This window comes from Actinomadura coerulea, from assembly GCF_014208105.1.
Classification (GTDB): domain Bacteria; phylum Actinomycetota; class Actinomycetes; order Streptosporangiales; family Streptosporangiaceae; genus Spirillospora; species Spirillospora coerulea.
The window spans coordinates 3104998-3160419 of record NZ_JACHMQ010000001.1 but is presented as its reverse complement, the minus strand read 5'-3'; the positions used below and the strand labels follow the sequence as shown (position 1 = coordinate 3160419).

At 70.7% G+C, this 55422-nt stretch carries 56 protein-coding genes (2 of these 56 cut by a window edge); 21 read left to right on the top strand and 35 right to left on the bottom strand.

The genetic code is table 11. The features are described from left to right. From BKA00_RS14580 to BKA00_RS14555, 6 genes are all read right to left on the bottom strand, one after another. Nucleotides 1-76 carry the 5' end (the start) of a lysophospholipid acyltransferase family protein gene (locus BKA00_RS14580; RefSeq protein WP_221493155.1) on the bottom strand. 614 nt of this gene lie to the left of the window's left edge, so 76 of the gene's 690 nt are visible here — the first part of the coding sequence; the start codon lies at nucleotides 74-76; the stop codon falls past the left edge of the window. A gap of 162 nt (nucleotides 77-238) precedes the next feature. Next, a complete protein-coding gene (locus BKA00_RS14575) occupies nucleotides 239-481 on the bottom strand; it encodes a type II toxin-antitoxin system antitoxin (protein ID WP_185025407.1) in 243 nt (80 codons plus the stop codon). Between the two features lie 12 nt (nucleotides 482-493). Next, a complete protein-coding gene (locus BKA00_RS14570) occupies nucleotides 494-1408 on the bottom strand; it encodes an SPFH domain-containing protein (RefSeq protein WP_185034208.1) in 915 nt (304 codons plus the stop codon). 126 nt (nucleotides 1409-1534) lie between these two features. Beyond that, a complete protein-coding gene (locus tag BKA00_RS14565) occupies nucleotides 1535-3073 on the bottom strand; it encodes an MFS transporter (protein WP_185025406.1) in 1539 nt (512 codons plus the stop codon). A 68-nt stretch (nucleotides 3074-3141) separates the two neighbouring features. Beyond that, nucleotides 3142-6228 (bottom strand): AfsR/SARP family transcriptional regulator, encoded by a 3087-nt coding sequence (locus BKA00_RS14560; protein ID WP_185025405.1) that lies wholly within the window; start codon nucleotides 6226-6228, stop codon nucleotides 3142-3144. Between the two features lie 233 nt (nucleotides 6229-6461). Beyond that, nucleotides 6462-7019, bottom strand: coding sequence for a hypothetical protein (locus BKA00_RS14555; RefSeq protein ID WP_185025404.1), 558 nt, complete (start codon nucleotides 7017-7019; stop codon nucleotides 6462-6464). Nucleotides 7020-7324: 305 nt separating this feature from the next. Between BKA00_RS14555 and BKA00_RS14550 the strand changes: the two genes are divergently transcribed. Further along, nucleotides 7325-7768 (top strand): hypothetical protein, encoded by a 444-nt coding sequence (locus BKA00_RS14550; RefSeq protein WP_185025403.1) that lies wholly within the window; start codon nucleotides 7325-7327, stop codon nucleotides 7766-7768. A gap of 95 nt (nucleotides 7769-7863) precedes the next feature. Further along, on the top strand, nucleotides 7864-9093 hold the full coding sequence (locus BKA00_RS14545) for an NAD(P)-binding domain-containing protein (protein WP_185034206.1): 1230 nt from the start codon (nucleotides 7864-7866) through the stop codon (nucleotides 9091-9093). 25 nt (nucleotides 9094-9118) lie between these two features. Here the strand turns inward: BKA00_RS14545 and BKA00_RS14540 are convergent, their stop codons facing one another. Together BKA00_RS14540 and BKA00_RS14535 are read right to left on the bottom strand one after the other, a co-directional pair. After that, complete coding sequence (locus BKA00_RS14540; protein WP_185025402.1) at nucleotides 9119-9271, bottom strand: hypothetical protein; 153 nt, start codon at nucleotides 9269-9271, stop codon at nucleotides 9119-9121. 172 nt (nucleotides 9272-9443) lie between these two features. Beyond that, nucleotides 9444-9869 (bottom strand): ATP-binding protein, encoded by a 426-nt coding sequence (locus tag BKA00_RS14535; protein WP_185025401.1) that lies wholly within the window; start codon nucleotides 9867-9869, stop codon nucleotides 9444-9446. Nucleotides 9870-9972: 103 nt separating this feature from the next. Here BKA00_RS14535 and BKA00_RS14530 point away from each other — a divergent pair, with 103 nt between their 5' ends. From BKA00_RS14530 to BKA00_RS14505, 6 genes are all read left to right on the top strand, one after another. Continuing rightward, nucleotides 9973-10788 carry a DUF5753 domain-containing protein gene (locus BKA00_RS14530; RefSeq protein ID WP_185025400.1) on the top strand — a complete coding sequence of 272 codons (816 nt, stop codon included), beginning with the start codon at nucleotides 9973-9975 and terminating at the stop codon, nucleotides 10786-10788. Next, nucleotides 10779-10979: a DUF397 domain-containing protein gene (locus BKA00_RS14525; protein WP_185025399.1), complete on the top strand. Its 201-nt coding sequence runs from the start codon at nucleotides 10779-10781 to the stop codon at nucleotides 10977-10979. Before BKA00_RS14530 ends, BKA00_RS14525 begins: the two co-directional genes overlap by 10 nt. A 134-nt stretch (nucleotides 10980-11113) precedes the next feature. Continuing rightward, on the top strand, nucleotides 11114-11308 hold the full coding sequence (locus BKA00_RS14520) for a DUF397 domain-containing protein (protein ID WP_185025398.1): 195 nt from the start codon (nucleotides 11114-11116) through the stop codon (nucleotides 11306-11308). 81 nt (nucleotides 11309-11389) lie between these two features. After that, nucleotides 11390-12844 carry a serine/threonine-protein kinase gene (locus tag BKA00_RS14515; RefSeq protein WP_185025397.1) on the top strand — a complete coding sequence of 485 codons (1455 nt, stop codon included), beginning with the start codon at nucleotides 11390-11392 and terminating at the stop codon, nucleotides 12842-12844. Between the two features lie 360 nt (nucleotides 12845-13204). Next, nucleotides 13205-13999 carry a hypothetical protein gene (locus BKA00_RS14510; protein ID WP_185025396.1) on the top strand — a complete coding sequence of 265 codons (795 nt, stop codon included), beginning with the start codon at nucleotides 13205-13207 and terminating at the stop codon, nucleotides 13997-13999. Next, complete coding sequence (locus BKA00_RS14505) at nucleotides 13986-14282, top strand: hypothetical protein (protein WP_185025395.1); 297 nt, start codon at nucleotides 13986-13988, stop codon at nucleotides 14280-14282. The genes BKA00_RS14510 and BKA00_RS14505 overlap by 14 nt, the downstream gene beginning before the upstream one ends. A 221-nt stretch (nucleotides 14283-14503) precedes the next feature. Here the strand turns inward: BKA00_RS14505 and BKA00_RS14500 are convergent, their stop codons facing one another. From BKA00_RS14500 to BKA00_RS14480, 5 genes are all read right to left on the bottom strand, one after another. Further along, nucleotides 14504-15025: a hypothetical protein gene (locus BKA00_RS14500; RefSeq protein ID WP_185025394.1), complete on the bottom strand. Its 522-nt coding sequence runs from the start codon at nucleotides 15023-15025 to the stop codon at nucleotides 14504-14506. Nucleotides 15026-15039: 14 nt separating this feature from the next. Next, complete coding sequence (locus tag BKA00_RS14495) at nucleotides 15040-15600, bottom strand: hypothetical protein (protein WP_185025393.1); 561 nt, start codon at nucleotides 15598-15600, stop codon at nucleotides 15040-15042. Between the two features lie 75 nt (nucleotides 15601-15675). After that, nucleotides 15676-16209 carry a pentapeptide repeat-containing protein gene (locus BKA00_RS14490; protein ID WP_185025392.1) on the bottom strand — a complete coding sequence of 178 codons (534 nt, stop codon included), beginning with the start codon at nucleotides 16207-16209 and terminating at the stop codon, nucleotides 15676-15678. A 370-nt stretch (nucleotides 16210-16579) separates the two neighbouring features. Next, nucleotides 16580-16927: a hypothetical protein gene (locus tag BKA00_RS14485; RefSeq protein WP_185025391.1), complete on the bottom strand. Its 348-nt coding sequence runs from the start codon at nucleotides 16925-16927 to the stop codon at nucleotides 16580-16582. Between the two features lie 133 nt (nucleotides 16928-17060). Further along, complete coding sequence (locus BKA00_RS14480; protein WP_338072199.1) at nucleotides 17061-17444, bottom strand: S24 family peptidase; 384 nt, start codon at nucleotides 17442-17444, stop codon at nucleotides 17061-17063. 191 nt (nucleotides 17445-17635) lie between these two features. On the opposite strand from BKA00_RS14480, the gene BKA00_RS14475 reads away from it, so the two are divergent. Then, complete coding sequence (locus BKA00_RS14475) at nucleotides 17636-18286, top strand: NUDIX domain-containing protein (RefSeq protein ID WP_185025389.1); 651 nt, start codon at nucleotides 17636-17638, stop codon at nucleotides 18284-18286. 368 nt (nucleotides 18287-18654) lie between these two features. Beyond that, on the top strand, nucleotides 18655-18987 hold the full coding sequence (locus BKA00_RS14470; RefSeq protein WP_185025388.1) for a 3'-5' exonuclease: 333 nt from the start codon (nucleotides 18655-18657) through the stop codon (nucleotides 18985-18987). Nucleotides 18988-19003: 16 nt separating this feature from the next. Here the strand turns inward: BKA00_RS14470 and BKA00_RS38910 are convergent, their stop codons facing one another. The 8 genes from BKA00_RS38910 to BKA00_RS14430 all read right to left on the bottom strand — a co-directional run bounded on the left by BKA00_RS38910 (nucleotide 19004) and on the right by BKA00_RS14430 (nucleotide 29176). After that, on the bottom strand, nucleotides 19004-19486 hold the full coding sequence (locus tag BKA00_RS38910; RefSeq protein ID WP_230299086.1) for a GtrA family protein: 483 nt from the start codon (nucleotides 19484-19486) through the stop codon (nucleotides 19004-19006). A 356-nt stretch (nucleotides 19487-19842) separates the two neighbouring features. Beyond that, nucleotides 19843-22287 (bottom strand): P-loop NTPase family protein, encoded by a 2445-nt coding sequence (locus BKA00_RS14460; RefSeq protein ID WP_185025386.1) that lies wholly within the window; start codon nucleotides 22285-22287, stop codon nucleotides 19843-19845. Nucleotides 22288-22950: 663 nt separating this feature from the next. Further along, complete coding sequence (locus BKA00_RS14455; protein WP_185025385.1) at nucleotides 22951-23145, bottom strand: DUF397 domain-containing protein; 195 nt, start codon at nucleotides 23143-23145, stop codon at nucleotides 22951-22953. Further along, complete coding sequence (locus tag BKA00_RS14450; protein ID WP_185025384.1) at nucleotides 23142-24023, bottom strand: helix-turn-helix domain-containing protein; 882 nt, start codon at nucleotides 24021-24023, stop codon at nucleotides 23142-23144. The genes BKA00_RS14455 and BKA00_RS14450 overlap by 4 nt, the downstream gene beginning before the upstream one ends. Before the next feature lie 445 nt (nucleotides 24024-24468). After that, nucleotides 24469-26160 carry a hypothetical protein gene (locus BKA00_RS14445; protein ID WP_185025383.1) on the bottom strand — a complete coding sequence of 564 codons (1692 nt, stop codon included), beginning with the start codon at nucleotides 26158-26160 and terminating at the stop codon, nucleotides 24469-24471. Nucleotides 26161-26407: 247 nt separating this feature from the next. Continuing rightward, nucleotides 26408-26905 carry a hypothetical protein gene (locus tag BKA00_RS14440; protein WP_185025382.1) on the bottom strand — a complete coding sequence of 166 codons (498 nt, stop codon included), beginning with the start codon at nucleotides 26903-26905 and terminating at the stop codon, nucleotides 26408-26410. Beyond that, complete coding sequence (locus BKA00_RS14435; protein WP_185025381.1) at nucleotides 26905-27351, bottom strand: hypothetical protein; 447 nt, start codon at nucleotides 27349-27351, stop codon at nucleotides 26905-26907. Before BKA00_RS14435 ends, BKA00_RS14440 begins: the two co-directional genes overlap by 1 nt. Then, the gene (locus tag BKA00_RS14430) at nucleotides 27338-29176 is read right to left on the bottom strand and encodes a hypothetical protein (protein ID WP_185025380.1); all 1839 of its coding nucleotides are present in this window, start codon (nucleotides 29174-29176) and stop codon (nucleotides 27338-27340) included. The genes BKA00_RS14435 and BKA00_RS14430 overlap by 14 nt, the downstream gene beginning before the upstream one ends. Before the next feature lie 828 nt (nucleotides 29177-30004). On the opposite strand from BKA00_RS14430, the gene BKA00_RS14425 reads away from it, so the two are divergent. Both BKA00_RS14425 and BKA00_RS14420 read left to right on the top strand, forming a co-directional pair. Beyond that, nucleotides 30005-30430: an ATP-binding protein gene (locus tag BKA00_RS14425; protein ID WP_185025379.1), complete on the top strand. Its 426-nt coding sequence runs from the start codon at nucleotides 30005-30007 to the stop codon at nucleotides 30428-30430. Beyond that, entirely contained in the window at nucleotides 30427-30993 is a 567-nt protein-coding gene (locus BKA00_RS14420) for a hypothetical protein (protein WP_185025378.1), read from the top strand. The genes BKA00_RS14425 and BKA00_RS14420 overlap by 4 nt, the downstream gene beginning before the upstream one ends. Nucleotides 30994-31503: 510 nt before the next feature. Here BKA00_RS14420 and BKA00_RS14415 read toward each other — a convergent pair. Genes BKA00_RS14415 through BKA00_RS14405 form a run of 3 tightly spaced genes read right to left on the bottom strand, consistent with a single transcriptional unit; the run spans nucleotide 31504 to nucleotide 34241 of the window. After that, on the bottom strand, nucleotides 31504-31974 hold the full coding sequence (locus BKA00_RS14415) for a hypothetical protein (protein ID WP_185025377.1): 471 nt from the start codon (nucleotides 31972-31974) through the stop codon (nucleotides 31504-31506). Next, entirely contained in the window at nucleotides 31964-32419 is a 456-nt protein-coding gene (locus BKA00_RS14410) for a hypothetical protein (protein ID WP_185025376.1), read from the bottom strand. The genes BKA00_RS14415 and BKA00_RS14410 overlap by 11 nt, the downstream gene beginning before the upstream one ends. Continuing rightward, the gene (locus tag BKA00_RS14405; RefSeq protein ID WP_185025375.1) at nucleotides 32403-34241 is read right to left on the bottom strand and encodes a hypothetical protein; all 1839 of its coding nucleotides are present in this window, start codon (nucleotides 34239-34241) and stop codon (nucleotides 32403-32405) included. The genes BKA00_RS14410 and BKA00_RS14405 overlap by 17 nt, the downstream gene beginning before the upstream one ends. Nucleotides 34242-34720: 479 nt before the next feature. Between BKA00_RS14405 and BKA00_RS14400 the strand changes: the two genes are divergently transcribed. Then, nucleotides 34721-38203 carry an AAA family ATPase gene (locus tag BKA00_RS14400; RefSeq protein ID WP_185025374.1) on the top strand — a complete coding sequence of 1161 codons (3483 nt, stop codon included), beginning with the start codon at nucleotides 34721-34723 and terminating at the stop codon, nucleotides 38201-38203. A gap of 446 nt (nucleotides 38204-38649) precedes the next feature. On the opposite strand, the gene BKA00_RS39850 is transcribed toward BKA00_RS14400, so the two are convergent. Further along, nucleotides 38650-39588 (bottom strand): hypothetical protein, encoded by a 939-nt coding sequence (locus BKA00_RS39850; RefSeq protein ID WP_185025373.1) that lies wholly within the window; start codon nucleotides 39586-39588, stop codon nucleotides 38650-38652. 236 nt (nucleotides 39589-39824) lie between these two features. On the opposite strand from BKA00_RS39850, the gene BKA00_RS14390 reads away from it, so the two are divergent. Further along, nucleotides 39825-40391 (top strand): hypothetical protein, encoded by a 567-nt coding sequence (locus tag BKA00_RS14390; RefSeq protein WP_185025372.1) that lies wholly within the window; start codon nucleotides 39825-39827, stop codon nucleotides 40389-40391. A gap of 19 nt (nucleotides 40392-40410) precedes the next feature. On the opposite strand, the gene BKA00_RS14385 is transcribed toward BKA00_RS14390, so the two are convergent. Beyond that, entirely contained in the window at nucleotides 40411-40803 is a 393-nt protein-coding gene (locus BKA00_RS14385) for a PPOX class F420-dependent oxidoreductase (RefSeq protein ID WP_185025371.1), read from the bottom strand. Between the two features lie 17 nt (nucleotides 40804-40820). Beyond that, nucleotides 40821-41315, bottom strand: coding sequence for an NUDIX hydrolase (locus tag BKA00_RS14380; protein ID WP_185025370.1), 495 nt, complete (start codon nucleotides 41313-41315; stop codon nucleotides 40821-40823). Nucleotides 41316-41461: 146 nt separating this feature from the next. On the opposite strand from BKA00_RS14380, the gene BKA00_RS14375 reads away from it, so the two are divergent. Both BKA00_RS14375 and BKA00_RS14370 read left to right on the top strand, forming a co-directional pair. Beyond that, on the top strand, nucleotides 41462-41767 hold the full coding sequence (locus BKA00_RS14375; RefSeq protein ID WP_230299085.1) for a PGPGW domain-containing protein: 306 nt from the start codon (nucleotides 41462-41464) through the stop codon (nucleotides 41765-41767). Between the two features lie 410 nt (nucleotides 41768-42177). After that, on the top strand, nucleotides 42178-42993 hold the full coding sequence (locus BKA00_RS14370; RefSeq protein ID WP_185025369.1) for an SGNH/GDSL hydrolase family protein: 816 nt from the start codon (nucleotides 42178-42180) through the stop codon (nucleotides 42991-42993). Here BKA00_RS14370 and BKA00_RS14365 read toward each other — a convergent pair. Further along, on the bottom strand, nucleotides 42939-44108 hold the full coding sequence (locus BKA00_RS14365; protein ID WP_185025368.1) for a Cmx/CmrA family chloramphenicol efflux MFS transporter: 1170 nt from the start codon (nucleotides 44106-44108) through the stop codon (nucleotides 42939-42941). The two genes, BKA00_RS14370 and BKA00_RS14365, sit on opposite strands and share 55 nt — an antisense overlap. 269 nt (nucleotides 44109-44377) lie before the next feature. Here BKA00_RS14365 and BKA00_RS14360 point away from each other — a divergent pair, with 269 nt between their 5' ends. Beyond that, nucleotides 44378-44950 (top strand): TetR/AcrR family transcriptional regulator, encoded by a 573-nt coding sequence (locus BKA00_RS14360; RefSeq protein WP_185025367.1) that lies wholly within the window; start codon nucleotides 44378-44380, stop codon nucleotides 44948-44950. Further along, the gene (locus BKA00_RS14355; protein ID WP_185025366.1) at nucleotides 44940-45749 is read left to right on the top strand and encodes an amidohydrolase family protein; all 810 of its coding nucleotides are present in this window, start codon (nucleotides 44940-44942) and stop codon (nucleotides 45747-45749) included. Before BKA00_RS14360 ends, BKA00_RS14355 begins: the two co-directional genes overlap by 11 nt. A gap of 135 nt (nucleotides 45750-45884) precedes the next feature. Here BKA00_RS14355 and BKA00_RS14350 read toward each other — a convergent pair whose 3' ends face one another. The 5 genes from BKA00_RS14350 to BKA00_RS14330 all read right to left on the bottom strand — a co-directional run bounded on the left by BKA00_RS14350 (nucleotide 45885) and on the right by BKA00_RS14330 (nucleotide 51086). Continuing rightward, on the bottom strand, nucleotides 45885-46928 hold the full coding sequence (locus BKA00_RS14350; protein ID WP_185025365.1) for a lysylphosphatidylglycerol synthase transmembrane domain-containing protein: 1044 nt from the start codon (nucleotides 46926-46928) through the stop codon (nucleotides 45885-45887). A 92-nt stretch (nucleotides 46929-47020) separates the two neighbouring features. After that, a complete protein-coding gene (locus BKA00_RS14345) occupies nucleotides 47021-47941 on the bottom strand; it encodes an oxygenase MpaB family protein (protein ID WP_185025364.1) in 921 nt (306 codons plus the stop codon). Nucleotides 47942-48135: 194 nt separating this feature from the next. Beyond that, nucleotides 48136-49329, bottom strand: coding sequence for a thiolase C-terminal domain-containing protein (locus tag BKA00_RS14340; RefSeq protein WP_185025363.1), 1194 nt, complete (start codon nucleotides 49327-49329; stop codon nucleotides 48136-48138). Nucleotides 49330-49429: 100 nt separating this feature from the next. Further along, entirely contained in the window at nucleotides 49430-50488 is a 1059-nt protein-coding gene (locus tag BKA00_RS14335; protein WP_185025362.1) for a threonine aldolase family protein, read from the bottom strand. Nucleotides 50489-50522: 34 nt separating this feature from the next. Continuing rightward, nucleotides 50523-51086, bottom strand: a complete 564-nt coding sequence (locus BKA00_RS14330; RefSeq protein WP_185025361.1) for a hypothetical protein — start codon at nucleotides 51084-51086, stop codon at nucleotides 50523-50525. 489 nt (nucleotides 51087-51575) lie between these two features. On the opposite strand from BKA00_RS14330, the gene BKA00_RS14325 reads away from it, so the two are divergent. Continuing rightward, a complete protein-coding gene (locus BKA00_RS14325) occupies nucleotides 51576-53066 on the top strand; it encodes a GAF domain-containing protein (protein ID WP_185025360.1) in 1491 nt (496 codons plus the stop codon). On the opposite strand, the gene BKA00_RS14320 is transcribed toward BKA00_RS14325, so the two are convergent. After that, entirely contained in the window at nucleotides 53050-53775 is a 726-nt protein-coding gene (locus BKA00_RS14320) for a histidine phosphatase family protein (RefSeq protein ID WP_185025359.1), read from the bottom strand. The two genes, BKA00_RS14325 and BKA00_RS14320, sit on opposite strands and share 17 nt — an antisense overlap. Nucleotides 53776-53888: 113 nt before the next feature. Here BKA00_RS14320 and BKA00_RS14315 point away from each other — a divergent pair, with 113 nt between their 5' ends. Next, nucleotides 53889-54254, top strand: coding sequence for a hypothetical protein (locus BKA00_RS14315; RefSeq protein ID WP_185025358.1), 366 nt, complete (start codon nucleotides 53889-53891; stop codon nucleotides 54252-54254). A 172-nt stretch (nucleotides 54255-54426) separates the two neighbouring features. After that, nucleotides 54427-54834, top strand: a complete 408-nt coding sequence (locus tag BKA00_RS14310) for a hypothetical protein (protein WP_185034203.1) — start codon at nucleotides 54427-54429, stop codon at nucleotides 54832-54834. Between the two features lie 55 nt (nucleotides 54835-54889). Here the strand turns inward: BKA00_RS14310 and BKA00_RS14305 are convergent, their stop codons facing one another. Then, nucleotides 54890-55422 carry the 3' portion of an NERD domain-containing protein gene (locus tag BKA00_RS14305; protein WP_221493153.1) on the bottom strand. The gene runs 235 nt beyond the window's last position, so the window shows 533 of its 768 coding nt (coding positions 236-768); its start codon lies beyond the right edge, outside the window — the gene reads right to left on this strand; the stop codon is at nucleotides 54890-54892.

Here is a 55422-nt window from a genome sequence, read left to right as displayed (position 1 = left end):
GCAGGAAGGCCAGGCGCATCGCGGGTCCCATGACCACGTGCTTCATGAGGGGATAGATCAGGCGTTCGGGGTCCATGTCCGAGCAGGCTATGGGGCGCGCCGCCCGGTCGCGGTGCGGGGCCGATACAAGTTCGGTGCCCCGGATCTTGTAGGGTTCCGCACTTGCCGTCGCCTCCGAGGGCCTCCCGGCGCGCAGGCGGCCCCGGTTCTGGCCGCCCCGCGCCGTCCCGTCCGTCGGCTAGTCCTCACCCCCGCCGCCCGGCGGGCTCTCCTGGTCCTCGTCGTCCCGGGCCTTGCGCGGCCGCCCGGGCCCTCGCATCCGTCCCGCCGACCCGGGCATCCGCCCCGCGTCCGCGAGCGCCTTGCGCAGCAGGAACTCGATCTGCGCGTTGGTGCTGCGCAGCTCGTCCGCCGCCCACCGCGCCAGCGCGTCGTGCACGGCCGGGTCGAGCCGCAGCAGGATCTTCTTGCGCTCCGCCACTGGTCGCGGCGCTCACTGGTAGAGCGAGCCGGTGTTGAGCACCGGCTGGGCGTCGCGGTCGGCGCACAGCACCACCAGCAGGTTGCTGACCATCGCCGCCTTGCGCTCCTCGTCCAGGTCCACCACGTTCTCCTCGTCCAGCCGGTCGAGGGCGAGCTGCACCATGCCGACCGCGCCCTCCACGATCCGCTGCCGCGCCGCCACCACCGCGCCCGCCTGCTGGCGGCGCAGCATCGCCTGCGCGATCTCCGGCGCGTACGCCAGCCCGGTGATCCGCGACTCGACGATCCTCACCCCGGCGGACGCCACCCGCTGCGCCAGCTCGTCCGACAGCTGCCCGGTGATCTCGTCGGCGTTGTCGCGCAGCGACGTCCGGTCATGGGCGTCGTAGGGGAAGCTGCCCGCGATGTGCCGGACGGCCGCCTCGGTCTGGAACGCCACGAACTCCACGAAGTCGTCCACCTCGAACACGGCCCGGGCGGTGTCGGCGACCTGCCACACCACCACGGCCGAGATCTCGATCGGGTTGCCGTCCAGGTCGTTGACCTTCGCCAGCCCGGTCTCGTGGTTGCGGATCCGCGTGGAGACCTTGCGCCGCTCCGTCAGCGGGTTCACCCACCGCAGCCCGTCGTTGCGGACGGTCCCCTTGTACCGCCCGAGGAGCTGGAGCACCCGCGCCTCGCCGGGCGCCACCGGCGTCAGCCCCCCGGCGAGGATCAGCCCGGCGAGCGCCAGCAGCGACCCGGCCGTCGCGCCGGCCGCGATCGCCGCGCCCCCGCCCGCCGCCACCCCGCCGAGCGCCGCCGCCGCCCCCGCCAGGACCAGCGCCACCGCGACCCCGAGCATCCCCCACCCGCTCCGGTCCGCCGCCTCCCGCTCGGTGATCTTCGGCCGGGGCATGTCCACCTTCGCCGCCGCGTCCTTCATCCCGTCTCCCTTCTCCCGCGTTATCACTGGCATAGCAAAGTGATATCACATTTTTCCCGGGCGGGTCAGGGCGAATCCCCCGACAACGCCGTGATCCCGCCCGGGTTGCGGGCGGGATCACGGTGGTCAGCGGGCGGAGACGAGCTCCGGCTCCTCGGCGTCGGAAATGACTTTGGGGACGTTGCGAAGGGTGACCAGGGCGAAGACCGCGACCAGCAGGGCGAGGCCGGCGCTGCAGGTGAGGGCGGCGTGCATGCCGTCCACGAAGGCGCCGCGGGCGGCGTCGGCGACCTGGCCGCCGAGCGCCCCGGGCAGGTTCGCGGCGGCCTGGAGCGCGCCGCCGAGGGAGTCGCGGGCGGCGGACGCGGCCGGGGCCGGGACGCCGGCGGGCAGGTCCAGGACGTTCCGGTACACCGCGTTCAGCACGCTGCCGAGGACGGCCATGCCGAGCGCGCCGCCGAGCTCGGTGGCCGTCTCGGAGATCGCGGACGCGGCGCCGGAGCGGTCCTTCGGGACCGACGCGAGGACGGTGTCGGCGGTGACCGTCATCGCCAGCCCCATCCCGATGCCCGCCAGCAGCATCGCCGGGACCATCGTCCAGTAGGACGTGTGCAGGCCGATCGCCATGTAGAGGGCGAAGCCGCCGGCCGACAGCGCCATGCCCGCCGCCACGGCGCGGGCGCGGCCGAGCGCGTTGATGAGCGGCGGGGCGAGCGCGGCGCCGCCGATCATGGCGCCGACGGCGCCGGGCAGGCCCGCCAGGCCCGCCCGCAGCGGCGACCAGCCGAGCGCGAGCTGGAAGAACAGCGAGAAGATCAGCGACTGGGCGACCAGGGTGAACATCGCGAACATGTTGGTGCCGACCGACCCGGAGAACGCGGCGTCGCGGAACAGCCGGATGTCGATCAGCGGCTCGGCGACCCGCCCCTGCCGGACGAGGAACGCCGCCAGTGAGAGCGCGCCGGCCAGCGCCGAGACGTACACCGCGGGCTCGTCCAGGCCGTGCACGGCGGCCTCCTTGATCGCGTACACGACGCCGACGACGCCGGCGACCGACAGCGGCACGCTGACCAGGTCGAGGCGGCCCGGGACGGGGTTCCTGGACTCGGGCAGCACCAGCGCGCCGGCGACGAGCGCCACCGCCATCAACGGCACGTTGATCATGAAGATGGAGCCCCACCAGAAGTGGTCGAGCAGGGCGCCGCCGACGACGGGCCCGAGCCCGACCGCGAGGCCGGCGACGCCGCTGAACGCGCCCACCGCCATCGTCCGCTCCTTCGGCTCGGTGAACGCGCGCCGCAGCAGCGACAGGCAGGACGGCATCAGCGTCGCTCCCGCGACCCCGAGCAGCGCGCGGGCCGCGATCAGCAGCTCCGCGCTCGGCGCGTAGGCGGTGAGGGCGGACGTGGCGGCGAACACCGCGGTCCCGGTCAACAGGAGCTTCTTGTGGCCGATGCGGTCGCCGACGCCGCCCATCGTGATCAGCAGGCCGGCGAGCGCGAACCCGTAGGCGTCGGCGATCCACAGGATCTGCGTGCCGGAGGGGTGCAGGTCGGCGGACAGGTGCGGGACGGCCTGGTTCAGCGCGGTCAGGTCGATGTTCGGCACCAGCGCGACCAGCAGGCAGACCGCGAAGGTGCCCCACTTGCGGGCGGAGGAGTTCATGCCCGGAAGGCTCGCGCGGCGCGCTGACCGCCCGCGCACCGTCCGCTGACGGCGCCGCCCGGGGCCGGTCAGCCGCCGGTGAGCAGGGCGAAGGCCCGGTCGCGGGTGAGGGCGGCGGCCTTGGCGAAGGCCGCCTCGCGGGCGTCGTCGTCCAGCAGTTCTCGGATCAGGTCGAGGACGCGCTCGGTGTCGGGGTCGCCGGGCACCGTGACGCCCCGCAGCACCCGGCTCGCGCCGAGCAGCAGCGCGGCGCGCTCCCCGTCGCCCTCCCGGGCGGCCAGGCCCGCCAGCGCGGTCGCCGCGTCCGCCTGGTAGCCGAAGATCGGGTGGTCGAACGACATGTCCAGCGCCTCGCGCACCAGCGCCCGGGCCCGTGCGGTGTCGCCCGCGTCCGCCGCGAGCCACCCCAGCCCGACCAGCGCCGAGCCCCGCACGGCGGCGGCGATGAACCGCTCGGAGCCGTAGCCGGTCAGCGCCGCTTCGTACATGGCCCGCGCCTCGGCGGCGTCCCCGCGCAGCCGCGCGACCGTGCCGAGCCCATGGCACCCCCCGGCGATCTTGTCGGGGGTTCCGGCCCGGCGCGCCAGCTCCATCCCGCGTTCGTAGTCCGCCCGCGCCGCGTCCAGGTCGCCGGCGTGGATGTGGACGAGGGCGCGCTGGTAGAGCAGGTCGGCGGTGTCCTCCAGGGCGCCGAGCCGCTCGACCAGTTCCAGCGCCTCACTCTGCAGCGCGCGGGCCCGCTCCCGGTCGCCGCGCCAGTCGGCGAGCTGCGCGAGCGGGTCGAGCGAGTTGGCCGTGCCCCACCGGTCCCCGCACGCCCGGAAACCGCGCACCGCGTCCTCGCACGCCTTCTCCGCCTCGGCCAGGTCGCCGCCGAACTGGGCGAGGAACCCGTCGCTCATCCGCACCAGCGCCCGCGTCCAGGGGTCGTCCCCGACCTGCCGCTGGAAGACCTCCAGGTCGGTGCGCTCGGGGCCCGCCGTCAGCGCCCACAGCACGATGACCGCCGGGTACCGGACGGGGCGGTCGATGCGGCGCAGGAGCTCGGCGGCACGGTCGAGCCACGCCACCGCGCGCTCGCCCGTGGCTCCGCCCGACACCGCGTTGGTGACGCACAGGACGTACTCCTCGTCGAGCCCTTCCGGCGGGTCGGTGCCGACCACGTCCAGCAGGTCCGACGCCAGCGCGGCGCCCTCGACGCGCCCCCGCAGCCACCAGTACCACGACAGCTGCGCGATGATCCGCAGCGCCAGCGCCGGGTCGGACCGGACGGTCCGCCGCAGCGCCGCGTGCAGGTTCCCGTGGTCGGCGGCGAGCAGTTCGAGCCACTCCAGCTGCTCGGCGCCCCGCAGGTGGGGATCCGCGCGCCCGGCCAGCTCGGCGAAGTACTCCGCGTGCGCCCGCTCGAACCGCACCACCTCCCCGGCGGCGGCGAGCCGCTCGGCGCAGAACGCCCGGACGGTGTCGAGCATCCGGTACCGGGACCCGTCGCTCTGCACCAGCGACTTGTCGGCCAGCTCCACCAGCAGCTCGTCGGCGTCGTCGAGGCCGCACACGCCCATCGCCGCCTCCAGCGTGATGCCCCCGGCGAAGACCGTGAGCCGCCGCGCGAGGGTCTGCTCCGCCTCGTCCAGCAGGTCCCAGCTCCACTCCACGACCGCCCGGAGCGTCTGGTGGCGCGGCGGCGCCGTCCGGTTGCCGCGCGACAGGAGCCGGAACCGGTCGTCCAGCCGCGTCGCGACCTCCGCCACCGGCAGCGACCGCAGGCGCGCCGCCGCCAGCTCGATCGCCAGCGGCAGCCCGTCCAGCGCCCGGCAGATCCGCAGCACGGCCCCGGCGTTGCCCTCGTCCACCGCGAACCCGGGGCGCACCGCCGCCGCCCGGTCGAGGAACAGCCGCACCGCCGGATAGCGGGGCAGCTCTCCGAGCGCCGCGCCCGGGGGCGGGACCTCCAGCGGCGGCAGCGGCCGCAGCGCCTCACCCGTGATCGCGAGGGCCTCCCGGCTGGTCGCCAGCACCCGCAGCTCCGGGCAGGCGCTCAGCAGCCGGTGCGCCAGCTCCGCGACGGCCGCGACCACGTGCTCGCAGTTGTCGAGGACGAGCAGGACCCGCCGCCCCTCCAGCGCCGTGACCAGCCGCTCCAGCGCGTCCGGCGGCTGCTCGCCCGGCGCGGGCCGGATCCCGGCCTCGCGCAGCCCGAGCGCCCCGAGCAGCGTCTTGCCCACCTCGCTCGCGACGACGGGCGCCAGGTCGACGAAGCAGACCTCGCCGCCGTCCCGCGCCGCCGCCTCGATCGCCAGCCGCGTCTTTCCGGCCCCGCCGGGCCCGAGCAGCGTGACGAGCCGCCCGCCGGCGAGCATCCTCCCGACGCGGCGCAGCTCCTCCTCCCGCCCGATGAAGCTCGTGAGCTGCGCCGGAATGTTCGCCCGGACGGCCGCCGGCGCCTCCCCGCGCAGGATCGACAGGTGGACCTCCGCCAGCTCCCGTGACGGATCGGCGCCGAGCTCCTCGGCCAGGACCTCCCGCCCGGTCTCGAACACCGCGAGCGCCTCGGCCTGCCGCCCGCTCCGGTGCAGCGCGCGCATGAGCAGCGCCCGCGCCCGCTCCCGCAGCGGCTGCGCGTCCACCAGGTCCCGCAGCGCGGCGACCGCCGCCCCGGGGTCCTCCGCGAGCATCGCCTCGCCGTACGCCTCGACGGCGCAGGCCCGCTCCTCCTCCAGCCGAGCCGCCTGCCCCGCCGCGAAGGGCGCGCTCACGTCCGCCAGCGCGGGCCCGCGCCACAGCCCGAGCGCCTCCCGGAGCAGCCCCGCCGCCTCGTGCCGCCCCGCGGCCCCGGCGTCCGCCGCGAGCCGCTGGAACCGGTGGACGTCGACGTCCTCCCGCCGCACGGCGATCCGGTACCCGGCGGGCGTCCCCTCGACCAGCGCCGGGTCGCCCAGCCCCCGCCGGAGCCGCGACACCTGCGACTGCAGCGCGTTGGCCGCCCCGCTCGGCGGCTCCTCCCCGTACAGCCCGTCGATGAGCCGCTCGGCCGGGACGAGCCGCCCGGCGTCCAGGAGGAGCATCGCCAGCAGCGCCCGCACCAGCGGCCCGCCCACCGGGACGACCGCCCCGTCCGCTCGGACCTCGACGGGCCCCAGAACGCCGAACTGCATGCCGCGATTCTCCCGCACCTCGGCGGTTCTCCCGACCTCCGGCCGAGGACCCTCCGGTCCGGCGGCCGCGACGGGCCGCCGGACCCGTCATGGCCGGAAGGGGGAGGATCTCCACCCCTTCGGTTCGCGGAAGCATGTGGTGCGCCTGGCCGGTTCGGCCGCGCGGAGAAGGGCGGAGAAAAGTGATCCCCGGGGCGCGTGCCCCGGGGATCGACCTCAGACCGGCCGGCTCGTCACCGGTCGGTCGTGCTGGGCGCGGCGTCCGCGGAGCCCCCGCAGGACGGGAACTCCATGAACACCATGCGAACGGTGTTGGGCCGGCAGGCCCGGAGCACCTCGGGCGAGACGTCGACCTTCCAGGCCTTCGAGATCGGCAGCGCCGTGACGTCCAGGTTCCTGAGGGCGTCGGGCTGCTTCACGGCGTACTCCAGGTCCCCCTGGTCCTCGTCGATCGGCGCGAGGACGAGGAACGGACCCTGGGGCCCGTCCTCGAACGCGCCGACGACCTTGCCCGGGAGGACGGAGACGTCGGAGGCCGTGGCCTCCGGCTGGCTGGTGGACGGCTCCGCGGACGGCTCCGCGGTCGCGGTCGGGCTCGGGTCCGCGACGGGGGTCGCGTCCTCGGCGGTGGCGGTCGCCGAGACCGGCGGCCGTCCGTTGTCCGGCGCCTCCGAGGAGGAGCGGGTGGAGCATCCGGCGGCCACCACGGCCGCCAGCAACGCCGCCGCTACGGCGGAGCCCTTGAGGATCTTGCCTACGGAACCGACGGGGATACCGAGATAGACCTTCATGGTTTGTATGTCAGTTGACAGGTCCGACGCGACGCCGGACACGCGTATGCCACTGACCCTTTCGCGAAGGACCGTCCGGACCCCGGCCGCGTTGACCACCGCTGACCGGACACGGCGGAGAGCCTTCTGGTCCGGGCGTGCCGCGCGGTCTCGATCCGGTCCCGGCGGAACCGCGGCCGCGGCCGCGTTGCCGAGTGGACCGGAACCGGCACGGTAGAGCCCAGTGCCCGTGGTGAAGCGCGGGTCTCGACCAACCGGCAGGCGTTCGTGAAGCACGAGCGCCCCAATACAAACCGGGAATCATCATGAAATTCATCGGATACGGACTCCTCGCGATCGTGATCGGTGCTGTCACCGGCACCGTCTTCGCAGGGCTCTTCACGCACCTGGTCCACACCGTCCAAGCCGAGATGCTCCACGGCTTCGGTGTCCCGGCCGGGTTCACCGACTCCGGCCTCATGGCCGCGATGACCGGCCCCGGCGTCTCCCACGGCCTCGTCGCCGGCACGATCGGCGGCTTCCTCGGCTTCGTCGGAGCCCGCGCCGAAAGGGGCTACCGCGCCTCCTACGGCGGTGCCGCCCCCAGGGACAACTGGGGGCGACTCGTCGGGGACGGCGTCGCCATCGCCGTCGTCTTCGGCATCGGGGTCATCGGCTCGGTCGGAGACTTCGGTCTCCTCACCGCGTTCACCGCCATCGCCGGCTTCGCCGCCGGCGCCGGCTTCGGCGCTGTCATCGCCGACATCTGATCCGACCCGCGGGGGCCTGGCGACGCCGGGCCCCCGTTCCGTCCCGCCCGACATGCTAAAAATGTGTCGGTCTTGGGAGGTGCAGCACGGAACGGATCGACACGCTCGTCATCGGGGCCGGGCAGGCGGGCCTGTCCACCAGCCACTGGCTGACGAAGGCGGGCGTCGAGCACCTGGTCGTCGACGGGCGCGACCGCCTCGGCGGCGGCTGGAACGACCGCTGGGACAGCCTCCACCTCGTCGCGCCGAACTTCACCGTCATGCTCCCCGGAATGCCCTACACGGGTCCCGACCCGGACGGGTTCATGCCGCGCGCCGAGGTCGTCGCCCACCTCACCGAGTACGCCGAAGTGATCGGCGCCCCCGTGCGCCTGGGCGTCGAGGTCACCCGGCTGGCGCCCGCTCCCGGCGGTTTCCGCGCGCACACCCGCTCCGGCCCGATCTCCGCCCGCAATGTCGTACTCGCGACTGGCCCGTACCAGCGTCCGAAGACCCCGCCCGTCTCACGGCGGCTTCCCGCCCACGTCCGGCAACTGCACTCGGCCGACTACCGGCGTCCGCGGCAGCTCGCGGACGGCGCCGTCCTCGTGGTCGGGACGGGCCAGTCCGGCGCCCAGATCGCGGAGGAACTGCACGACGCCGGACGCGAGGTGCACCTGGCCGTCTCGGAGTGCTCCGCCGTTCCCCGCCGCTACCGGGGCCGCGACTCCCACTGGTGGCTGACGCAGGCGTTCCTGCACGGCGCGGACGTCGGAGTGCCGTTCCCGACTGTGGCCGACCTGCCCTCGCCCGCGGCCCGCTTCACCTGCAACGCGCACGTCTCCGGCAAGGACGGCGGCCACGACATCGACCTGCGGGAGTTCGCGCGCCGGGGGATGCGCCTGTACGGCCGCCTGGAGTCCGCCGACGGCGCGACCGTGCGGTTCAGCGACGACCTCGACCGGCGGCTGGCCCGCGCGGAGACGGGCTTCGAGGAGAAGGGCCGCCCGCTCATCGACGCCTACATCGCCGCCGCCGGGATCGACGCGCCGCCCGACGACCGTCCGCCCGCGAGCACCTTCGTCCCGGACACCGCCACCGAACTCGACCTCGACGCCGCGGGGATCGGCACCGTCCTGTGGGCGACCGGCTTCCGCCTCGACTTCTCCTGGGTGGACGTTCCCGTCCTGGACGAGTGGGGCTACCCGCGGCACACCAGGGGCGTCACCGAGCACCCCGGCCTGTACGCGGTGGGCCTGCCGTGGCTGCACTCCGAACCCTCCGCGGTCTTCGTGGGCATAGCCGCCGACACGGCCCACGTAGTAGACCACCTCACCACCCGCTGACCCCGCCGCTCCTTCCCACCGAGGCCTATACACGGACACTGTGATCGCCGACCGGATTCAGATCGCCGACCTGGTCGCCCGCTTCGCACTCCTTCGCGGTCTCGGCCGCGGACTGATCGCGCTCGCGCTCGGCGGTCTCGTCGGCCTGGTCCTCGACGCCGCCGTCGCGGTGGTGCAAGCCGTGAACGGCGCCGGGCTGGAAGCGTTCTCCGAGAGCCCCTGTCCGGGGCCCTCGGTGGCTTCATCGGCGGCTTCATCGGCTTCGCCACCCCCCGCACAGTCGAAAGCTCCGGGCCCGGCACCTGGCCGCCGCTGTCGACCGTCGGCAGGACGATGCCGACGCGGTGAGGTCACGGCTTCAGACGGGCCCAGACCCATTTGCCTCCTGTCGGGTCGGAGGAGTAGCCGCATTCGGCGGCGAGGGCCGTGACTATCGGGAGACCCCGACCACCGTTGTCGTCCCAGTGCTCTTCGGAGACGTCCAAGGTGTCGAGGGTCAGTTCCACCAGTGGACGAGGTTGAGGGCTGACCGTGCTCGCGTCCCACACGGCGATGAGGACGCCCGCGACGTCCCGGCTGCATTGGTAGCGGATCTCCTCGCCAGGCGTGGCCGCCACGGCGTTGGTGATCAGCTCCGATGCGATCAGGAATGCATCGTCCGAAATATGCGCACAGTCCCATTTATGGAGTCGCGCCCTCGTCAGCGTGCGCGCCAGTCCCGGTGCGGCCTTCGACGCCAGCATGGAGAGCAGCAGGCAGTCCGGTGTTGTGATCATTGCCTTGCCCTTCCTCTGTGTGTTTCCGGATTTCTGTCCCCAGGATCGAGTGCACAAGCTAACCTCGCCTGTATCTGGGAAAACTGGAAACATTGGAGGGGGTATGGCAAACCACCGCGAGCCGCTCGACCCCAAGATCTCCCTCTGGCACTTTCTGGCGTACGCATTACGCTTCGAGCGGGAAAAGCATGATCACTCGCTGGCCCAGTGTGGACAGATCATCGGTGCAGCGCGATCGACTGTTTCCAACATGGAAGCAGGGCGCCTCAAGTTGCACGATGACCAGGCGAGAGTGCTTGACAAAAAGTACAACACTCCCAGACTCTTCGAAATGCTTATTTGGTTCGCTCGTACAGCGCACGAGCCGGATTGGTTCCGGCAATATGCCCAGTACGAGTCGCAGGCCACCGTGATCAGGATCTACCAGGGGCAGGTCATCCCCGTCCCCTTCCAGACTGAGGACTACGCGCGGGCGTTCGTCCAAGCTGGGGGTACGTCCGATGTCGAGAGCGTCGTATCCGCCCGCATGGCCCGCCAGAAGACGTTGCTGAGCGGACCGGCAGGGCCTCTGCTGCTCGTGTTGCTCGACGAAGGCGTGCTCTACCGTCCAGTCGGCGGAGCCGAGGTGATGACGGCCCAACTCCTGCGCCTGCTGGAGTTCAGCGAGCGGTCTAACGTGATCATGCGCGTCATCCCAAGATCGGCCGGGGCCTACATAGGGCTTGACGGCCCGTTCCAGATCATGAGTCTGGAAGCTCGGGACATCGCCTACATCGGGGCTTTTCGCGGGGGCCGGTTGGTGGAGGTGCCGTCCGAAGTTAGGCAGTTGAGCATGGACTTCGAGCGGATCGGAGCGAAAGCCCTCCATGAGGATGCCTCCCGGGCTCTGATCCGCAAGGTGATGGAGGAATGCACATGACCAGCGTGTGGCGGAAAAGTTCGTACAGCGGCGGTGCGACAGACGAAGCGTGCGTGGAGTTGGCAGCGTTGCCCCAGGGCATCGGGGTCAGGGACTCCAAGAACCCTCATGGAGAGCCCCTGAGCATGACTGGCGATGCTTTCGGGCAGCTGCTTCGGCGGATTAAGGAAGGGGCGCTCGATCAGGCCTGATGGGCATGAGGCGGGCGGTCCTGGAGTGGGGGCGCTCCAGGACCGGCCTGCCCGGCGGCGGGTGATGACTCGTGGGAACGTGCCCGGCGCAGCACCGCGCCGACGCTGATCCGCGAGGTGACGGAGGAGTGCAGATGGCCGGCACATGGCGTAAGAGCTCCTGCAGTGGAACCTCCACTGACGAGATGTGTGTTGAACTAGCTGTGCTGCCCGGAGGCATCGGAATCAGGGATTCCAAAGATCCTGAGGGTGGGCGACTGACCGTGGGTGGCGACGCTTTGGGGAGCTTGCTCCGGCGGATCAAGGAAGGTGCTCTCGACCGGGCCTGACGGTGGGCCGTCCCGGCTTGAAGCGAAGCGCCGGGGACGCTCAAACGTACACCTGCGTCTGTACGAGATAGGGTCGGCCCTGTGGTGCGAGGGGACGTGATCAGCGGCCGGTACCGGCTCGGCGAGGAGATCGGCCGGGGCGGGATGGGGATCGTCTGGAAGGCGTACGACCAGTCGCTGGAACGCCACGTGGCCATGAAACGGCTTCAGGTCCCCGACGACCTGGCCGAGGAGGACCGGGACGCCCTCAAGGGCCGGTTCCTGCGGGAGGCCCGCGCCGCCGCGCGGCTGGAGCACCCGTCGATCATCAACGTGTACGACGTCGTCGACGACGCGGCCGGCCCGTGGATCGTCATGCAGTACGTTCAGGGCCGCTCTCTTGATCAGATCGTCCGCGACGACGGGCCGCTGCCCGTCGACCGGGCCGCCCGGATCGGGCTCGCCCTGCTGGACGCGCTGGACTGCGCGCACCGAGCGGGCATCCTGCACCGCGACGTCAAGCCCGCCAACGTCCTGATCGCCGACGACGGCCGCGTCCTCCTCGCCGACTTCGGGATCGCGGCGGTGTCCAACGCCACCGCCTACACCAGGACGGGCGGGTTCGTCGGAACGCCCGTCTTCATGGCGCCCGAACGGTTCCGGACCGGCACGCCGGGCCCGGCGTCGGACCTGTGGTCGCTGGGGGCGACCCTGTACATGGCGGTGGAAGGCCATCCGCCGTTCCAGGCCGAGGAGCTGGAGGCTCTCATCGGCCAGCTCCTCATGGGAGACGACCCCGCCTTCGTCCGATCCGGCGCGCTGAAGCCGGTCCTGAGGGGACTCCTGGAAAGAGACCCCGGCGAACGCTGGACCTCTCAGCAGGCCGCGCGGGGCCTGACAGCCGTTCCGGACGGGCGAGATCCGACCGGGCCGCTGGTGGGGAATGCCGGGCATGGGAAACCGGGAAAGGGCGTCCTGGTCATCGTGGGCCTTCTCGTCCTGCTCATCCCCCTCGTCCTAGTCGCGATCACCGGCGGGGTGAATTTCCCCTTCCAGAAATCGTCCGACTCGGGCTCGAAGGACAAGTTCGAGTCGGTCCCGGATGCCTGTGCCATCGTCAGCGAGGGCCCCGCCCTCAAGGAGACCCTGCCCAACCCCGACGAGAGCGAGGCCCTGGACTGGGGCCCCTACCAGGATCACGACGACGCCGTCACCTGCACGTGGAGCGACGTCGTTTCGGATGACGGCAGTTCCAAGACCGCCGACGCCACGCTCGCGATCCGCACGTCCCTCCCTCGGAGATCGACGGTCGCCGACCTGCTGGCGTGGACGAAGGTCCCGGGCCTCGGGGACGCGGCGGTCCGCAAGAGTGTCCCCGGCGACGGGCAGAGCGGCTGGCACGCCGAAATGCTCATCTTCACCGTGCGGAACGCCGAGATAGGCGTCTACCTCATCGAATCCCCTCACTGCGCACGGACGAGGAACGGCGGACCAAGGTCCTCCAGCTCGCCGAAGTCATCGAAAGGGCTCTCAGAGAAACCCTCTGAACCCCGTTAGCGCGCCCCCGCAAGACCGTTCGGTTCCCCAGGGGCAACCTGGACGCGGTGGAGCGGGTGGCCGCCGCGCTCAACTCTCGCACCGGCGGGGCCGCGCATGGCGAACGTCCGTCCACGGGCCTGCACGCCCATGACGGGGCCGGGCCACGATGTCACCTGTCACGGAGACCGTCCCCAAGCCCGCCGCTCGATGTCACCGAAGCGGCAATCTCGATCTGCGCGCAGGCGAGGACGGCTCGGCTCCTCCGCCGCCGGAGGGGAGTGACAGAGGCCGCCGCCCACGCGGCGCCAGACGAGGCGAATCCGGGGCGGGAGCGTCCGATTGCCGGGCATCCGGCACCACGGCAGGAGGGAATCTCGCATGTTCGAGATCCCTGGTGACCAGCTGTCCGCGACCACCGGCCGGCAGGCCAAGACCCGTGCGGCCCGGATCTCCTGGCTGCACTACCTGAGCGCCTGGGGGCGCGGCCTCGACCTGGGCGACTACGCTCGGGCGCGGCAGACCGCCACCCACAAGGAGGTCCTTGAGGCCGAGGGTGTCGGGGTCTTCGACCTCGACCACTACAGTGCGGCGCGGGAGGCCGGTGCCGACCACGCCGAGGCCCTGGCGGCTCAGGAACTGGGCATCCGCCTCGCGGCCTATGCCGACGCTCGTGGAGTCGGTGCCGACCACGCGCAGGTCGTGGAAGCCCACAACGAGGGCGTCGATCTCCGTGACTATGCCAAGGCGCGGGGACACGTGACCTCCTCCTCGTGGCTGACCGCCCGGCCTGTGCCGGAGCCCGATGCCACTCACTCGGAGGTCATGGAGGCCCACGCCATGGGCATCCGCACGGCGTCCTACGCCACGGCGCGGCGGGAGCACGGCGCGTCGCACGGGGTCGCGCTGACCGGCCACGCTCACGGCATCGACGTGGCCGCCTGCGCCGCGGCCCTGGACCGCGGCGCGTCTCACGCCCAGATCCTGGCCGTACTGGCCCGCGGCGTCGAGATCTTCGCATATGCCCGCGCGGTGGGTACCGAGGTCCCCCCACGCGCAGGTCCTGGACGCCCACGCTCACGGCATCGACGTCGATGCCTACGGCTATGCGCGGGCGGAGGGAGCCGCTCATGCGGACGTCCTCGACGCCCACGCCCGCGGTGTGGACGTCGGTGACTACGCCGAAACGGTGGCCCTGGCCACCCACGAGGAGATCCTGGATGTTCACGCTCACGGCATCGATCTGTCCGACTACGCCGACGTGCGCTGCGCGGACGTGTGCTCCGTGGGCGGTGTCGTCGAAGGTGAGGTGTCTCATGACGAGGCCATGGAGGTGTTCGCCAAGGGCATCGACCCCGAGGCGTACGTCACGCTGAGGGAAGATCGTCCTCACGCCACTCACGCGGAGGTCGTCCAAGAGCTGCTGAGCTCGGCCGACCGCGGAGACCTGGAGGTCTAGGGGATCCGCGTCGCGGCTTCGGCAGCGACTCGACCGCCCTCCCGGACACGGAGGGCGGGCACCACGGAACCGGTCCGCCCTAACGGGCGGGCCGGTTTCTGTCGCCCCTGCCCGGAGGACCATCCGGTCGACTCCTTGACCGCCGATTCCGACGCCGCCCGCACCCATTCACACACCCGAACAGCGGGAACAGCCCTCCGCTCCGGCGCCTGCCGTGGGCGTCACTTCTTGTAGGGGGCCACCTTCTCGCGGAGTTCCTGCATGGTGCCCTGGAGGAGCTGCCTGAGCCGGTCGCGGTCGGTGCCGTCGGCGTAGTCGTCGATGTCGATGAGCTGCTTCTTCGTCGCGGTGATCGAGTTGAGCTGGTGGTCCAGCTTGACGTCGCCGAACCACGGGCTGCGCAGCATGTTCGCCATGTCGGTGCGGAACATCGCCACCAGATCGTCGGGGTCGGCGATGTGGTTCTTGACCTCGGCGACGAACGTCAGCGTCGCCTTGCTGCCGAGGACGGCCTGCTGCAGCACGCCGTCCCCGGTCTTGCGGTCCAGCACGATCGTGAAGCTGTACAGGACCGCGTCGCCCACGGGCTTGAACCGCACGTACTGGAGGTCCCCGCCGGACTTGATCCCGATGACGGGACACCCCAGGTGCGCCATCGTGAACACCATCTCGCCGATGAGCGCCTCGTCCTTGCTCTCCCGCGCCTCGGCGTTGTTCTTGAACTTGTTGATCATCGAGAGCATGTCGGTCCTCCGGTTCAGGCGGCGATGCGGCCGTGCAGGTACTTCGCGCAGGCCTGGGTCACGGCCGCGATGTGCTCCTGGAGGACGGGGTACTTCACCGTGTAGTGGTCGGCGAAGTACTGGTCCAGGTCCAGCAGCAGGGGCACCTGCACGTAGACGTAGCCGGTGGCGAGATCCGCGTCGACGGTGAACACGCCGGGTTCCCCGACGTCCAGGAACCCGCTCTTCACCTCCGTCTTCAGCGCCTGCCACACCGTCCGCGCGTCCCGCACGTGCTCGCCGTAGGCGATCGTCACGGCCGCGTGCTGGCCGAGCGTCTTCGCGGCCATCACGGTGCCGGCCCGGTGCGTGAGCTGGAACATCAGCCGGTGTCCGCGCTCCCGGTGCTGGAACCGCAGGTAGTGGTGGCTGCCGTCGGAGTTCAGGTCGATGAGCGCGTTGCCCTGGGCGACCGCCGCGGTGATCACGGCACCGACGAGCAGATCGTCGGTCTCGCGGGTGTGGAGCTCCTCGGAGAAACGCTGCCAGCTGCGGTGCACCAACCGGCCGAAGACCTGGTCGAGCTGCTCGGTCACGGTCACTTCCGTCCAGTCGGGATCAGGAACGCAGGTGAGACTCCCCGGCCTCCCATCCGGTTTCACGATCGGCCGCTAACGCAGCACGACGAACCGTCCCGGCTCCACTTCCTGAGACCGCTCCCGGATCGTCTCGCTCTCTTCGCCCGGCCAGGTCGTCGCCGCCGACCACGCCGCACCGACCACGTCCGCTCCGCCGAGGGCGGCGCCCGTCAGGTCCGCACCGGACAGATCGGCCCCGGTCAGGCCCGCCTCACGCAGGACGGCATAGGTGAGGTCCGCGCCGTGGAGGTTGGCGCGGACGAGGCCCGCGCCGGTGAGGGTCGCCCCGGTGAGCGTCGCGTTGGAGAGATCGGCGTCGATCAGGTCGGCGTTCGTCAGGTCCGCGCGGCTGAGGTCGGCGCGGGTCAGATCGGTCCCGTACAGGTTCGCCCCGATCAGCGTCGCGCCGTAGAGCGTCGCGCCGGCCAGCACCGCACCGTACAGCGAGGCGTGCCGGAGATTCGCCTCGGTCAGGTTCGCACGACTCAGGTTGGCGTAGGGCAGGTTCGCGCCGACCAGGGAAGCGCGGGTCAGATCGGCCTTGGTCATGTCCGCCCGAGCCGACATCGGCTGGAATCTCCCCGGGCCCTGCTGTGGAATCTGCGGGGGCGGGTTCTGGGCCTGCCCCGGAAACGTGTACCCCGGATCCAGGCTCGGCGAAGGTCGGGCAGGCACCGGAGGGTAGGGCACCGGCCCGGCCCGGGACGGACCGAATGGCCAGCCTGGCCCGCGCGGCCCCTGCGGACTGGGGCGCGGCGGCTGAGGCAGGGGCGTCCGCGGCCGGTCTCCACCCTGGGCGAACCCCACGGTCATGCTGTCGGCGGGGACGGATCGCGCGCCGGCGGCGACCAGGACCCGAGCCCATCGGGACGGCAAGGTCAGATGGAGCCACGACCGGGTGGGACGGGCGGCGGCGACCAGGCGGCCGAGCGTGCCGTCAGCGTCCACCACTGCCCTCACCTCCCTCCGCAGGCACCGGTGCGGGCGAGTCGGTCTTCCGTTCGGTGATCGACACTCCGGCCAGCGCGCCGCGGATCGTGGCGGGTGCGCCCACCCCCATGATGAACGCCGGCCAGGCGCCGCTCATCGAGTCATGGGTGGCGGCGGCGACGAGCGCGCCGAGAGCCAGCCCGCATCCGAAGACGAACAGCCGCGGCCACGCCTGCTCGGGATGGCCGTGCCACGGCCAGGTGAACCCGGCCGAGGTGATCGCCGTCATCAGCGACACGAGCCCGGCCGCCAGGCCGCCCGCCAACCCCCATCCCGCGGCCTCCCAGATCTCCATAGTAAGAATGTAGAGGCGAAAGCCCGTCCTGTTACGTGATCATGTACTTTTCCCGGAGACGGCGCGACGCCGCAATTCTCGTGTGGATGATTACTGACCGGCCCGGCGCGAGCGTCACGGCCCGGCGCGGGGCTCACTGATCATTGGATGGGGCCCGGTCGGACGCCTGTGGGTTCGGCTCGTGGGCCACGGACTTCGCCATGGCGCCCGGCCGATGATCGCCCTTGACGGCGACGCAGATGCCGAAGACCCGTTCGCGTCCCGTCCAGCCGTTGACCCGGCCGCGGTTGTTGCTGATCTGAACACGGCCCCTCGCCGGATCGAGGGCCGAGACGAGGTGCAGGTAGACCGTCCCGGCCACGCGGGCGAGCACGATGTCACCGACCTCCAGTCTCGCCGGATCGACCGGCGCGACGGTGACCAGATCCCCGCTCCGGATCAGCGGGACCATCGAGGACCCTGAGGGCCGGAAATCCACGGTCGCGCCCTCGGCGACCCGGGCGGCGATCATCTCCATCTTCCCCACATGAACAGCATGCGGACCTTCGCACCCGCCTGTCCATCGACTTTCCTTCCACGTCCGGGCCGTGAGATCGGGGTGAGTCGACGCGCAGAACTTGCGACTGCCCGGAGTCTCCGGACTGTATCGGCGGGGGAGTGTGAAAGAGCCCCCACCGATCGAGCGGAACAAACTAGGAGAGAACAAACATGCGTGAGCACACAGACCCGAAAGTGCTGACGGCTGCCTGGGCGGATCCCGAGACGGACCCGACCAGGATCAACTGGCCGGCTCGGCAGCGCCTGGCCCTGATCCCCTTCGAGGTGGTCGACGGCCGTCCGGTCAACCCGTGCGAGGAGACGCCCATCCAGCGTGGTCGCAACCTGCTGGGCGGCTGGGCCGAGAACCGCACCTCGGACGCGCTCGCCTCGGTTCGGGACGAATTCGGCAACCGCTGGATCGTCCTGGTCGAGCGGAACCGCGGTCGCGGCTGGGGCCTCCCCGGCGGTTTCCAGGACCCGGGTGAGACCTCCGTGGTGGCGGCGTGCCGCGAGCTGCGAGAGGAAGCGAGCCTGGACCTGCGGCGCCTGGTCTGGTACGCGACCAAGCCGCGTTACGTGCCCAGCAAGCGCTCGTCCGACGAGGCCTGGATCGTCACCGTGCCGTGCACGGTGGACCTGGGAACGCTGAACCGGCGCGACTTCCCGAGGGTGCTCCCGAAGGACGACGCGAACAAGGCGGCCTGGGTGCGTGCCAACACGTTCCAGGAACTGACCGCCGATCTGAAGGACGTCCACGGAGGTGAGGTGACCTCCAAGAACCACGTCGGCATGCTCACCGACTGGTTCGCGGCGGCCTGACGACCGTGATCGAGTAGGAGGGACGGCTCACCGGCCCTCCTGACAACACCGTCCGGCTTCCAACGGGTCGCCGGCTGACCGAAGCACAACTCAGGGCCCGGCGTACACCGCCGGGCCCTGATCTTCGGACGGTGGGAAACCGCCCTCCGCCCCGCCGAGCGGGTGCGAAGCGGTCAGAGGCTCGGTGGCCGGCGCTGCCACACCACCGCCATGCCCGCCTTGGGCAGGATCCAGTCGTCCACGCTGACGCTGATGACCCGCGTGCGATCGAGCGCCGGGGTGTAGCTGATGGAGGCGGGACGGGTGGCGCCGAAATAGTCCAGCGCGGGCCGGCTCCGTCAGTCGCGGTCTGCGTCCCCGAACGAGCCATGGTCGCTGATGTCGAGGCCCGGCTCGCCCGCGCGGGCATCCCCGCCGCCTCCATCGGCCCCGGCGGCCCGCGCCTCGACGACGTCGTCCATGTCGGCACCATGCACCGCTTCAAGGGCCTGGAATACCAGCACATGATCATCGCGGGCGTCTCCGGCGACCTCGTCCCCCCGTCCTACCTGCGCAAGTGGGAGCACTCCGACCCGGCCCGCCACCGCCGCGAACTTCAGCGCGCCCGTGCCCTGCTCTTCGTCGCGGCGACCCGCGCCCGCGACACCCTGCTCATCACCTGGCACGGCACCCCCAGCCCCTTCCTCAGCGACCCCCGCTGAGCCGGCGCGCGCTACATCAGGAGGGCCGCGGGGTCTCCAGGGCCTCCACCGGGAGCGGGGGAGCGTCCGCCTCCGCCGTGGCATCGGCCGGAGCAGCGTGCCGGCGGGGGTGGAACACCCAGCCGCTCAAGAGCACGAAGCGCACCACGGTGGCCACCGCGTAGGAGATCAGCATCGCCGCGACCTCCACGGCGCGGGGGGCGGACGGCGCGAGGAGATGCACCAGTCCGAGCCCGGCGCTGCTGAGCCCCAGTCCGATCAGGAAGACGACGCCGCCTTCGAGCTGGTGCCGCAGCGCCCCCTCCGACCCGACGACCCCGAACGTGTAGCGGCGGTTCGCCGCCGTGTTCGCGACAGTGGTGACCACCAGCGAGAGCGCGTTGGCGGCCAGCGACGGCATCACGGTGCGGAACACGAGATAGAGCAGGAGCCATGCGACAGTGCACAGTGCGCCGATCACAGCGAACGCGGACAGGTGCCGCGCCAATCCCTTGAACAAGTTCCGCTCTCCGATTCTCTGCCGAGGCAGGCCGCCGCAGGGGGGCGCGGCGGCAGCACACCAGTGACGACCGTCCAGCCTCCCTGAACCGGCGCAAGCCATCAGACCGAACACAATAGAGAAGGTCGGCGGCAGGAGCATGCCTACCGCCACTCGCGGCGTCGTCCTCGGAGGCGGTACAGGCGGACGGGGGCCCGTCGCCGAGGCCGCCGCCGACTCGCCGCCGACTCGGCGCCGGAAGGCGGCCTCGCCCTCCGGCATGTCTCGCATCGAGTCCGCGCGCCACGGGCCTCGTCCTCACCGTCGAGGGGCGGAAGTCCGCTTAGCCTGCTTTCTTTCCGGCTTGCGTCATCCGCTCATTCCACGATGAAGTCGAGTTCCGCGGCTGTCTCCTCGAACGCCGCCAGCACCGCCCGCGAGAACCGGTTCTCGTAGGGCTCGTCGCGCAGTGCACGCGGAATCGCCCGCTCGTAGATGTCGCCGATGAGGATCTGCGCCCGCCGGAACGTCGAGCCCTTTCCGTGCTCCTCGTAGGCGCGCGTCCAGTCCGGTCGAGGATCTTCCGTGATCAGCCGGTCGACCAGTTTCCCGAGCCTCCTGCCGAGGGCGTTCGAGATGTCTCCGACGATGGCCTCCTGTTCGTCGCCGTCCGGCTCGGGACCGGTCCATCGAACCGGCTTCTGGAGCATCCGGAAGATCGCGTACTCCAGCGCCGTCCGCAGGCTCGTCGCGGGACGCAGATCCCTGTACTCGTCCGTGTGCCCCTCGGACAGGCGCCTGGTCAGCGCCTTGATGCTGGACCAGTGCCTCTTCGGCACCTCGGAGTCGAGGGAGACCCCGAGGGCGCCGCGCCACCGGATGTGGAAGGCCCGGACCGCCTCCAGGACCGCGTCCGTCAACTGCCCGCTTTTGTAGACGGGGCGCGCCGGCCCCGCCTCGACCGGGACCGCCTCCTCGGTGAGCGCTGCAAGGAGCCCGTTGAGCTGCCGCATCGTGCGGAGCGACGCCTTCGGCCTGACCGGATCAACCCTTTCGGGATCGAGCACCCGGTCGATCCCGCCGACGAAGAAACGCGCCTCGTCCAAGCGGCGGCGCAGAGTCCGCTCGGCCAGTCCGAGTTCTTCACGGACCTCGCTCAGCACGTTCTCAGCCGATCCGAGGACGTGCCGTTCGCGGTCGGAGAACGAGCCGAGGTTGTCGCCTTTGACGAGGTCGAAGTGGGTGAACAGGAAGAACAGCTTCTCGCCGTTTCCCGTGGCGGCCGCCGTCCGCATCACCGCGACCGGAGCCGCCTGCATCGGCTGCTGGGCGTTGTCGACGAGCACGATGGCGTCGACCTCGTCCAGACGCTTGCGCAGGGGAGTGGAGACCTCGGCGATGGAACCGGGCGTGTGCCCCAGTCCCTCCCCGTCGATCAGGACGAGCCGCGCCTCATGCTCGGCCCACACCGGACGGAACGGCCCCGCCGTGCGGATGCCGTTCACCAAGGGGGTCAGGAGCCGGCCGAAGAACGCGGCCTGGTTGCTGGAGAACTTGGTGATGACGCGGAGGAACTCGGCACGGTCCGCGCACTCCCAGGACCAGGACGCCGGCCACCCGTCCGGATCGTGCCGCAGGTCGCCCTCCGCCAGCAGCGCGAAACGGTTCTCGACGGCGTGGAGGAACGCGTCGACGATCCGCTCGCAGATGTCGGAGCGCCGCACGCGCGTCTCGAGCTCGTCCTCGACGTACTCCTCGAAGGGGCGGTCGTCCTCCCCGGCCCCGGCCGCGTTCCGGATGTTCTCCAGCTGGGTCGTCACCACATGCTCGATGGCGCGGACCGCGTTCTGGACGAGCGCCGTCGTGCCCGGGTCGGTCGCGCGGGCCGCCGGCACGGACGCCTGGCCGTCGACCAACTCGTCGTCGTCCAGGTCGTCGTCGAGGTCCGGCCCGGCGCCGGGGAGGGCCGCGCGACCGAGCAGGTAGCTGAACCGGTAGCGCTGACTGACGTGGTCGAGCAGCCTGTTCTGGATCACCTCCTGGGAGCGGCCCTCGAACACCGCCCGAGCCGCCTCCCAGACGTTGTCGCGCAGGTGGTCGGCGATCTCGTCCCGCCCGGCGAACATGACGGCGGCACGGAACGGCCCCCCGCCCGTGAGGATGATCTCCGTGTCGGCCACGGTCGTCTTCGCGGTCGAGGTGGACGGGAACCGCTCGGTCTCCGGATCCGTGCCGAGCAACTGCCGGACCACCGTCGTCTTCCCCGCCCCGGTCGTGCCCAGCAGAAGCACATGCCGGTACCCCTCGGCGTGCCCGGGAAGTGGCAGCAATTCGTCGCGCACGGCCAGAAAGTCCCTTTGTGTGCCTCGTGTGACCTCGTCGCCGGTGATGGGCCGCTCCGTGAGCTGCCATTGCTGCTCGACCGCGTCCGCCAGGTCGGCGGGCATCCGCCAGTGACCGACGATGTGCGGGGCGGGCACGGGCTCGGCGAGCGGGACCGCGTCCGCCAGCTTCCAGTGGATGAGCCGCTTGTCAGCCCAGGGCCCGCAGTCGCACCCCCTTGCCTCGCACACGTCCACCAGCCGAGCCACGGCGACGATCGCGTTGCGCTCCCCGCAGTGGGCGTCGAGGCTCTCCGGTGAGCGGCCGGTCAACCGATTGGTCAACCGCTTCAGGTCGTCGTCCAAATAAGACCCCGCGCAGACGGCGATCCAGCCGCGCTGATCTGTACCGCTCTGGCGGTTGTAGACGGTCTGGTGGCCTTGGGAGATGGCCCACGCGGCGGGCTGAGGGACGGTCAGAGCCCAGGAGAGTTCCGCCAATTCACATCCTCCGGAAGGGGTCCCGAACCAGGACCAAGGAATGCCTGTGGCCCGTGGGACGCCCCGCCGCCGCCACCGGTTGCCCAGCAGCCGCCACATACAGGGAAACCTCGGGGGTATTCGTCCACCGGCGGGTCAGCGGCCACACGAGGGGAGGGCCGGACAACACAACCCGCGCAGTTCGCCACCCCGGCCCCGTCCCGAGAACCAACGCCGCAGAAACCCTTGCCCTACCCACGCCCCCGGGTGACCAGATTAAGAAAGGGCTCAGACCCCTTATCCGCCTACAGCGAAACCGCGTGGAGGCCTCGAAGCCACGACCCCAAGCGCCGACAACGTCTGGCGGTGCATGGTGAACTCCCAAGAGGCATTTTTGATGAGCGCACGCCACTCAACTGAGATGCGCCAGAGGCCTCTCTGAGAACTAACGACCTGCTTCGCGGTTTTTCGAGTAACGATCTCGACGGTACGCGGTGCCTGAAGGGGGGACCCTGGACGTCTATGGCACATCGGCGCGATCGATGGAGAAGGGGGCGCCTAAAGGATTCGTTCGGCCCAGTAGGAGGGCGAGCATCCCGGAGAGACAGAGCGTGCGCCCTGGCAGAACGCCATCGGTCCTGAGCCTGGCAGACTTGTCGCAAGGCCCATGGTGCCCGTGAGGGATCAGTGAGCCGCTGAACGGATACTACGAAGCAGAGTGCGCCACGCGTCCGCGGTGAACTCCAGGATCGGCCCGGTACCGTCCAGCTTGGTGTCCCGGACACCGATAGTGCCGTCAGCGGCGCGGCCGGCTTCGATGCATCCGCCATTGGGTTCGCTGTGACGTGACTTACGCCAGCCGTGGAAGCTCTTGGTCATGTCCTCGATCCTGTCTGGTCGGCGAGCCTGTTGGCTACCTGATCGAGGAAGGTCATGCTGTCCTGGCGGGACAGGGCAGCGGTGCGCACACGTTCGTAGAGCCCGGAGTAGCGAGCCACCTCTTCGCGCTGTGTCAGGACGAGATCGGTGGTGACGGTGTCGATCACTGCTACGGGTGAGTCGCCCGCCTCGGCGAATGTGTAGAGGTAGAAGGCCGACTTAGGGAGGAAGCCGCCGGGGAGGACGGCGTCGTGCCGGAGTACTCGAACGCTGATCCGCTCCGACTCGGCGACCACTCCGATCATGTGCCGTAACTGTGAGATCTTCGCCTGGGGCGGTACTGCCAGTCGGTGAATGACGCACTCGTCCAGGACGGTCTCGTAGGAAGGGCCGTCCGGCCGAAGCAGTTCGCTTTGCCGCCGCATGCGCGCTTCGGTCATCCGCTCGGGGATGTAGTCGAGCTTCCCCTGGCACTTGTCCAGGTCGACGAGCGCGGCGATGAACTCGGGAGCCTGTAGAACTGCCGGCATGACGGTCTGGTTGTACTCGCGGACAGTTTCGGAGTTGTATTCGAGGTCTGCATAAAGCTTCTGGCGGGGACCCATGGAGACCCCGTACCGATCCCACCAGCCCTTCTGCCCGGCCTCCCGGGCAAGCTGGCAGATCCGGTCGTACTGGGGACTGGTGACCTCCAGCGCATCGAGCAGGTTCATGATCTCGATGAGGTCGGGACGGATCTGGGCGTTCTCCAGGCGGGTGATCTTCGTCCGCGAGTGGAAGACGAGGCGGGCAAGACCATCCGTCGTAAGGCCGCGGCTCTCCCGGAGTTTGCGGATCTCGACCGCCAGCCGCCGGCGGCGGACGTAGGGGCTCGGCATGCTGTCCTCCCGATACTGTCTCGAACACGGTCCGTGCTGATCACTAACTCACTGCAATCGAACGTGCTCGGCAATAGTAAAGTCACGCCCCGCCAAAATCCCGCCACGCCGTCACAGGACCCAAAATCCGCACGTGCGAGAATCGTGCGTTGCGATCTCCGACAGTCCGGTGTGGTCGTCCAAGTGCCTAGTCGCAACCGCCCATATTCGCGCGTATCGGATACATGCGAATTATTTCTGTGATCGATCCGCCTCCTCCTCCAGCCACTTCCGGCGCCCCGTCGCGGTTGGAGACCACCATCAGCCCATGGAAGCCCTGCTGCCTGCGCTCATAACGGATTGATCGACTGGCTGACGTGAGCCGATGCGCAAGGAAGAAAGAGGTTCGAGGCATCCGCCGCGAGGCGTCACACGCCCTAAGGGCCGCTTGCCAAAGACAGAGCAATCAGTTGGTCGACTTGACCGGGAGGTGCGGGCCCAAGTAGCCGACGTAGATTTTTCCGGTGTTCTTGACGTCGTCGAAGTAGTGCATCCGGGGAGCCCTCATCCCGGCGCCCGCACCGAGCCGGACATGCGCCCACATGTAGACCTTGCCGGACGGTTCCACGTCTTTCGGCACAGGCAGCAGCCGGTGGCGGCTCATCTTCGGGTTGCTCCGCACGGTTGCCGACTCGTCCGGAGCGATCTTGCCCGGGCTGATGGCGCGCGCGCCTGGGGGCGGTTGCTTGCACCAGGTGGGAAAGCCTCCGTTGAAGCTGCCCTCGGAGCTGGCCTTTGCGTACGCGTCCATGGCGAGCAGGGCCTGCCACGCGGTCTGCGCCCACGATGAGGCGCTCGGCATCGTGTCCAGGTCCAGGGGATGGTCGATGTCGCCGGTGAACTCGATGCGTGCCAGTTCCTCGGTACGGTCCACGACCTCGGCGAACGAGGTGGGCAGGATCGTCTGCTCATCTGGCTGGGCGGTGGCGTCGGAGGTGCGCCCTGCCTGGACAAGACGCCGCTCCAGCGCACGGACCCGATCCTCGAGGTACTCGGCGCGCTGGTTGACGGCGTCGAACTCGATGCTGAGGGCGGCCAGGTCCTCATTGCGCTGGGCCAGGCGCTGCTCGGTCTGTTCGGCCTCCGCGACCAGTTCCAGCGCCGCGTCCAGATTGTCCTTGATGCGGCCGACCTCTTTGGAGAGCGCCTCCGCCGCCTCCTGCACGTCCGGTAGCGGCACATCACCCGGCCGTCTCATGCCGGAGCGCTCGGCGAGAAGAGCTCGGCTGAGGCCGGTGAGAGGACGAGGAAGTAGCGCCTCTGCGCTCAGCCTCCGCGGAAGTCCCGAAAGCAGGGCTCCTGCTCGCAGGGTGCTGTCCTCGATGCGGGAGGCGGACAGCACCCTGTGCCGAAGTGCGTCTTGGTCGCTCGCCGGATCGACGACGGGCAGGTACGTGCGCACGGCTCCACCCCACACCCCGTGCGACTTTCCGACTTCGGCGACGAACTGATCTGTGGCTGGCGGATCGAGTAAGTACAGGCTCGCAAGGCCAGCAGCCTCTCTCATCGTCCCGTCAATGACGTCACGCCAGTCTTTGAAGTCACGCCGCGGATGCGCGCTCGCTACGATCGTCGGCATTCGGCGATCCGGGTCGCACAGGACGTCAATCAGGGCCTCGATGTCTGACGGTCTAACCAAGATCGGCCGTTCGCGCAGTTCGGCGAGAGAGTCGCGAGCATCGATCGTGGAGAGAAGGCCTCGGGCGAGCCGAGGTACGCCGGCTTTCCTGCCGTGCATGGAGTCCTGATCCTCGGCCCCGGCCTGGGGATTCGAGAACTCCACGTCCAGCCAGAACCAGCTGCGCCCCCGGCCAGACGTCCGTCCCGGGGCATGCACGGTCAGGGTCGACACCCACGAGCCGCCGTCCTTGGGCTCGCGGAGCTGCCACCGTTTCGTCTGCGTGCCATCCGCCGAGTTCCGTGCCAGGACGAGGAGCACCTCCCCGGCGGAGCCCACGCGGGCGCTTCCCTTGTCGAACGCCTCCCGATCCAGTCTCTTCTGGCCGAGCCATGAGCGCAGTTGCTGCTCCGCTGCGGCAAACGCCTCGTCAGCGGGCAGGTCGGTGTGAAAGACGGATCGATAACGCCCCGTGGCCACGTTCCCACATCCTTTGCTCTGAGCCTCACCGCTCATCGAGAACGGATGTGGGAGCGACGCGACGAGGCAGTGGAAGAAAAATGCCCATATTACGCCTGGCTCAGGGCGTAGAGCGGTGGCCGTTCCGTGCCAATTGCACGGCCGACCCAGCCGCGCCGCGTCCCGGGTCTGCCGCTCCTGTCATGAACGGAAGGGGACGGGGCCGGCGCGTGCGGGCGGCTGTCCGGTCAGACTCTGAGAGTGGTCATCAGGATGCCGAGGTGGAGGCTTCGGCCCGCCGGGCGGCGAGCCACTGCTCGGTGTAGGAGGTGACCTCGTCGATGAACTGCTCCAGCCCCGCACGATCGAGATCCATCTCGGCGACGAGGTAGAGCAGGATGAAGACCTGGGCATGCAGAGTGGCCGACACGTCGTCGGGGACGGTCTCCTTCAGCGGGGGCGCATCGACGGCACGGCGGACCATGTCCTCGGCGATGAGCGGATTGATCAGGTTCGCGTCCTCCCCGGCCGCGATCCGCACGTCGGCTACGAACCGGACAAGCTGACCCACGATGTAAGTCGGCGCGAACTTCCGACGCACCGCAACCTCGAACGCGCAGAAGAGCAGCGACATGTACCCGGCCGCCGTCTCATCGTCCACCTGCATCTCGTCCTGCAGAGGCACCCACGCCTCGGGCCCCTCCAACAGAAACGACCGCAACGCGAGAATGTTCGCCTCGCCGATACGAACTGCCGAATAATTCATTACTTGAGCAGCTCTTCGGCAAGCGAACGGGCGCTCTGCAAGAATGCGTCAAGTTCGGCCGACGTGAACTGTCTTTCGCCTACTATGGCCGCCACTATGACAATTTGGTGGCCAAGTTTAATGCCCGGTTCGACTTCGATCATCTCGCCTTTTCCGAGCAAGTCTCGTATCATGCTTTCCGCGAGACTGGTATTGATCAGATCTGCAGATTCGTCGCTTCTTTCTCGCATTTGTGCGACGAAGTCAATGATCTGGGCGTCGTCTGCAACTTCGCCGTCTTTTATGAAGTATTGCTCGGCGGCTTCAATAAAAGCTGCGGCGATGAGAGCAGGGTAAAACTCATTGGCCTCGTTGGAGTCGAGTTGCTCCATAAGCCTGAGATGCTCTGCTCGATTTCCTGTAAGCTGAGCCCGCAATACCGCGACCTGTTCGTCAGTGATCGGCATGTTCTCTCCTTCTTGAGTTCCTTGCGATATTGATTCCAAAGCGGACGATCTCTGTCAGAATGATCACCGTGCCGACGGCGCCGAGGACGGTATCTCCGGCCTTGATTTTCTCGTCAGGTGCCTTTATGTGGTCAGTGTTGAGGCGGGCTCCGCACGATTGCCCTGTCGGTTTTACTCGTTCCAGGGTCTTTTGGGCCGGTGCGGAGAATTTGTCCACAAATTCTTTCGTGTCGTCTGATCTGTCGACGAATTTTTTGAGTTCGCCGCGAAGTCGAGATAGTTTATCGGGTTTTCTTTCCTGGTAATCGCGAGAGGCGCGGTCGTCTTCCGGGCGGCGGAGTTCGCCGCGGCCTGGGGTCTCGGTATCGGCGTCCGGGTGCTCTGGTGGGAGCGGCCTTCCGTCGCGGTCGAGGGTGATCGTGACGCGACCGGAAAATCGACTTGGTTCTACGTCCGTCGATTCCTCTTGGTGAGGCGCTAGCTCTGTGCCGGATCCATCTCTTTCGCCGGAAAGTTCGGCCTCGTTATCGGGTGGGTCGGTTTCGTCGGTGGGCTCGATGGACTGCGGGTCTTCGGCATTTCTACCATGGCCGTCGCTCTGTTCACCGGGAGCTTCCGGGGGCGCGACATTCTCGCCAGTCCCGTCGGGAGGGGGCGTGGTCTCGTCGACGGGTTTCGGGTTGTCTGTCTCGTCGCCCGTGGTTCCGTCGTCAGCCTTGGGCTCTGGGGGCTCGGTGCCCTGGTCCGTGGTTTCGGGGGCTTTGGGAGTTGCCTCGCGGCCAGGTTCGGGAGCGGCGGGGCCGGTTTCGGTGACGGGATCGGTGGGTTCGTCGACTTCTGAGCCCGGCGGCGTTCCGTCCTTATCGTCCCGAGGCTGATCGTCGGCGGGTGGTGAGCCGTCTGTGGGTGGATCGGCCGGCGGGTCGCCGCTGTCGTTGCCCGAGCCAGAGGAGTCCTGTGGGAGAGGGGGCTCCTGCTCCTGATCTTGCGGACGTGGTGTCTCTTGTGCGGGAGGCTCCGCCTCTACTCCGGGGGTCACAGGCGCTGGCTGGTCGCGACCGCTGGGCGCGTCGCTGCCACCGGCCGCGTTGCCACCGTTGGAAGTGTCGCCATCGCCGGGAGCGCCAGGCGGTGTGTCGGTGCCCTGGGGCTGTGCTTCGGGTCCGCGTCCGTCCGACCCCGCGTTCTCACTCTGCGGCGGAGCTCCGCTGTCACCACTTTCGCCGGTGGTTCTTTCTCCAGGGCCGTTGGTGGTCTGGGCGTCCTCGAATATGGCTCGCAGTTCTTCCGCGCCTTCCAACTGCCTCTCTCGGGCAGCGGCGAGGCTTGCCCTGCGGGACCCGGGTGGGAACTGAGATGCCTCGGACGGGCCGGTGCTCGGCTGCTCGGAGGACGCCGGGTCGTCGGGGGCACTGCCGTTGTCCTTGCCGCCGTTTTGCCCTTCTGCCTTACCAGGCTCGGGCTGATCGGTCTTGGACCCGCGGTCGTCGTTGCCCCGCTCGCCCTCGTCCTGCCGAGGGTTCTCGGCCTTGGGCTGTCCGGGCTTCTCCGCTTCCGGACCGCCGTCGCCGGTCTGGGCGGGGTCGGCGTCGTCGTGGTCGCGCCCTTCCCCCGCTGGGGAGCCGACTTCGGTCTTGCCGCTCTCTGGTTCCTTCTCGCTCTTCGGATCGGCTTCCGGAGGCGGGTCCCCAGGCGTACGCGGCTTCTCTCCGGCCGGGTCGGCAGAGGAGGAGTCGGTGGAGGATCCGTTGGGTGGCGTCCCGCGGTCGCCGCGCTGTTCGGTGCTGGCTTCCGGCCGACCTGGAACCGGCTGGCCCGCTGCCACATAGCTGTCTATACGGGGTGTTCCCGATGTGCTCGAAGCGTCGGCCGAGGGCTTGGCATCGGTGCGTGGCGGGGTGGGCTTGTCGGGAGTCTCGGGGCCTTTGCCCGGCCCGCCGGGGGGATTGTCCAAGCCCACGCTCGCAGCCCTTTCCATGGGGGGAGGACGAACCGGCCGATCGGACGGCTCTCCAGGCGTGTCCGTGACGTGCGGGGCCAACGCCGGATCACACCGGCACCTATGTAATCGTGCACGTGCGAACTTTGCACGTGCTGATATGTCACTGGCATCCCCCTGGCGCGCGTATCGCGCGACTGTATGTCGATTTGCCATTGGTTCGTCTACTTCTCCGGACCAGCTGGAACGATGCGGCATCACAGGGAGCGGCATTCGACTGATCCGGTGATGGGGCTTTCATGCCGTAATGGGGTGTCTGGTCGACTGCGGAGCCGTGCGGGACCCCGCTATGTCTCGGGAGGCTGCGGTGCTCACGGTGGACGGCTTTCGCGCCGCCCGGCGTTTCTGTCCGGCAGTGTTTGCCCGAGGATCGATTCGGCCGTCCAGGCAAGGCGGACGCAGGTGACGTGACCCTCGAAGAGGAAACCGTTTCCCTGCGGCCTCGCCCGCACGTGCGGGCTCATAGGCGCGTGAATTCCGCACGAGCGGAGATCGGACGTGCGGCCAGCACTTGTTCTAAATCCCTTGCTGGGGCAGAGAGCGCTCTGATCCTCCGTACGCAACTGGGAACCGAGTGTGACGATGTGTGTGCGGAACAAGGGGCAACCCGGTAGTTCCGCAACGTCCACGTCCACCGTGACCCGAGGTGCTCTGATGTCCCTGACGACGCTCCCACCGGTACAGCCGGCGCCGCTGTGCTGGCGGCGCTCCTTCCCGGGCGGTCCCGAACAGGCTCGCAACGCCCGCCGGTTCGTGGGTTGCCTGCTGGACGGCTGCCCTTTCCTCTACGACGCCCTGCTCGCCGCAGACGAACTCGTCGTCAACGCGCTGCGGCACACCAAGTCCGGCCAGGAGGGTGGCTCTTTCACCGTCCAGGTCGTGCGGGACGGCGGCCTGGTTGCGGTGTCGGTCACGGACCAGGGCGGCCCCGGCGAGCCCGCAGCGCTGGACGCCGCCGAGCTGGCCGAGTCCGGCCGAGGCCTGCGCACCATTTCGCTCACCGCCGCGAGTTGGGGATGGCACGGCAATGGCGAAGGCCGGACGGTCACCGCCGTGTTCGCAGGGGAGTGGGACGCGTGACCGAGCCCGCCTCCTGGACGCACGACCAAGTCCACCTGCGCGTCCACGCGGCGATGACCGCCGCGATGCGCGCCGACCCCCACTCCATCGACGCCGCCCTCGTCCAATCCGGAAGCCTCGACCCCGCCAGCAGGCAGTTCGTCGCCCACGCGCGGCGCCTCGTCCTCGCCTGCACTGCCGCGCTGACCTGCGTCCTCGCCTCCCATCGTCCCGGCGAAGGACCGCACGGCGAGTCGATCTGCCGTGGTTGCGGGACGCCCGAGTGCCGGACGCTGCGCGGCCTCGCGCACGTTCTCGCCGCCTACAGCGTCCGCCCGGCCCTGGTGGACCGGGCAGAAGCGTGGCGCCGCGCGGACGCGCACTTCTGGCGCAGTGGCCGGCCCGTTCCGCTGCTCATCGAGGACCTTCCGGACGGATTCGTCGCCCGCGCCGCCGACGGCCCCGGCGACGAGCCCGCACCCCTACTCATCATCGACCGCCACACAGGCGCCCTGAGCCGCTGGCCGTCCATGCCCATGGAAGTCCTCGCTTGCGAATACACCCGCTACCGAGCAGGCCTCTAACCGGCCCACGCACACGAGGCGCCATTCCACACTATTAACGGCCCTAAGCAGCGACCAGACGGATGCCAACTGAGGAAGGGCACCTGGGCCACTCGCCCGACGATCTCGCTAGCTTCCGCCGTTCGATCGAGACGTGTGCCTTGACCCTCATGCCTCATCGCGATCCGCCGGTGACCGACCTTGCGGAGGTAGTCATGCGCTCATCGGACACTCTCTCTGGTGGACGCTGCCGTGGAGAGGCAGCCCCGGCCCTCCGGCTCCCGCGTCCCCGAGCGACTACGCCGCCCACATGCCGCGGACAGGGTCGCCGAGCCGGGACGAGGCCCACCTGAGCTACGGCTCCAAGAAGGGCGAAAGGCTTCAGTCCAACGTGATTACCATCGGCACCACGGCGTCGCCGACCGGTTCATCGCCCTCCAAGCCGGAAGCCTCGTTGCCTGCCGAATTCCAGACCTAGCCTGCGAAAAGCTTTGTTGGGTCCGGACTCCAAACCTGCCGGGGGCTTCATGCTCAGGCAGCCGCCATGGCCGCCTCCGCGGCTTCGTTGATCAGTTCGTCTACCCCGGCGTCATCGAGGTCGGCCTCAGCGGTGAGAGCGACCAGCAGCATTTGCTGGATGCCGGCGACTTCTTCCTGGTTCGCGCTAGTGAGGGGAGGCTCGTTGAGCGAATGATCGCTGAGGAGAAAACGGATGACGTTCTCCGCGAGACGCGGATTGAGTTCGTCGGCCTGCTCATCGAGTTTGATGCGTAGGTCGGCGACGTACCTGATCACGTCCGTCCAGGACCAAGGTGGAGGGAAGCGTCTGCGGACCATCGTGCCGAGTGCGAAGGCGAACAGCGTCGGGTATCCCTGGGAGCTATCGCCTTCCCCCTGGATTTCGCTGGCGCACACCTCCCACTCTTCGTCAGCGCCGACTAGAAACGCGCGCAAGGCTCGCTTATGCAAGTCGGTAATCGCTGGCCCGGCCTCACTGATCATTGGCAATCCAGTGATCGGCGACCTGCCGCGCAGTTTGGATGAACGAGGTCAATTCCGCCTCGCCATACTGTTCGTCGGCGACCAGGCCGGCGAGCACGATGATCTGGGTCGGAAAGAGAATTCGCGCGTCAAAGTTGCTGATGTCGCCCTTTCCCAGATTGTGAAGAATTAGTTGTTCTGCGACGACGGGTTCAAGGTCCTTCGCTGCTTCTGCGCTTCTGGAACGCAACTCTGCGACATAATCAATTACCTCTCGCCTGTCTGCGATCTCGTCATCCTTGACGAAGCGGCGATCGACGGCGATGGCGGCGGCGGCGCCGACGAGTGCGGAATAGCCGTGCCCGACCTCTTCTGGATCGAGCTCTGCATAAAGTCGCTTGTATTCGTCCATCCGTCCTGCAAGCTGGGCCGTAAGGGTGGCCACTTGCTTATCGGTCACGCTCATTTCCATCTCCTCTTCTGGCAATCCTCGAGACAATCTGAGTTACTTTCCTTGTGGCCTCTACTGCCACCATGGCCAGGGCGGCCCCTGCCATGAACGAGTCGGGGGTCGCGCCCGGTGCATGTGGTTGGCTGTATGTAGGCCCGGTTCCGGTCTCGGCGTGCCCCGTCGGTGCTGGTGGACGCGGTCCCAGGTAACTTCCGACGCTATCATCGGCAAGCGTCCCGACGTCCTTCATGTCTTTTCCTCGGAACCACGCCCCTCGTCGGAACCTATCTATCGGTGATTCGGGATCTGTTTCGGATTTCTTCCTTCTGTCCGGGGCTTTGGCTGCCACGCCCGGCTCGGGGTTAGCGCCAGTCGGGTCGAGTTCATCTTGCGTCGGGGATCGTCGAATCTCAGGTGCCCTGATCAGCCATCGTGGAAGTTCGGTGTTGAGATCATCGTCTTCACGTGACCGACTGGAGTCGGAGCTTCTTCTTGCCTGGTCGAGTGTCTGCGTAGAATGCCCGTTCGGGTTGTATGCCCCTAGATAGGGATAAGTGTTGGGGCCGGTTTCGATGGCCTGCGGTTCCTCGGCGTTTTTATCATGGTCGCCGTCCCGCTCGCCGCCAGCCGGGTCGGCTTGGTCGTCATTGTCGCGGGGGTCTGGTTCCTCCGGTGCGTGTTGTGGCTCTGGTCCGTCCGGCGGTTGCTCACCTGAATTGGGCAGGGGTGGCGGGGCATCGCCGGGGGGTTGGTCGCCGGGGGTTCGGGGTCCGAGTTCGCCGTCGCCGGGCGGCGCTGCGGCCGGTTCTTCGACCGTTGGGTCGCCCGGTGCGCCCTCGTTTGGTTCGACGGGTTCTTCGGGGGTCCCTCCTGGCTGTTCAGGCTGAGCTGGGGGGTCGGTGTCGGCGGGCTTGTCTGCGGGCAGTGTCTGTTCGGAGGGCGGTGGGGTCTCCGGGGTCTGGGGGGCGGGGTCCGGCGCGTCCGTTTTCGGGGGGTCTTCCGGCTTCGGGTCGGTGGTCTCGGGTAGCTGTGAGCCGTTGTCCGTGCGGCCGGGGAACTCCCAGCCCGCCGCGATGAGAGTCGCGATGCGTGAAGGCTGGGTGCCGGAGCCTGGGTTGTCCGTATACGGCGTGCGTTCGAGCTGTCCAGGGTCGGCCTTGTCGGTAGTGTCGGTCTTGTCGCCGGTGTTCTCGGGTTGCGGCGCGACGGGCTTTCCGTCGCGCTCGCCGTCGGCCTCGTTGCCGCTCCCTGTTCCCTCGGCAGGCGGCTTGTCGGAGTCCACGGCGTGTGGTTCTGGGAGCGGTGTGTCCTGGTTCGCGGGCTCGGCAGGCTTCGGATCGCCGGTGTCGGTGGCCGGGCTGCCCTTCTCTGTGACGGCGGGAGCCTCCCCGCCGGGAGGCTGGTCGGTGGGGTCTGCCGACGGGGGGCTGTTGTCCTGAGGACGGGACGGGGGGCCTGCGTCGGTGTGTCCGGTGCTGCCGACGCCCTCGCCGTCCTGCTCGCGCGGTGGCTGAGGGGCGGTTTCGTCGGCGGGTTGGGTGCGGGGTGTCTCCTGCGTGCCGCCGGCGGGTCGCGGTTCGTCGGCTTCGGGCTTGCCGGTCTCCGTCTTCTCCTCTGTCTCCGGCTTGGCTTCGCCGGCTGGGTCGGCGGAGGAGTCGTCGGTGCCGGGTTCCTGCTGGTCGTCGAACTGCCAGCCGGCTGCTTTGAGGCTGTCCTTGCGGGGCGTCTTCCCGTCGGCTCCGGGAGGGGCGGGGGGTTCGTCCCCGGTTTTCGGCGGGGTGGGCTTGTCGGTGGGCTCGGGTCCTTCGCCTGGCCCACCGGGGTGATCCACGCCCACGCGCACAGCCTTTCCATAGGGGGAAGGCGAACCGCCATGGGGCAGAGGTCGGACGGCATCGCCGGGCGTGTCCCTTGACGCGCGGGGCTGACGTCGCAAGCACACCGGTCCCCTATGTAATCGTGCACGTACGAACTTTGCACGTGCGCCCTTTGGTCCGCTGAAAGGTGCCATGTGTTATGAGTCGCCCATGAGCTGCTATGCGACATAATCGTCCATTGCAGACGACCTGCCTAGAGTAATCAATGGTCCAGGCGGTACTTTTCAACCGTTGCGTCACCGTCCTGTTTGTGGAGGTAAGGGGCTCTCTGGGGTGTTGTGTGCCGTGCCTGTGCATGGCCTGGCAACTTCCGGCCCTGACTCGAGCGGGGAAATGGCGGCTCACGCTCCTACCATGGCCCGTCGGACGGCCTGCCGCCGTCGAGCAGCGCGGCAGACGGCCATCACTGCCGGAACGGCGTATTCGGGAGATGGGTGCGATGCCACTACCGGAACATCTGGAACTCCTCGTCACCGACGAGCCGATGCTGGATCTGTGGTCGGTCGGCCCATGGCGGGTCCCCGACGGCCTGTGCGAGGAGATCGGCGCGCGCGTCGACAAACTGGTGGCTGACCCGCGCTATGCGAACTTGACCACGGACAGGAGCGTCAACCTCACGACCCCGGCTCCTCTCGTGGTGGCGGAGCTCATCCTCACGACCGAGTTCCTGTTCGGCGCATCGACCCTTCGCACCGGTTCACATGCACAGCTGAAACGGCATTGCTTCGGCGCTTACCACAAGAAGGGCCACGGCCCTCTGAGCGGCGCCGATGACTGGTACGTCAGCCGGGGAGAGTTCCTTCCCCTGCACTGGCTGGAGAACGTGCCGGATCTCGGCCTCGCGTTGGAGTTGAACCGCAAGTCGCTGGACGTCCTGGCGGGGATCGAGCCGCTGGAGGCGAGGCGGCAGGCGCTGATACGGCTCTTCGACGATCCGCCGCCGGCGCTCAACGACATGGAGGACACCGACCGTGCGGCGGCGTGGGCCGCGCGGGCCGATGACGCCACGGTGGCGGTCCTGCCGGAACTCGCCGGGCCGATCGGATACCTGGAGTGGGTCTGGTCAGGGCTGCGGCCGCTGCACGAGCATCTGCTGGAGGCGGCCCCGCACAAGGAGTCGGCGGACGACCTGCTCGTCAGTCTTCTCCGGAATGCCGGACTCGACGCTGTTCCCGTCGGGTTCTCCGCCGTCGTCGGCGAAGAGTCCTTCCGGGGACTGCTGGACCGGTTCGCCGCCCAGGGGTCCGGCTTTGACCGCGAGTCCTGGACGGACGCGACCGGAGGCTGGCTCTGCAGGGCGCTGGGCGCGGGTGAAGCCGAAGCCTGCAGGCGCTGGCTGGACTTCGCGGCGCGCTTCATCGGCGCGGCGCACGGTCTTCCTGGCAACGCCCTGTTCCCCGAGGGCGTCTGGCTCCCGGTCAGGACATTCATGCGGCAGCTGAGGCAGCTCTATGCTCCCCGCCGCCGCGTCGTCAACCCGGTGATGTCCACGCTCTCGTCAGGTCCGTCCTCGCAGTCGCCGGGCGATGAGGAGGGCCGGGAGGCGGACGCCGCCTTCGGGCTGGTCGGACAGCCCGACGTCGTCGCCGCGCTGAAGGAGATCACCACCAGCGCCGGGGACCTCCGGCTCCTGCTGGCCGGCCCGGACGGCACCGGGAAGCGGGACGCCGCCAGGGAGGCCGCCCGGCTGCTCACCGACCGCCGCGTCACCGGAGATCCGCTCTGGCAGGCCGGCGACCACTACGCGGACAAGACGGCATCGGCCGCCACGATGAAGATGCTGGACGCCATCCGGGACTGCGCCGGGAAGCGGGTACTGATCATCGATGGCCTCGACGACCTGGCGCGCAACGAGGACGCCGGTGCGGCGGCGCTAGAGGAGCTGCACCGGGCCATCGACGTCCGGGACGGCCTGCACGTCGTCGCGCTGTGCGAGCCGGGCGGCGACGAGGTGGTCCGTGGGGTCAACCCTGCGCTGGCCCTGCGGTTCACGACGGTGCCCACGCATCCCTTCGACGCCGAAGGCTTCGCCGAGCTGTTCCGCCGCGCGCTGGACGAGCGCGGGGCCCGCGCGGACGAGGGAGCCCTGACCGCGGCGGGAGAGCTGCTGGTCCGGACACCGCCGGTGCGCAATCTCCGCAACGCCCGCCTCGCGCCCTACCTCGCCGGTCTCGTCCTGGCGGCCGTGCGCGAGCGGACGGAACCGGGCGAGGACCTCCTCGTCACGAGTGCCGACATCCCCGCCTCCCTGGGCGAGGCGAAGCAGGCCGCCGACCCGATGGCCGAGCTGAACGCCCTGACCGGCCTGGACGCGGTCAAGCAGGAGATCGAGCTGGTCGCCGCGCGCGTCCGGGCCGGGAGCCTGCGCCGGGACGCGGGGCTGTCAGCGGCCCCGCCGCCCGCCCTCCACATGGTGTTCACCGGCAACCCCGGCACCGGCAAGACGGTCGTCGCACGGCTGGTCGCCCGGATCTTCAAGAACCTCGGCGTGCTGTCGTCCGGGCATCTGGTCGAGGCGTCCCGCGCCCGGCTCGTCGGCCGGTACATCGGCCAGACGGCGCCCAAGACCCGCGAGGTCGTGCAGAGCGCGGTCGGCGGCGTGCTGCTGATCGACGAGGCGTACTCGCTCACGCAGAGCGCCTCCGAGAACGACTACGGCCCCGAGGCGATCGCGGAACTGCTGAAGGCGCTGGAGGACCATCGCGACGACCTGGTGGTGATCGTCGCCGGCTACGAGAGCGAGATGCAGCGCTTCCTCACCGCGAATCCGGGGCTGGCCTCCCGGTTCCCCACCAGTATCCGGTTTCCCGACTTCACCGACGCCGAACTCGTGGAGATCTTCACCGGCCAGGCCGCCGCGGCCGGCGTGGAGCCGTCCGCCGCCGCGCTCGGCAAGGTCTCCGAGCTGCTCCGGCGTTCGCCGCGCGTCCGGTCCTTCGGCAACGCCCGCGTCATGCGCAACCTCTGCGAACGCGCCGTCGCCCTGCAGGCCCGCCGCGTCACGGCGCTCGGCGCCCCCTCCACCGACGACCTCGCCGCCCTCGGCCCGGAGGACATCCCGGACGTGCTGAGCGGCACCACCCGCGCCCCGTCCGTCACCGACCCCTTCGCCGAACTCGACGCGCTCATCGGGCTGGACGAGGTCAAGCGGGAGGTCCGCGGGCTGATCGCCGAGGCCCGCGCCGCCGACCTGCGCCGCGGCGTCGGCGCGAAGCCCGCCGCGCCCACCCGGCACATGGTGTTCACCGGCAACCCCGGCACCGCCAAGACGACCGTCGCCCGGCTCGTCGCGGACGTCTACGCGCAGCTGGGCCTGCTGTCCAGCGGCCATATGGTCGAGGCGTCCCGCGCCGATCTGATCGCCCCCTACCTCGGGCAGACCGCGCCCCGCGTCCGCGCCGCCGTGGAGCGGGCGCTGGGCGGCGTCCTCTTCCTGGACGAGGCCTACGCGCTGGCGTCCGACGCCTACGGGCAGGAGGCCATCGCCACGCTGATCCAGCTCATGGAGGAGTACCGGGGCGACCTCGTCGTCATCGCCGCCGGATACGAACGCGAGATGCGCCGCTTCCTCGCCGCCAACTCGGGGCTGGAATCGCGCTTCCCCAAGCGCATCGCCTTCCCCGACTACACCGACGGCGAACTCGCCGAGATCTTCCAGTGCCTCGCCGCGGCCGAGGGCTTCACCCTGGCCCCGGACGTCCCCGGCCGGCTCCGCGCCCTGCTCCGGAGCAGCGCCCGCGGACCGTCCTTCGGCAACGGCCGGCTCATGCGCAACCTCCTCGACGCCGCCATCGCGTCCCAGGCGCAGCGCATCACCGCCGGAGACCGCCCGGACGACGCCGAGATCACCACCCTGCGCGCCGCCGACCTGCGGCCCGTCACCCCCGAAACGCGGTCGAAGAATGTGGGGCTGTATCTCTGATCGCCCACGCGTCCCTCCGCCGGCCATGCGGCCTGGTCCTGCGGGTCGGCGGGCAGGACTTGATGGTCGGGAGTGCGCCGGTGACCAGGCCGGAGGATCATACGAGAGGACGCCACCGCCGCGTTACCGTTCGATGGAGTTGCCTTATCCGAGGAGTCGCCGTGAGGCCGCCGATGTGCTTTGTCTGCCTGCGCTCGATGAAGGACGGGGATTCTTTCTCCTCGTTCGAGACCGTTCAGTTCGCAGTCAGCCCGGAGGAAGAGGTATGGCAACGGGAACGGGACCGGCAGGGGTGGTGCGGCCACCCTTCGGAGGTGGAATGGTTCTGCGACGAGCATGTCGCGCAAGCGAGGGACCTTTCGCACCTGCATTGGCGTGATGCGCTGGGGAGGCTGGCGCGGCAGCGGAGACCGGCTGGTGAAGAACGGTGACCACGCTGCGCGGGGTCATGACGGGCGGTGGCCAGGTGCGTCCGGCGGCCAGTTGGTCGGCTTGACCGTCAGGTGAAGGCCACCGCGCCACGGGGATCTGGTCTTCGGTACCAGGCGGACCGTGACGGGGACGCCTCCGGTCCGGAGGGTCGGGAATTCGCCCGGCCGGGCGGACCGGGAGAGGTAGGCGAGGCCCTGCCGCAGGAGGGCGCGCGGCCCCGGGTCCAGGCGGGCCGCCCATGGCGGCTCGGTCTCGCCGCGCAGCCAGGCGTAGCAGGCCATCGCGTAGCCGAATTCGGGCTCGGTCAGATATCCGAGCCGCGAATAGCCGTCGTTGCGGGCGGCGTTCAGGGTGCGCTCGTCCAGATCGCCCAGCGGCTGGACGGAGAAGCCGCGGGTGGCCTCGCCGAACCTCAGGGCGGCGTTCGTGCTGAAGACGCCGAATCCGAAATAGACGGTGAGGAGGTCGGTGAGCCGCTCGTGGTCCTTGCGTTCGTTGGTGATCCGCTCTTCGCCGAGGAGGCGGACATGGCAGAGTTCGTGTGCGATCACGGCGATCAGGTAGGCGGCGTCGGACGCCTCCGTCACGTCGAGCCCGATGACCGCCCGGCCGTTCTCGACGTAGTAGTGCCCGACCGCGCGCTTGCCTTCGCGGGTGGTCGCGTCCTCGCCCTCCCGGTCGAACAGTTCCACGGTGAGTTCGGTTCGGTCGATCCCCATCTGCTCGCACGTCCGTGCGACCGCGTCGTCGATCTGCTTCGGCGTGCCGGTGTAGCCGGCGGACCGCAGATCCGGTCGGGGCAGGACGATCGGCCGCATCACCGGGTCCCGGCCGAACTCCTCGACGAACCAGGTGATCGAGGCCTCGATCCACGCCTGCTGCGCGAAGCCGACCGGGCACCCGGCGCTGATCGCCGGAGACCACGGCGGGGGCGTCTCGCTTTTCTCGCTCATAGGGTTCCTGACGGTCGTCACCTCACGGCCGTCAGATTTTTATCACGTACTCCGAGCCCGTGGTCGCTATTGGCCGTAAATGGCCTTGGGAGTGGCTCAAAATGGTCGCGTTCGGAATTCGCATGCCCCGCATATCGCTCGTGTAAGTGACTGGTGTGCGAATCCCGCACGTGCGCGACTGAGGGCGTGTCACTTCTGCTTTGCCAGTACGCCCGTCCGGGGGCGACAATGCCGGAGTGGATGGTGACGAGGAGTTCGTCTGGGACGAGTTCTGGGCGAATCTGTGGCCGGTGTGGCGGCGGGTGCTGGCCGGTACCGACGCCGAGGAGCCGCCGCCCGCCGAGGCGATCTTGCGGCGCCGCCGGCTCACGACCGACTACGAGTGGGTGGGGACGTTCGAGCCCGTCCGGTGGCTGACCTCCGTCACCGAGGCCCTGCTCTGGGACGAGAACGGCATGGACCTCGGGCCCCTGGCCGGCCGGTCATGGGACCTGCTGCAACTCGCCGGACCCGCCTCCAACGTGGATCTGGCGCAGCTCGCCGGCACCCCCGTCCGCCGACTCATCCTGTCCAACCTCGACGTCGTCGGCCTGTCGAGCCTCACGGACATCGTCGGCCTGGAGTCCCTCACCCTCGCCCACGGCGACTTCGGGCCGCTGCCGCCCCTCGACCGGCTCGCGGAAGTCGTCCTGTACGCGGAGGGGGAGGTCGATCTGTCGGCCGCGGACCGTCCCGGCCTGCGGGTGGTCCGCCGCGACGAGATCTACCTCCCTCCCTTCGGCCCCGGCGACGTCGGCGCCTGACGGTCAGAGCCGGGCGGGGCTACTCGATGGTGCGCTTGGTCATCCCGTCGGCGGCGGGGTCGATGCCCCAGCTGAAGACGGTGTGCGGGTGGACGCGGATGACGTCGCCGCTGAAGCGGGAGTCCTCCGCGACCGCGGTCTCGGCGCGTCCGCGGATCTCGATGCCCCGCACCCGCCACGGGTTGACGGAGACCAGGTCGTCCACGACGAAGGCGACCTGGTCGTTGTGGCGGAGGTTGCGGTACTTGCGGGATTCGGCGAGATTCCAGCCGCCGATGTCGATCGTGCCGGTCTCGGCGTTGTAGGCGAACCCGACGGGGTTGTTCTGCGGGTCGCCCTTGGGGCCGACGGTGGCGAGGCGGCCGAGGCGCTGGGTGGAGAGGTATTCGCGTTCGAGGTCGGTGAGGCTCATGCCACCAGGCTGCGACCTCAACCGCGGTCGAGGTCAAGAGAGGCGATGACGGCGCGGAGCCGGGGCGACATCTCGCCGGGGAGCGCGTCGAGAGGCCACCAGCGGGCCTCCAGGATCTCGCCCGCGTCCAGGTCGAGCCGCCCGCCGACGACCCGGGCCGCGTAGTAGGCCTCGACCCGGTGGCGGAACCCGCTCGCGACGTGGAGCGGCGGCCCGGTGACCTCGACCTCCAGGGCCGTCTCCTCCCGGACCTCGCGCGCGACCCCGTCCTCGAGCCGCTCGCAGGCGTCGACGTATCCGCCCGGCAGGCCCCAGGCGCGGTACGCGGGCCACAGCCGGTGCCGGAGCAGCAGGATCCGCCCCTGTTCGTCCCGGACGATCCCTCCCGCGTACACCAGGAACGTCTGGTGCCGGAGCCGCGCGAGCCGCCACTGCGCGCGGCCGCTCAGCCGCCTCCACACCGGCGCGGCCAGGGTCCCGAGACGGGCCCGCGCGCCGAACGGGATCTTCATTTCCGCGATGCTAGCGGGCCGCGGACGGCGGGCGGCCGCTCCGGGGACGGGCCTGTGACTCTGGCCACACCGCGCCCGATCGGGGATCTTCGGCGGTGTGCCGGTTCGTCCCAGAAGAAAGCCTTGTACGCAGATCGGGGGACGATGTGACCACGACCGCCATGGACCGCGCCGGGACGGACGCCGAGGCGGCGGCCGCGAGCCGCCGCGGCGCGCACGTCCGACTGCTCCGCAAGATCGGCGTCGCGGTCGCCGGCGCCGCCCTGATCGTCGCGGGCGTCGCCATGCTCGTGCTGCCCGGTCCCGGCATCGTCGCGATCCTCGCCGGGCTCGGCCTCCTCGGCACCGAGTTCCCGACCGCGCGGCGCATCAGCACCAGCGTGAACGGCCACGCGCGCGCCGCGTGGCGCCGGGTCCGGGGCGGGGCCTCCCGCCTCGGCCGCAAGGGCTGAGCCCGGGCCGAGCGAGGCGGGTGGGGCGGGACGCAATTCGGGCGTCCTGCCCCACCCGCTTTTTTGGTGCCTGACGCGATTGGTCACTGGATAGTGAATTGTCGCCGCATCGGTCATTTCTTCCGGAGGGGAACCGTGCCCGGTCGCCGGCGGCCGCCCCCGCCGGGCCGGTGAGGGGCGGGCGGGCTGGTGGCGAGCAGGGTGCGTGGGGCAGCACGGGGCTCCTGGGGCCATTGGGAAGCGGTCCGGAATGGTTGTGAGATCTTGGGTCGGCCGCGCAGAGATTTCGGCTGTTTCGGATGGCAATGGCGAATCATGCCAAACAAAGTTGATCAGTCTTGAGCTTGTTATAAAGGTGCCACGGGTATAGGACGGAAGACACAATTCGATACGTCGCCCGGAGTGTGCCGATGCGTCTATCCCGCCCCAGTCTGGTCGCCTTCGGTGCGGCGACCTTCGCCGCCGCCTCACTGCTCGGGTCCGGGGCCGCTTCGGCGGCCGGGCCCGACTACGTCGCCCTCGGCGACTCCTACTCGTCCGGCACGGGGGCCGGGAAGTACGATCCGAACAGCGGAAGCTGCCAGCGCAGCGCCAACGCCTACCCGAACCTGTGGGCGGCGTCGCACGCCACGTCGTCGTACAAGTTCGTCGCCTGCTCCGGCGCGACGACCACGACCATCGCGAGCGGCCAGCTCGGCGCGCTCAGCTCGTCCACGACGCTCGTGAGCGTCACCGCCGGCGGCAACGACGCCGGGTTCGCCGACGTCATGCAGACCTGCGTCCTGCAGTCGAACTCCTCGTGCCAGAGCAGGGTGACGCAGGCCGAGACCTACATGAAGAACACGCTCCCCGGCCAGCTCGACTCGCTGTACGGCAAGATCCGCGCGAAGTCCCCGTCGGCGCGGGTGGTGGTGCTCGGGTACCCGCGCCTCTACATCATCGTCGACTGGTGCGCGGGGCTGAGCAACACCAAGCGCACCGCGCTCAACCACGCCGCCGACACCCTCGACACGGTGGTCTCGGCCGCCGCGGGGCGCGCCGGATTCACCTGGTCGGACGTCCGGGACGAGTTCTCCGGGCACGAGCTGTGCTCCGGCGACGACTGGCTCAACGCGGTCACGATCCCGATCGGCTCGTCCTACCACCCGACCGCGCTGGGCCACCGGTCCGGCTACCTGCCGGCGCTGACGGGCTCGGCGAGCCTGGCCCTCCAGAAGCAGACCTGACCGGCGAGGACCGCGATCGCGCCGGCCATCAGCATCGCGCTCACCCACACGGGCGAGCGGTAGCCGAGGCCGGCGCCGATCGCGGCGCCGCCGAGCCACGGGCCGAGCGTCCCGCCGACGTTGAACGCCGCGGTGGCGAACCCGCCGGCCAGCGTCGGCGCCGCGGACCCCTGCTCCAGGACGCGTGAGATCAGCGCCGGGCCCGTCCCGAACGCCAGCATCCCCTGCACGAACACCAGCACGACCACCGCCGCGGGGCTTCCGGCCGTCAGCGCGAGGACGGCCCACCCGGCGGTCAGGGACGTCATGCCCGCCGCGATGAGCGCGGCCGGATGCGCGTCGGCGATCCGTCCGCCGATGGTGACGCCCGCGAACGACCCGGCGCCGAAGAGCGCCAGCAGCGCCGGCACCCAGGCGGAGCCGAAACCGGCGACGTTCGTGGCGAGCGGCGCGAGGTAGGTGAACGTGCAGAACGTCGCGCCCTGGAACAGCGCGTTGACGGAGAGGGTGAGCAGCAGGCGGCCGTTGGCCAGGGCGCGCAGCTCGCTGCGGGCGCTGCCCGCGGACGGGCGCTCCTCGGGGATCGCCTTGGCGATCGCGGCGACGGCGGGCAGCGAGACCAGCGCGACCGCCCAGAAGGCGGCACGCCAGCCCCACGCGCCGCCGAGCACCGCGCCCGCCGGGACCCCGGCGACGCAGGCGACGGTGACGCCGCCGACCACGACGGACGTGGCTCGGGCGCGGGCGGCGGGAGGCACGAGCGCGGTCGCGGTGGCGAGCGCGACGGCCCAGAACCCGGCGTTGGCCAGGGCGGCGGCGACGCGGGTCGCCAGCAGCACCGCGTAGCTGGTGGTGAGGGCGCCGGCGACGTGGACGGCGACGAAGGCGACCAGGAACGCCAGCAGCGCGCGGCGGCGCGGCCACCGGCGGGCCAGCAGCGTCATGGACGGGGCGCCGATCACCATGCCGACGGCGAAGGCGGAGGTGAGCAGGCCGGCGGCGGGGATGGACACGCCCAGGTCGGCGGCGATGCCCGGGACGAGCCCGGACAGCATGAATTCGGAGGTGCCCTGGGCGAACACGGCGAGCCCGAGGACGTAGACGGCGAATGGCAAGGGGAGACTCCCGAGACGGCGAACAGGTCGGCTGTCGATGGGGGCTGCGCCGAGACGGCCGTCCGGCATCGGCACGGACGGCGACGGCAGAAGAAGATCCCTCGGATGCGAGGGCGAGGAAGGCAGCCCGCCTCAGGCGGCCCGCACGAAGGGGAGCCGCCCGGGAGTCAGCGTCTGTCGGACTCGGGGCTGGACATGGTCATGAGGCTAGCAGGGGCCCGGACGGCCCCCGTACAGAACATTGTTCTGGCATGGCAGAATAATGTTCTATGAAGGAGGCCGGACGGGAGCGGATCCTGCGGGCGGCGCTGGAGCTGTTCGGGCGCGACGGGGTCGCCGGGACGACGCTGAGCGGGCTCAGGGCGGCGAGCGGGGTGAGCGTGGGCAGCTTCTACCACCACTTCTCCGGCAAGGAGCAGGTGGCGGAGGCGCTGTTCGTCGAGAGCATCGGGATGTACCAGGACGCCTTCCTCGCCGAGCTGAAGGCCCACGGCGGCGCGCGGGAGGCGGTGACGTCCGTCGTGGCCTTCCACGTGCGGTGGTGCGGGGAGCACCCAGACAGGGCCCGGTTCATGTTCACGGAACGTCCCGCCGGGAGCGCGGGGCTCGCCGAGCGCAACGGCGTGTTCTTCCGCGAGGTGCGCAGCTGGTGGCGCGTCCAGGCGCGGCACGGCGTGCTGCTCGACGTGGACGCGGTGACGGCGTTCGTCCTGTGGCTCGGGCCCGCCCAGGAGCTGTGCCGGCTGTGGTTGAACGGCCAGTGCCCCGAACCGGACGGCGGGCAGGTCGAATTGCTGAGCGAGGCCGCATGGCGGTCGGTGGGAGGTCCCCATGGTGATTGACGCGTGGATGCAGCACGGGACGGTGCGGTTCCTGCGGCACGAGATGCTCGACTCGCTCTGGAGGTGGACCGGGCAGGAGCCGCCGGAGGAGGAGGTCCCGGTCGGTACCACGGTCGCGGCGATGGACGCCGGGGGAGTGGACGTCGGCCTGATCAGCGCCTGGTACGGGCCGGAGGGCGCTCTCGTGAGCAACGACGAGGTCGCGTCGTTCGTCCGGCAGGCCCCCGGCCGGCTCGCCGGCATCGCCTCGGTCGACCTGCGCAAGCCGATGGAGGCCGTGCGGGAACTGAGGCGGTGCGTGCGCGAACTGGGCTTCAAGGGGCTGCGCGTGGTGCCCTGGCTGTGGGAGCTGCCGCCCACCGACCGGCGGTTCTACCCCCTGTTCGCCGAATGCGTGGAGCTCGGCGTGCCCTTCTGCACGCAGGTCGGCCACACGGGCCCGCTGCGCCCGAGTGAGACGGGCCGGCCCATCCCGTACGTCGACCAGGTGGCGCTCGACTTCCCCGAGCTCGTCATCGTGGGCGGCCACATCGGCTATCCGTGGACGGAGGAGATGGTCGCGGTGTGCCGGAAGCACCCGAACGTCTACATCGACACGTCCGCCTACACGGTCCGCCGGTACCCGCCGGAGCTCGTCCGGTACATGACCCAGGACCGGCACCACAAGGTCATGTTCGGCACCAACTACCCGATGCTGACCGCCGAGCGGGCGCTCAAGGGCCTGGACGACCTGGGGCTGGACGAGGACGCGCGGGAGGCGTTCCTCGCGGGCAACGCCCGCGAGGTCTTCCGTCTGTAATTGATCTACAACGTAAAGGCCCGCTGCCGGCGATGCCGCTCGCCGCTCGCCGTCGCGCCGGGCCTTCAGCCCGACCAGCGGCCCTCCCTCACGCGGCGAGGGAGGGCCGCACGCCTGCTGAGCACGACGAAGGGGTCACCGCCGGAGCGTCCGGCAGGCCAGGAGTCCCAGGGGGACGGGGGCCCAGAAGGTGACCGCCCGGAACAGCAGGACGGCGTGCAGGGCCGGGCCCGCGGCGATGCCGAGGGCGGCGAGCGCGGCGACGAGGGCGGCCTCGGTGGAGCCGACGCCGCCGGGCGTCGGGACGGCCGAGCCCGCCGCGGCCCCCACCAGGTAGGCGGCGAGGAGCGCGGGCGCCATCGCGGGGCCCACCGCCGTCCCGGGGACGGCGAGGACGCTGAGGGCGAACGCGACGCCGAGGACGAGCGTGGTCCCCGCGGACGCGGCGAGGGTGACCGCGAGGTCGCGCGGGCGGCGGCACAGGTCGGCGAGTCCGGCCGCGGCGCTGCGGGCCGCGGTGGAGCGGACCGCGCGGCGGCCCCACAGTACGGCGGCGGGGAGCAGGACGCCGCCGGCGACGAGCAGCGGGAGGGGCGGGACGAGGCCGGCGGCCCGGGAGGCGTGGTGGCCGAGGGCGTCCAGCATCCGGTCGTTCCCGGCTCCCGGGGCCAGGACGGCGCCGAGGCCGACGACCGCGCCCATGAGCAGCAGGTCGGCGGGGACGCCGGCCACCTGGAGGACCGCCACGGCGACGGCGGCGCGGGGCAGCGGCAGCCCTCGGCAGACGAGGTAGCGGGTGTTGACGGCCGCGGCGCCGAGTCCGCCCGGTGTGACGCGGTTGGCGGCCGACGCGGTGAGCTGCGTCATCGTCGTCCGGACAAGGGGGAGCGGGCGGCCCGCCGCGCCGCGCAGCGCGACCGCCGAGCAGACGTAGTGCAGCAGGGACAGCAGGACCAGGCCGGGCAGGAACCCCCAGCGCATGTGGCCGATCGCGGCGAGGGCCGGCCGTACCGGGCCGGCGGTCGCCAGGACGGCGGCGGTGAGGGCGGTCAGCAGGAGCGCGGCGGCCCCCCAGCGGGCCCGGTGGATCCGCTGGACGAGGGACGGTGTCGCGGCGTCGGCGCCAAGGCCGAGCTTGGCGGCCGCCGCGGGATCCGCGCCGACGGTGATCGTCTCCACACCTCAGTGTCCGGTTACCCGCCTGAAGCGCATGCGACCTCCGGGCCCCTTCGACAAGAACGTTGCGTGACCTGCGGGGAGAAGGGCGCCGCTCAGGCGGCCGGGTGGTAGCGGTTCTCGCGGGTCTGGGCGCCGATGTAGCGCAGCATGCTGCGCAGGGCCCAGTGGTTGAGGCCGGTGGGCATCATGCGGTAGCCCTGCCGGTTGGCCAGGGCCAGCGCGGCGAACCGGGCCTGGTCGAGCGGGGACCACGGGATGTCGAAGCGGTCCCGGACGACCTGCGGCAGGCAGCCGAAGGTGATCAGGCGGAGCGGGCGCTCGATGACGAGGCGTCCGGCGCGGTCGATGCGGGGGCCGCCGACGGGCAGCAGGGTGACGGTGCCGGAGCCGTGCTTGGCGATCTCCAGGGCGCGGGCGGCGGCGGGGGTGAGTTCGAGCGTCCGGGCGCAGATGTGCCAGAACCTGGACTGGAAGGCGGCGTAGTCGGCGGGGACGGGCCGCATGCTGACGCCGTAGCGGGAGTACCAGGTGACGGTCTCGGCGTACATCTGCTCGTGGTCCTCGGCGGTGAGCGTGCCGGGGTGGAAGGTCTCGGCGGCCTTGAAGATCTCCCAGGTGAACGTGGCGTGCGCCCACCAGAACGTCTCGGGTTCGAGGGCGTGGTAGCGGCGGGCGCGCTCGTCCACGCCGCCGATGGCGCGGTGCAGGTCGCGGATGGTGCGGGCGCGGGCGGCGCCGTCCGGGGCGAGGATCGTCGCCCAGATCTGCGGGACGGACCGGTGGATCCGGTCGAAGGGGGCGTCGAAGAACGCGGAGTGCTCGGTGACGCCGGCGCCGATGCCGGGGTGCATGAGCTGCATCAGCCCGGCGGCGGCGCCGGGGAGCAGGGAGCGCAGGTCGGCGGCGTGCCGCCAGAGGAGCGTGCCGGGGCCGAGCGGGGCGCGGGGCGCCGTGCGGGCGGGCCCGCGCGCGGCGGCGGCGACGACCGTGGGGGGCGGGGGAGGGGTGGGCATCGCACCTCCTGCCGGCGGTTGCTCACCTCACCGTAACGACTGTGAGACAAAAGTCAATCTTTGTCGCATGAGCTGGCGCCCGGTGAGCGTCCGCCGCGCCGGGACGATTTCGTCCCGTCCCTCTACGCGCGGCCCGGCCGGGTGGCGCGTGGAGGGACGGGGCGAGCGGACCTGGCCCCGCTGCCTGCCGAGGCTCAGGCGGTCGCGGGCTTGTACACGGCGACGGCGCAGGCGCTGCCGAGACCGATGTTGTGCTGGAGGGCGACGCGGGCGCCGTCCACCTGGCGGGCGCCGGCCTTGCCGCGCAGCTGCCAGGTCAGCTCGGCGCACTGGGCGAGGCCGGTGGCGCCGAGGGGGTGCCCCTTGGAGATGAGGCCGCCGGAGGGGTTGACGACCCACCTGCCGCCGTAGGTGGTGGCCTCGTCGTCGACGAGCTTGTGGCCCTCGCCGACCTCGGCCATGCCGAGCGCCTCGTAGGTGATGAGCTCGTTGGCGCTGAAGCAGTCGTGCAGTTCGATGACGTCGACGTCGTCGATGGAGACCTGGGCCTCGTCCATCGCCTTCCGGGCGGCGCGCTGGGAGACGCCGAAGCCGACGACCTGGATGGAGGAGTGGTCGGCGAAGCTCTCCTGCGTGTCGGTCGCGATGTGGTGGCCGGCAATCTCGACGGCCTGGTCCCACAGGTCGTGCTCGTCCAGGAACCGCTCGCTGACGACGAGCGCGGCGCCGGCGCCGTCGGAGGTGGGGGAGCACTGCAGCTTGGTCAGCGGGTCGAAGATCATCGTGGCGTTCTTGACGTCGTCGAGGGAGTACTCGGTCTGGAACTGCGCGTAGGGGTTGTTGACCGAGTGCTTGTGGTTCTTCCAGCCGATCCAGGCGTAGTGGTCGGGGGTCGAGCCGTACTTCTCCATGTGCTCGCGGCCGGCGTTGCCGAACATCTGCGGCATGGGCGCCTTGTCCAGCTCCCACTCGCGGCCCGCGGTCATGGAGCGCAGGTGGTGGTCGATGATGGTGACCTTGGACTCGCCCATGCCGGCGCCGAGCGAGCCCTTCTTCATCTTCTCCATGCCGAGCGCGAGGGCGCAGTCGGCGAGGCCGCCGCGGACGGCCTGGCGGGCGAGGAACAGCGCGCTCGACCCGGTCGCGCACGCGTTCATGACGGTCATGACCGGGATGCCGGTCAGGCCGGTCTCGTAGAGGGCGCGCTGGCCCATCGATCCGTACATCGAGCCGGCGTAGGCCGTCTCGACGGCGTCGTAGCCGACGCCCGCGTCCTCCAGGGCGTTGCCGACGGCCTCCTTGGCCATGTCGGGGTACTCCCAGTCGCGGGAGCCGGGCTTCTCGAACTTGGTCATGCCCACGCCGACGACGAAGGTGCGGTTGGCCATCGAGCTCGCCTCCTGTAACCGAATCATGTTCGGTCACACCATAACCCGCGGGCCGCCGGGCGGGCGGGGGCGCTCCCGATGATCGGGATGATCGGGCCGGTCAGGCCGCCGTCTCCTCGGCGAGCGCGGCGGCGAAGGCGTCCACGTCCTCCTCGGTCGTGTCGAAGGAGCAGACCCAGCGGACCTCGCCGCTCGCCTCGTCCCAGGTGTAGAAGGGGAACCGCTTGCGCAGCCGCTCGGCCGCGTCCCTCGGCATGAGCGCGAACACCGTGTTGGCCTGCACCGCCTGGGTGATCTCGACGCCGGGGACGGCGCGGGCGGCGGCCTCCAGGCGGCGGGCCATGGCGTTGGCGTGCGCGGCGTTGCGCAGCCACAGGTCGCCGTCCAGCAGCGCGATGAGCTGCGCCGACACGTACCGCATCTTGGACGCCAGCTGCATGCTCGACTTGCGCAGGTAGGCCAGCCCCCGTACGGCGCCCGGATCGAGGACCACGATCGCCTCGCCGAGCAGCAGCCCGTTCTTGGTGCCGCCGAACGACAGCACGTCCACGCCCGCGTCGGTGGTGAGGGCGCGCAGCGGCAGGCCGAGAGAGGCGGCGGCGTTGGCGATGCGGGCGCCGTCCATGTGGACCGACAGGCCGCGCTCGTGCGCCGCCGCCGCCACGGCCGCCGTCTCCCGCGCGGTGTAGACGGTGCCGAGCTCGGTGCTCTGGGTGATCGACACGACGGCCGGCTCCCGCCGCTGGACGTTGCCGAAGCCCGTCGCGTACCGGTCCACCAGTTCGGGGGTGAGCTTGCCGTCCGGCGCCGGCACCGTGACGAGCTTCAGCCCCGCGATCTTCTCGGACGCGCCGCACTCGTCGGTGTTGATGTGGGCCGACTCGGGGCACACCACCGCGCTCCACCGCTCCGACATCGCCTGCAGCGACACCACGTTCGCGCCCGTCCCGTTGAACACCGGGAACACCTCGGCCTGCTCGCCGAAGTGGCGCCGGACGACCTCGCGGAGCCGGGCGGTGACGGAGTCGTCGCCGTAGGCGGGCTGGTGCCCGGTGTTGACCTCGGCCAGGGCCGCGAGGACCTCCGGGTGGACGCTCGCCTGGTTGTCGCTGGCGAAACCGCGCGCGGCGGACGGACGGGTGTCGGACGGCTGAGTCATGCCCCCATTCTCCAGGACGCCCGCCGATGTCCCCTTATGCCGGGCGGTCGGTGAGGTTCTGCAGCGGGGCGGGCGCGGTGTCCGGCGGCGGCTCGGCGGTGCGCAGCGCCATCCGGGCGCGCATCGCGTCCAGGTCGTCGCCGAACCTGGTGACGGTGGACTGCAGGTCGCGCCACAGCCCGGTACGCTGCTCCAGCGCCGCGACCTTGGCGCGCAGGTCGGCGACGCGGCGCTCGGCGGCCTCCAGCCGGACGTGGTCGCCGGCGGTCTCGCGGCCGGTCCGGACGAGGCTGGTGGCGATGGCGGCGAGGTCGCGCTCGGTGTCGTCCATGCGCTCGTCCAGGCGGGGCAGCAGCCGGTCGTTGAGCTCCCCGACCAGGGAGTCGAGCTCGTTGCGGATCGTGCGCAGCTCGGCGCCCTGGACGCGGACCGACCGCTCCACGACCGACAGGCGCTCGACGAGGGCGGGCAGCAGCCGGACGAGCTCCGCCGACCGCTCCAGATCTCGCCCGGCTCTGACGAGGACGCCGGCGCCCTCGCGCAGATGGCGCTCCACCTCGGCGGCGGCGCGGCGGACGAGACCCGGTATCACGGTCATGGCGCTCCCTTCCGGGGCCGGCGGGTGGAATCTCCTTGAACTCTAGGCGCATCGACCGTGAACGTTCTTTGAACTCACCGGTTTATCTCCGTGCGCGCGCCTTTCCGGACGGGCGGCCGCCGCCCGTCCGGAAAGGCGCGCGGGCCAGGCGGCGCGCCGCAGGCGCACAGCCCCTGCCGCACGATCAGCGAGGCGCGTTCGGTGGTGTAGTCCGCCCGGCTCGCGGCCGGTCGGACGCGGTGGCACGTCAGGCAGAGCATGGGTGCTCGATCCTCCCCCTGTAGCGCCGGGAGCGGGCCGTCCCGCACGCATTCCCCCCGGACGCGTGCGGGACGGCGGACCCACAGGATGGTCCTCCGGCTCCCCGGCGCCGCTCACGGTAGGCGCTCCCACGTTGCACGCACGTTGCGATCAGCCGGTCACGGACCGTGCCGTGATCCGGTCAGGCGGGATCCGGCGAATCGGTTGCACCGCCCAGGAGATGGACCGATGCTCGAACGGAGCCGGAGTTCCCGCCGGGAGAGAGGGCTGATCGTGGTGCGCGAGCCGGTGACCGTCCGGGCGCCGATCGCCGAGTCGTGGCGGCGCTCCAGGGACGCCGACGTCGACGAGGGCATGGAGGCGGCGCCCCTGGTCTTCGACCGCGACTCCCTGGCCGGCGCCCGCGGCGCGCACCCCCTCGAACCGCACCTGCCGATGCTGCAGGCGCTGCTGCGGCGGGTCGCCGACGAGGCCGAGCACCTGATGGTGGTCACCGACGCCGCCGGGCACGTGCTGTGGACGCAGGGCCCGGCCTTCGCCCGCCGCGCCGCCGAGGCCATCGGCCTCACCGAGGGCTTCCTGTGGTCGGAGGACGCCGTCGGGACCAACGGCATCGGCACCGCGCTCGCCTCCGGCCGGCCCGAGTACGTGTACGCCGCCGAGCACGTCGCGCACGTCCTGCACCGCTGGTCGTGCGCCGGCGCTCCGATCACCGATCCCGACTCGGGGCGCGTGGTCGGCTGCATCGACGTCAGCGCGACGGTGCAGGCGCTGCACCCCGCGACCGTCGCGCTGGTCGCCGCCGCGGCGCGGCTGGCCGAGGCGCGGCTGGAGAACGAGATGCTGGTGCGCGACCAGCGGCTGCGCGAGCGGCTCCTGCCGCATCTGCGGGGGCTGCGCGGCACCGGCGTCCTCGCCACCGCCACCGGCCGCATCCTCGCCGCGCCGGACGGCGGGCTGGTCGGCCGGCGCGTCGCCGTCCCCGAGCCGGGGGGCACGGTCGTGCTGCCGGACGGCCGCACCGCCGTCGCCGAGCCGCTGGGCGAGGCGTTCCTGCTGCGGATCCCGGGGGCGCGCGGCCGGGTCGACGACAGCGCCCGGACCGGGCGCGGCCTGGCGGCCAGGCCCGCGGCCGCCGGGGCGCCGCTGCTGACGCTGGCGCTGCTGGGCGACGGGTCGCACGCGCTGCTGGACGGCCGGCGGTTCGACCTGACGCTGCGGCACGCCGAGATCCTCGCGCTGCTGGCGCTGCATCCGCGGGGCCTCAGCGGAGACCGGCTGTCGCTGTGCCTGTACGGCGACGAGGGCAGCGCGGCGACCGTCCGCCCCGAGATCCACCGGCTCCGCCACCAGTTCGGCGACGTCGTGCGCGCCCGCCCCTACCGGCTGGGCTGCGCGGTCGACGCCGACTTCCTCGCCGTCCGGCGGATGCTGGACGAGGGGGACGTCGCCGGCGCCGTGCGGCTGTACGGGGGCGAGCTGCTGCCGCGCTCGGACGCGCCCGCCGTCCGCGCGGAGCGCGACGAGCTGGCGGTGCGCGTCCGGCGGCAGGTGCTCGACCGGGGCGGCGCCGACGTGCTGTGGACCTACGCGCAGACCGAGCCGGGCCGCGCCGACCTCGAGGCGCTGGAGCGGCTGCGGGGCGTCCTGCCGCCGGGGGATCCGCGGCTGGCCGCCGTGAACTCGCGCAGCGCCCGGCTGCTCAGCGGCGAGCAGTAGGAGGCGGCACCGCGGTCGCGGCGAGGTGGGCGCAGTCGTTGTAGCAGACGGCCGTGAGCCCGGTCCCGTCGTGGCGCCAGCGGGTGACCGAGGCGTTGGCGACGGGCTCCTTCTCGATCCGCATGACCTCCTGCTCGGTCAGCTCCTCCACCAGGTAGCGGGTCATGACGATGATCGCGTCGTGGGCGACGACCAGGGCGCGGCCGCCGGGGGCGCCGGCCTCCAGGTCGCGGTAGAAGCTGCGCAGCCGCAGCGCCAGGTCGGCCCACGACTCGCCGCCGGGCGGCCGGTGGTAGAACTTGCCGAGGTGGCGCAGCCGGTCGGCCTCGCCCGGGAACCGCGCGCGGACGCCGCGGGGGGTGAGCCCCTGAAGGACGCCCTGCTCGCGGTCGCGGATCCGCTCGTCCACCTTGATGCGCGGCGCCGCGAAGGACGTCTCGGCGAGCGCGATTCTGGCGGTGTCGAGCGCGCGCACGTAGGGAGAGGCGATCACCGTGGTGGGGCGCTCGTCCTCGGGGAGGCCCTCCAGCCAGCGGCCGAGCGCCGCCGCCTGCGCCCGCCCGGTGTCCGACAGCGGGACGTCGGCGTCCCGCTCGGGGATGTCGACCTCCTCGGCGTCGGTGCCGAGGACGGCCTGGTAGGCGAGGTTGCCGGTGCTCTCTCCGTGCCGGGTCAGGGTCAGCCATCGCAGCGCGTTCACGACCGCCATGCTGCCATGCCCGGCCGCCCGCCGGTCCCGCGCCGCCGGTCGTGCGCCGCCCTTGCCGGGGCCCGCCGGGCTGCGGCGCGGTTGCTCTACAGCCGGTAGTACTCTTTGGTGCCGTGACGAACGTGCTGTCCGCCACGACCATCGTGGCGGCGCTGCTGGCCGCCGGCTACGCCCTTGTGACGGCGCTGCGCGGCCGGGCGATGGGCGCCGCCGACCTCGGCGCGTTCGGCGTCCTGGAGGTGCTGCTGGTCGCGCAGGCCGTGGTCGCCTTCGTCAAGCTCTCCGGCGGCCAGGGGCCGGACGGCCCCGCCACCTTCGTCGGCTACCTGCTGGGGTCGCTGCTGATCCCCGTCGCCGGCGCCGGGTGGGGGCTGCTGGAGCGCACCCGGTGGGGCCCCACCGTGCTCGTCGTGGCCGGGGTGGCCGTCGCCGTCATGATCGTGCGGATGAACCAGCTGTGGAGCGGCACCGGTGCCTGACCCCGAACACGAGCCCGCCCGCGAGACCGAGGCCGTCCGCGAGGACCGGCCCGTCCCCGAGACCGCGGCCCGGGAGCCGCTGACCCGCGCGGACGACGGCGCCCGCGCCGGCGCCGAGGCCCGCACGGGCGGCGGTGTCCGGCCCGGCGCCACCGCCGGCGGGCCGGGGCGGCTGCTGGTCGCCGTCTACGCGGTCTTCGCGCTCGCGGCCGGCGCGCGGGCGGGCGTGCAGATCGCCACCCGCTTCTCCGAGGCGCCGGTCGCCTACCTGCTGTCGGCGTTCGCCGCCGCCGTCTACGTCGTGGCGACGGTGGCCCTGGCCCGGGGCGGCCGGACCTCGTTCCGGGTCGCGGTCGCCGCCTGCGCGACGGAACTGGTGGGAGTGCTCGCCGTGGGCACGCTCAGCATCGCCGACCGCGCCGCGTTCCCCGACGAGACCGTCTGGTCCGTGTACGGGCGCGGTTACGGGTTCGTGCCGCTGGTCCTGCCGGTGGTGGGCCTGCTGTGGCTGCGCCGCACCGCCCGCAGAGGTGGCGGAACCCCCGCGGGCGGTGGGCGCCCTGTGAGCGGCGGCGTGTGAGCCCTCCGGCCACAGGTGTCTGTGGGTCATGCCGTCCTCCTGCGAGGGGGGCCGGTCACGCCGCGGCCCGGGCCGAGCCGTGGGAGCCGACGGGCAGGGCGTGCACGGCGGCCCGGGCGATCGCCTCGATCTCCTCTGCGGAGCGGTCCGCGGCCGGGTTGCGGCGCATCCAGCGGATCAGCTTCAGCGGCGGCGCGAACACGATGCCGTCGGCGGTGAACGGCGTGCGGGCGAGCTTGCCGCCGTGGACGGCCAGTACCGGCGTCACCGTCACCGGCGTCCCGGCCGCGCGGGAGATCGCCTCGGCGGCGGCCTCGGCCCGCGCGGTCACGCCGCGGACGAGCTTGGTCTGCGTCCGGCCGTCGATGAACAGCCTGCCGCCGTGCTGGGAGACCTCGGCACCGGGCGACCACGCCTCGTTGTGCACGAGCCACACGCCGCCGGGCCCGACCACCAGTTCGTCGGCGATCCCGTGCCCGGGGACCGTCCGGGCGTGCAGCACGCGGTGCCCGCGCCGCTCCAGCGTGTAGCGCAGGAACCGGTCCATGCGCTGGTCGCCGCGCAGCCCGAGGCGCCACACCCGCGACG

Bases quoted from the DNA above. Each gene is read 5' to 3' on its own strand.
- BKA00_RS14355 (WP_185025366.1), top strand. From the start codon at position 44,940: ATGGTGATTGACGCGTGGATGCAGCACGGGACGGTGCGGTTCCTGCGG.
- BKA00_RS14555 (WP_185025404.1), bottom strand. From the start codon at position 7,019: ATGAAGGTCTATCTCGGTATCCCCGTCGGTTCCGTAGGCAAGATCCTC.
- BKA00_RS14435 (WP_185025381.1), bottom strand. From the start codon at position 27,351: ATGCCGATCACTGACGAACAGGTCGCGGTATTGCGGGCTCAGCTTACA.
- BKA00_RS14410 (WP_185025376.1), bottom strand. From the start codon at position 32,419: ATGAGCGTGACCGATAAGCAAGTGGCCACCCTTACGGCCCAGCTTGCA.
- BKA00_RS14380 (WP_185025370.1), bottom strand. From the start codon at position 41,315: ATGAAGATCCCGTTCGGCGCGCGGGCCCGTCTCGGGACCCTGGCCGCG.
- BKA00_RS14520 (WP_185025398.1), top strand. From the start codon at position 11,114: ATGGCCGGCACATGGCGTAAGAGCTCCTGCAGTGGAACCTCCACTGAC.
- BKA00_RS14345 (WP_185025364.1), bottom strand. From the start codon at position 47,941: ATGCCCACCCCTCCCCCGCCCCCCACGGTCGTCGCCGCCGCCGCGCGC.
- BKA00_RS14510 (WP_185025396.1), top strand. From the start codon at position 13,205: ATGTTCGAGATCCCTGGTGACCAGCTGTCCGCGACCACCGGCCGGCAG.
- BKA00_RS14525 (WP_185025399.1), top strand. From the start codon at position 10,779: ATGCACATGACCAGCGTGTGGCGGAAAAGTTCGTACAGCGGCGGTGCG.
- BKA00_RS14485 (WP_185025391.1), bottom strand. From the start codon at position 16,927: ATGGAGATCTGGGAGGCCGCGGGATGGGGGTTGGCGGGCGGCCTGGCG.
- BKA00_RS14535 (WP_185025401.1), bottom strand. From the start codon at position 9,869: ATGATCACAACACCGGACTGCCTGCTGCTCTCCATGCTGGCGTCGAAG.
- BKA00_RS14470 (WP_185025388.1), top strand. From the start codon at position 18,655: ATGGTCGCTGATGTCGAGGCCCGGCTCGCCCGCGCGGGCATCCCCGCC.
- BKA00_RS14400 (WP_185025374.1), top strand. From the start codon at position 34,721: ATGCCACTACCGGAACATCTGGAACTCCTCGTCACCGACGAGCCGATG.
- BKA00_RS14360 (WP_185025367.1), top strand. From the start codon at position 44,378: ATGAAGGAGGCCGGACGGGAGCGGATCCTGCGGGCGGCGCTGGAGCTG.
- BKA00_RS14330 (WP_185025361.1), bottom strand. From the start codon at position 51,086: ATGACCGTGATACCGGGTCTCGTCCGCCGCGCCGCCGCCGAGGTGGAG.
- BKA00_RS14335 (WP_185025362.1), bottom strand. From the start codon at position 50,488: ATGACTCAGCCGTCCGACACCCGTCCGTCCGCCGCGCGCGGTTTCGCC.
- BKA00_RS14530 (WP_185025400.1), top strand. From the start codon at position 9,973: ATGGCAAACCACCGCGAGCCGCTCGACCCCAAGATCTCCCTCTGGCAC.
- BKA00_RS14490 (WP_185025392.1), bottom strand. From the start codon at position 16,209: ATGTCGGCTCGGGCGGACATGACCAAGGCCGATCTGACCCGCGCTTCC.
- BKA00_RS14500 (WP_185025394.1), bottom strand. From the start codon at position 15,025: ATGCTCTCGATGATCAACAAGTTCAAGAACAACGCCGAGGCGCGGGAG.
- BKA00_RS14320 (WP_185025359.1), bottom strand. From the start codon at position 53,775: ATGGCGGTCGTGAACGCGCTGCGATGGCTGACCCTGACCCGGCACGGA.
- BKA00_RS14570 (WP_185034208.1), bottom strand. From the start codon at position 1,408: ATGAAGGACGCGGCGGCGAAGGTGGACATGCCCCGGCCGAAGATCACC.
- BKA00_RS14415 (WP_185025377.1), bottom strand. From the start codon at position 31,974: ATGATCAGTGAGGCCGGGCCAGCGATTACCGACTTGCATAAGCGAGCC.
- BKA00_RS14440 (WP_185025382.1), bottom strand. From the start codon at position 26,905: ATGAATTATTCGGCAGTTCGTATCGGCGAGGCGAACATTCTCGCGTTG.
- BKA00_RS14450 (WP_185025384.1), bottom strand. From the start codon at position 24,023: ATGCCGAGCCCCTACGTCCGCCGCCGGCGGCTGGCGGTCGAGATCCGC.
- BKA00_RS14325 (WP_185025360.1), top strand. From the start codon at position 51,576: ATGCTCGAACGGAGCCGGAGTTCCCGCCGGGAGAGAGGGCTGATCGTG.
- BKA00_RS14475 (WP_185025389.1), top strand. From the start codon at position 17,636: ATGCGTGAGCACACAGACCCGAAAGTGCTGACGGCTGCCTGGGCGGAT.
- BKA00_RS39850 (WP_185025373.1), bottom strand. From the start codon at position 39,588: ATGAGCGAGAAAAGCGAGACGCCCCCGCCGTGGTCTCCGGCGATCAGC.
- BKA00_RS14480 (WP_338072199.1), bottom strand. From the start codon at position 17,444: ATGGAGATGATCGCCGCCCGGGTCGCCGAGGGCGCGACCGTGGATTTC.
- BKA00_RS14565 (WP_185025406.1), bottom strand. From the start codon at position 3,073: ATGAACTCCTCCGCCCGCAAGTGGGGCACCTTCGCGGTCTGCCTGCTG.
- BKA00_RS14385 (WP_185025371.1), bottom strand. From the start codon at position 40,803: ATGAGCCTCACCGACCTCGAACGCGAATACCTCTCCACCCAGCGCCTC.
- BKA00_RS14370 (WP_185025369.1), top strand. From the start codon at position 42,178: ATGCGTCTATCCCGCCCCAGTCTGGTCGCCTTCGGTGCGGCGACCTTC.
- BKA00_RS14560 (WP_185025405.1), bottom strand. From the start codon at position 6,228: ATGCAGTTCGGCGTTCTGGGGCCCGTCGAGGTCCGAGCGGACGGGGCG.
- BKA00_RS14340 (WP_185025363.1), bottom strand. From the start codon at position 49,329: ATGGCCAACCGCACCTTCGTCGTCGGCGTGGGCATGACCAAGTTCGAG.
- BKA00_RS14455 (WP_185025385.1), bottom strand. From the start codon at position 23,145: ATGACCAAGAGCTTCCACGGCTGGCGTAAGTCACGTCACAGCGAACCC.
- BKA00_RS14425 (WP_185025379.1), top strand. From the start codon at position 30,005: ATGTCCCTGACGACGCTCCCACCGGTACAGCCGGCGCCGCTGTGCTGG.
- BKA00_RS14550 (WP_185025403.1), top strand. From the start codon at position 7,325: ATGAAATTCATCGGATACGGACTCCTCGCGATCGTGATCGGTGCTGTC.